This is a genomic window from Streptomyces sp. NPDC002825 (assembly GCF_040295385.1).
Classification (GTDB): Bacteria; Actinomycetota; Actinomycetes; order Streptomycetales; family Streptomycetaceae; genus Streptomyces.
In genome coordinates this window covers 324,316-381,986 of the sequence record NZ_JBEOVH010000001.1, presented here as the reverse complement: position 1 = coordinate 381,986, position 57,671 = coordinate 324,316, and the positions used below count along the sequence as shown (strand labels likewise).

The 57,671-nt window shown below is 73.6% G+C and carries 47 protein-coding genes, 1 tRNA gene and 1 pseudogene (2 of these 49 only partly in view); 18 read left to right on the top strand and 31 right to left on the bottom strand.

Features of this window, described 5'->3' with window-relative positions:
* The 6 genes from ABT041_RS01795 to ABT041_RS01770 form a co-directional block, all read left to right on the top strand.
* Positions 1-727 carry the 3' portion of a lantibiotic dehydratase C-terminal domain-containing protein gene (locus ABT041_RS01795; protein WP_351177283.1) on the top strand. Its footprint begins 164 nt before the window's first position, so 727 of the gene's 891 nt are visible here — the last part of the coding sequence; the start codon falls outside the window, past its left edge; its stop codon occupies positions 725-727.
* A gap of 92 nt (positions 728-819) precedes the next feature.
* Positions 820-1,740 (top strand): ABC transporter ATP-binding protein, encoded by a 921-nt coding sequence (locus ABT041_RS01790; protein WP_351177280.1) that lies wholly within the window; start codon positions 820-822, stop codon positions 1,738-1,740.
* Positions 1,737-2,552 carry an ABC transporter permease gene (locus tag ABT041_RS01785; RefSeq protein ID WP_351177277.1) on the top strand — a complete coding sequence of 272 codons (816 nt, stop codon included), beginning with the start codon at positions 1,737-1,739 and terminating at the stop codon, positions 2,550-2,552. The genes ABT041_RS01790 and ABT041_RS01785 overlap by 4 nt, the downstream gene beginning before the upstream one ends.
* Before the next feature lie 83 nt (positions 2,553-2,635).
* Positions 2,636-3,760 (top strand): sensor histidine kinase, encoded by a 1,125-nt coding sequence (locus ABT041_RS01780; protein WP_351177274.1) that lies wholly within the window; start codon positions 2,636-2,638, stop codon positions 3,758-3,760.
* A 5-nt stretch (positions 3,761-3,765) separates the two neighbouring features.
* Complete coding sequence (locus ABT041_RS01775; protein ID WP_351177271.1) at positions 3,766-4,383, top strand: response regulator; 618 nt, start codon at positions 3,766-3,768, stop codon at positions 4,381-4,383.
* A gap of 37 nt (positions 4,384-4,420) precedes the next feature.
* The gene (locus tag ABT041_RS01770; protein WP_351177268.1) at positions 4,421-5,743 is read left to right on the top strand and encodes an amidohydrolase; all 1,323 of its coding nucleotides are present in this window, start codon (positions 4,421-4,423) and stop codon (positions 5,741-5,743) included.
* Positions 5,744-5,807: 64 nt separating this feature from the next.
* Here the strand turns inward: ABT041_RS01770 and ABT041_RS01765 are convergent.
* From ABT041_RS01765 to ABT041_RS01750, 4 genes are all read right to left on the bottom strand, one after another.
* A tRNA-Thr gene (locus ABT041_RS01765) sits at positions 5,808-5,881 on the bottom strand.
* A 78-nt stretch (positions 5,882-5,959) separates the two neighbouring features.
* Complete coding sequence (locus tag ABT041_RS01760) at positions 5,960-7,510, bottom strand: alpha/beta hydrolase (RefSeq protein ID WP_351177265.1); 1,551 nt, start codon at positions 7,508-7,510, stop codon at positions 5,960-5,962.
* A 62-nt stretch (positions 7,511-7,572) separates the two neighbouring features.
* Complete coding sequence (locus tag ABT041_RS01755; protein WP_351177262.1) at positions 7,573-8,775, bottom strand: DNA polymerase III subunit delta'; 1,203 nt, start codon at positions 8,773-8,775, stop codon at positions 7,573-7,575.
* A 77-nt stretch (positions 8,776-8,852) separates the two neighbouring features.
* Entirely contained in the window at positions 8,853-9,026 is a 174-nt protein-coding gene (locus tag ABT041_RS01750; protein WP_351177259.1) for a hypothetical protein, read from the bottom strand.
* 161 nt (positions 9,027-9,187) lie between these two features.
* Here ABT041_RS01750 and ABT041_RS01745 point away from each other — a divergent pair, with 161 nt between their 5' ends.
* Positions 9,188-10,372, top strand: a complete 1,185-nt coding sequence (locus ABT041_RS01745) for a sensor histidine kinase (protein ID WP_351177256.1) — start codon at positions 9,188-9,190, stop codon at positions 10,370-10,372.
* Positions 10,360-11,004, top strand: coding sequence for a response regulator (locus tag ABT041_RS01740; RefSeq protein WP_351177253.1), 645 nt, complete (start codon positions 10,360-10,362; stop codon positions 11,002-11,004). The genes ABT041_RS01745 and ABT041_RS01740 overlap by 13 nt, the downstream gene beginning before the upstream one ends.
* Here ABT041_RS01740 and ABT041_RS01735 read toward each other — a convergent pair.
* From ABT041_RS01735 to ABT041_RS01670, 14 genes are all read right to left on the bottom strand, one after another.
* Complete coding sequence (locus ABT041_RS01735; protein ID WP_351177250.1) at positions 10,994-13,462, bottom strand: FtsX-like permease family protein; 2,469 nt, start codon at positions 13,460-13,462, stop codon at positions 10,994-10,996. The two genes, ABT041_RS01740 and ABT041_RS01735, sit on opposite strands and share 11 nt — an antisense overlap.
* 170 nt (positions 13,463-13,632) lie before the next feature.
* Positions 13,633-14,409 (bottom strand): ABC transporter ATP-binding protein, encoded by a 777-nt coding sequence (locus ABT041_RS01730; protein WP_351177247.1) that lies wholly within the window; start codon positions 14,407-14,409, stop codon positions 13,633-13,635.
* Positions 14,410-14,496: 87 nt separating this feature from the next.
* Entirely contained in the window at positions 14,497-17,751 is a 3,255-nt protein-coding gene (gene tmk / locus ABT041_RS01725; protein ID WP_351177244.1) for a dTMP kinase, read from the bottom strand.
* A 91-nt stretch (positions 17,752-17,842) separates the two neighbouring features.
* On the bottom strand, positions 17,843-20,680 hold the full coding sequence (gene topA / locus ABT041_RS01720; RefSeq protein WP_351177241.1) for a type I DNA topoisomerase: 2,838 nt from the start codon (positions 20,678-20,680) through the stop codon (positions 17,843-17,845).
* 392 nt (positions 20,681-21,072) lie between these two features.
* Positions 21,073-21,270, bottom strand: a complete 198-nt coding sequence (locus ABT041_RS01715) for a hypothetical protein (RefSeq protein ID WP_351177238.1) — start codon at positions 21,268-21,270, stop codon at positions 21,073-21,075.
* Between the two features lie 274 nt (positions 21,271-21,544).
* Positions 21,545-22,363 carry an ABC transporter permease gene (locus ABT041_RS01710; RefSeq protein WP_351177235.1) on the bottom strand — a complete coding sequence of 273 codons (819 nt, stop codon included), beginning with the start codon at positions 22,361-22,363 and terminating at the stop codon, positions 21,545-21,547.
* Between the two features lie 14 nt (positions 22,364-22,377).
* On the bottom strand, positions 22,378-23,163 hold the full coding sequence (locus tag ABT041_RS01705; protein ID WP_351177232.1) for an ABC transporter permease: 786 nt from the start codon (positions 23,161-23,163) through the stop codon (positions 22,378-22,380).
* Positions 23,160-24,194: an ABC transporter ATP-binding protein gene (locus tag ABT041_RS01700; RefSeq protein WP_351177229.1), complete on the bottom strand. Its 1,035-nt coding sequence runs from the start codon at positions 24,192-24,194 to the stop codon at positions 23,160-23,162. The genes ABT041_RS01705 and ABT041_RS01700 overlap by 4 nt, the downstream gene beginning before the upstream one ends.
* A gap of 166 nt (positions 24,195-24,360) precedes the next feature.
* The gene (locus ABT041_RS01695) at positions 24,361-25,365 is read right to left on the bottom strand and encodes an ArsR/SmtB family transcription factor (RefSeq protein ID WP_351177226.1); all 1,005 of its coding nucleotides are present in this window, start codon (positions 25,363-25,365) and stop codon (positions 24,361-24,363) included.
* Positions 25,362-26,936 carry a DUF7059 domain-containing protein gene (locus ABT041_RS01690; protein WP_351177223.1) on the bottom strand — a complete coding sequence of 525 codons (1,575 nt, stop codon included), beginning with the start codon at positions 26,934-26,936 and terminating at the stop codon, positions 25,362-25,364. Before ABT041_RS01690 ends, ABT041_RS01695 begins: the two co-directional genes overlap by 4 nt.
* Positions 26,937-27,053: 117 nt before the next feature.
* On the bottom strand, positions 27,054-27,746 hold the full coding sequence (locus ABT041_RS01685; RefSeq protein WP_351177220.1) for a small secreted protein: 693 nt from the start codon (positions 27,744-27,746) through the stop codon (positions 27,054-27,056).
* A 273-nt stretch (positions 27,747-28,019) separates the two neighbouring features.
* Positions 28,020-30,344 (bottom strand): sodium-translocating pyrophosphatase, encoded by a 2,325-nt coding sequence (locus tag ABT041_RS01680; RefSeq protein ID WP_351177217.1) that lies wholly within the window; start codon positions 30,342-30,344, stop codon positions 28,020-28,022.
* Positions 30,345-30,893: 549 nt separating this feature from the next.
* Positions 30,894-31,352, bottom strand: a complete 459-nt coding sequence (locus ABT041_RS01675) for an ATP-binding protein (RefSeq protein ID WP_351177214.1) — start codon at positions 31,350-31,352, stop codon at positions 30,894-30,896.
* 15 nt (positions 31,353-31,367) lie between these two features.
* A complete protein-coding gene (locus tag ABT041_RS01670; protein WP_015034520.1) occupies positions 31,368-31,721 on the bottom strand; it encodes an STAS domain-containing protein in 354 nt (117 codons plus the stop codon).
* An 80-nt stretch (positions 31,722-31,801) separates the two neighbouring features.
* Here ABT041_RS01670 and ABT041_RS01665 point away from each other — a divergent pair, with 80 nt between their 5' ends.
* Positions 31,802-34,429 carry a DEAD/DEAH box helicase gene (locus ABT041_RS01665; RefSeq protein ID WP_351177210.1) on the top strand — a complete coding sequence of 876 codons (2,628 nt, stop codon included), beginning with the start codon at positions 31,802-31,804 and terminating at the stop codon, positions 34,427-34,429.
* A gap of 40 nt (positions 34,430-34,469) precedes the next feature.
* Here ABT041_RS01665 and ABT041_RS01660 read toward each other — a convergent pair.
* The 7 genes and pseudogenes from ABT041_RS01660 to ssd all read right to left on the bottom strand — a co-directional run.
* A pseudogene (locus ABT041_RS01660) lies at positions 34,470-34,757 on the bottom strand (Rv3654c family TadE-like protein); the annotation flags it as partial.
* On the bottom strand, positions 34,754-35,086 hold the full coding sequence (locus ABT041_RS01655; protein ID WP_351177207.1) for a TadE family type IV pilus minor pilin: 333 nt from the start codon (positions 35,084-35,086) through the stop codon (positions 34,754-34,756). The gene ABT041_RS01655 and the pseudogene ABT041_RS01660, both read right to left, overlap by 4 nt.
* Before the next feature lie 10 nt (positions 35,087-35,096).
* Positions 35,097-35,303 carry a DUF4244 domain-containing protein gene (locus ABT041_RS01650; protein WP_351177661.1) on the bottom strand — a complete coding sequence of 69 codons (207 nt, stop codon included), beginning with the start codon at positions 35,301-35,303 and terminating at the stop codon, positions 35,097-35,099.
* Positions 35,304-35,449: 146 nt separating this feature from the next.
* Positions 35,450-36,220 carry a type II secretion system F family protein gene (locus ABT041_RS01645; RefSeq protein ID WP_351177204.1) on the bottom strand — a complete coding sequence of 257 codons (771 nt, stop codon included), beginning with the start codon at positions 36,218-36,220 and terminating at the stop codon, positions 35,450-35,452.
* On the bottom strand, positions 36,217-37,092 hold the full coding sequence (locus tag ABT041_RS01640; protein WP_351177201.1) for a type II secretion system F family protein: 876 nt from the start codon (positions 37,090-37,092) through the stop codon (positions 36,217-36,219). Before ABT041_RS01640 ends, ABT041_RS01645 begins: the two co-directional genes overlap by 4 nt.
* Positions 37,092-38,279: a TadA family conjugal transfer-associated ATPase gene (locus ABT041_RS01635; protein WP_351177198.1), complete on the bottom strand. Its 1,188-nt coding sequence runs from the start codon at positions 38,277-38,279 to the stop codon at positions 37,092-37,094. Before ABT041_RS01635 ends, ABT041_RS01640 begins: the two co-directional genes overlap by 1 nt.
* Positions 38,276-39,319, bottom strand: coding sequence for a septum site-determining protein Ssd (ssd, locus tag ABT041_RS01630; RefSeq protein ID WP_351177658.1), 1,044 nt, complete (start codon positions 39,317-39,319; stop codon positions 38,276-38,278). The genes ABT041_RS01635 and ssd overlap by 4 nt, the downstream gene beginning before the upstream one ends.
* A 597-nt stretch (positions 39,320-39,916) precedes the next feature.
* Between ssd and ABT041_RS01625 the strand changes: the two genes are divergently transcribed.
* Positions 39,917-40,783 (top strand): HAD family hydrolase, encoded by an 867-nt coding sequence (locus ABT041_RS01625; protein ID WP_351177195.1) that lies wholly within the window; start codon positions 39,917-39,919, stop codon positions 40,781-40,783.
* Between the two features lie 495 nt (positions 40,784-41,278).
* Here ABT041_RS01625 and ABT041_RS01620 read toward each other — a convergent pair whose 3' ends face one another.
* Positions 41,279-42,121, bottom strand: coding sequence for a Fic family protein (locus ABT041_RS01620; protein WP_351177192.1), 843 nt, complete (start codon positions 42,119-42,121; stop codon positions 41,279-41,281).
* A gap of 102 nt (positions 42,122-42,223) precedes the next feature.
* Here ABT041_RS01620 and ABT041_RS01615 point away from each other — a divergent pair, with 102 nt between their 5' ends.
* Positions 42,224-43,210 (top strand): ATP-binding protein, encoded by a 987-nt coding sequence (locus tag ABT041_RS01615; protein WP_351177189.1) that lies wholly within the window; start codon positions 42,224-42,226, stop codon positions 43,208-43,210.
* Positions 43,211-43,301: 91 nt separating this feature from the next.
* On the opposite strand, the gene ABT041_RS01610 is transcribed toward ABT041_RS01615, so the two are convergent.
* Positions 43,302-44,606 (bottom strand): polysaccharide deacetylase family protein, encoded by a 1,305-nt coding sequence (locus ABT041_RS01610; protein ID WP_351177186.1) that lies wholly within the window; start codon positions 44,604-44,606, stop codon positions 43,302-43,304.
* Between the two features lie 314 nt (positions 44,607-44,920).
* Between ABT041_RS01610 and ABT041_RS01605 the strand changes: the two genes are divergently transcribed.
* The 6 genes from ABT041_RS01605 (at position 44,921) to ABT041_RS01580 (ending at position 52,925) form a co-directional block, all read left to right on the top strand.
* Positions 44,921-47,314 (top strand): SulP family inorganic anion transporter, encoded by a 2,394-nt coding sequence (locus ABT041_RS01605; RefSeq protein ID WP_351177184.1) that lies wholly within the window; start codon positions 44,921-44,923, stop codon positions 47,312-47,314.
* Positions 47,315-47,507: 193 nt separating this feature from the next.
* Positions 47,508-49,463 carry an acetate--CoA ligase gene (acs, locus tag ABT041_RS01600; protein WP_351177181.1) on the top strand — a complete coding sequence of 652 codons (1,956 nt, stop codon included), beginning with the start codon at positions 47,508-47,510 and terminating at the stop codon, positions 49,461-49,463.
* Between the two features lie 234 nt (positions 49,464-49,697).
* Positions 49,698-51,089 carry a Na+/H+ antiporter NhaA gene (gene nhaA / locus ABT041_RS01595; protein ID WP_351177178.1) on the top strand — a complete coding sequence of 464 codons (1,392 nt, stop codon included), beginning with the start codon at positions 49,698-49,700 and terminating at the stop codon, positions 51,087-51,089.
* A 75-nt stretch (positions 51,090-51,164) separates the two neighbouring features.
* A complete protein-coding gene (locus tag ABT041_RS01590) occupies positions 51,165-51,650 on the top strand; it encodes a phage holin family protein (RefSeq protein WP_351177175.1) in 486 nt (161 codons plus the stop codon).
* Positions 51,647-52,582 (top strand): alpha/beta fold hydrolase, encoded by a 936-nt coding sequence (locus ABT041_RS01585; RefSeq protein ID WP_351177172.1) that lies wholly within the window; start codon positions 51,647-51,649, stop codon positions 52,580-52,582. The genes ABT041_RS01590 and ABT041_RS01585 overlap by 4 nt, the downstream gene beginning before the upstream one ends.
* A gap of 151 nt (positions 52,583-52,733) precedes the next feature.
* Positions 52,734-52,925, top strand: coding sequence for a hypothetical protein (locus ABT041_RS01580; RefSeq protein WP_351177169.1), 192 nt, complete (start codon positions 52,734-52,736; stop codon positions 52,923-52,925).
* 149 nt (positions 52,926-53,074) lie between these two features.
* Here the strand turns inward: ABT041_RS01580 and ABT041_RS01575 are convergent, their stop codons facing one another.
* The 3 genes from ABT041_RS01575 to nth all read right to left on the bottom strand — a co-directional run bounded on the left by ABT041_RS01575 (position 53,075) and on the right by nth (position 56,372).
* Positions 53,075-54,274 carry a MarP family serine protease gene (locus ABT041_RS01575; RefSeq protein ID WP_351177166.1) on the bottom strand — a complete coding sequence of 400 codons (1,200 nt, stop codon included), beginning with the start codon at positions 54,272-54,274 and terminating at the stop codon, positions 53,075-53,077.
* Positions 54,275-54,353: 79 nt separating this feature from the next.
* Positions 54,354-55,058 (bottom strand): NUDIX hydrolase, encoded by a 705-nt coding sequence (locus ABT041_RS01570; RefSeq protein WP_351177163.1) that lies wholly within the window; start codon positions 55,056-55,058, stop codon positions 54,354-54,356.
* Positions 55,059-55,334: 276 nt separating this feature from the next.
* Positions 55,335-56,372 carry an endonuclease III gene (gene nth, locus ABT041_RS01565; RefSeq protein WP_502976323.1) on the bottom strand — a complete coding sequence of 346 codons (1,038 nt, stop codon included), beginning with the start codon at positions 56,370-56,372 and terminating at the stop codon, positions 55,335-55,337.
* A gap of 230 nt (positions 56,373-56,602) precedes the next feature.
* Here nth and ABT041_RS01560 point away from each other — a divergent pair, with 230 nt between their 5' ends.
* Positions 56,603-57,277 carry a Crp/Fnr family transcriptional regulator gene (locus tag ABT041_RS01560; protein WP_015034542.1) on the top strand — a complete coding sequence of 225 codons (675 nt, stop codon included), beginning with the start codon at positions 56,603-56,605 and terminating at the stop codon, positions 57,275-57,277.
* A gap of 95 nt (positions 57,278-57,372) precedes the next feature.
* Here ABT041_RS01560 and ABT041_RS01555 read toward each other — a convergent pair whose 3' ends face one another.
* Positions 57,373-57,671: the final stretch of a prohibitin family protein gene (locus tag ABT041_RS01555; RefSeq protein ID WP_351177159.1), read on the bottom strand. Its footprint extends 586 nt past the window's final position; only the last 299 of its 885 coding nucleotides appear in the window; the start codon falls outside the window, past its right edge; the stop codon is at positions 57,373-57,375.

The window sequence follows — 57,671 nt, the reverse complement described above, 5'->3', positions numbered from 1 at the left end:
GGTCGGCCTCCAGCTGCGGCTGCGGCTGCGCGGCACCCCCGAGCGGCTGGCGGCGTACGAGCGCGTCCTCGACCCCGCCTTCGACACGGCGCTCGACCGGCTCGCGTCCGGCGCCGCACCCGTACCCGCTCCCCCTCCCGGTCCGTTCCCCGCGCGCCGTGCGGCCGTCAAACGGCTGTACGAGCCGGAGTTCGACAAGTTCGGGGGGCCGGCCGGTGTGGCCCTGGCCGAGCGACTCATGCGGCGCGGCAGCGAGACGGCGCTGCGCTGCTCCGGCCCGCGCCACCGGGCGGCCCGCACGGCGATCGCCGCCGCCCACACCTGGCTGGTCGTGTCCCGGCTGCCCGAGGGCGAGCGCACCGCATTCCTGCACCAGTACGCGTGGTACTGGTCGGGGCGCGGTCTGCGCGACGCCCCGCCGGGCCGTCCGCTGCCCCGGCTCGCCCACGACGACCCGGCGGCGCACCGGCGCGCCGCGATCCTGCGGGCCAAGGTCGCGCAGGTGCTCGCCGATCCGGTTCTCGGACCCGAACTCACCGCGTACGCGGACGGCTTCTGGCAGATCGTGCACGAGGCGGGCCTGGCACGCCCCGACTATCTGACCGCCTTCCACCACATCCATCTGATGAACAACCGGCTCGGGGCCGTGCCGGGCGAGGAGATGCAGATCGCCCGGCTGCTGTGGCTGGACCGGCTGGCCGCGCCCGTACCGACTGCCGGTGCATGACGAATGTCATGCACGGACCCGTGCGGAACGCACCCGAAGCTCGTGAGATCGCTCCCTACTGCCCTCACCCTCCTCCTTCCTAGGGTCGAACCATGAACACCGAACCCGTGATCCAGGTCGCCGACCTGCGGCTCGACTACGGCGCCAAGAGCGCCGTCGCCGGCATCTCGTTCGACGTGCGCCGCGGCGAGGTCGTCGCGCTGCTCGGCACCAACGGTGCCGGCAAGACCACCACGCTCGACGTGCTCGAGGGATATCTGCGGCCGACGTCGGGCAGTGTCGCCGTCTTCGGGCAGGATCCGGCCACGCACCGCGCCCGGATCGCGCCGCGCGTCGGGATCATGCTCCAGGAGGGCGGCTTCTTCGGCGAACTGACAGTCGCCGAGACGGTGCGCGCCTGGCGCCGGTTCACCCCGAACGCCGTGTCCGTCGAGGAGGCGCTGCGGCTCGTCGCCCTGGAGGACCGGGCCCGCACCCGGGTGGGGCGGCTGTCCGGCGGCGAGCGGCGGCGGCTGGACCTGACGCTCGCCGTGCTCGGCCGTCCGGAGCTGCTCTTCCTCGACGAGCCGACGACCGGGCTCGACCCCGAGTCACGCCGCGAGACCTGGCGCTTCCTCAAGGGGATGGTCGCCGAGGGCATGACCATGCTGCTCACCACGCACTACATGGAGGAGGCCGAGTTCCTCGCGGACCGGGTCGCCATCATGGACCGCGGGCGCATCGTGCGGCACGGCACGGTCCGCGAGGTGCTCGCGCAGGAGGCCGGCACCCGGATCTCGGTGTCCGCCGACGACAAGGTCGGAGCGCGCACGCTGCCGCCGTTCCCCGGCGCCGAGGTGCGCGAGGCCGACGGCCGGGTCACGCTCGTCACCGCGGACCCGCAGCAGGTGCTGGCGGCGCTGCTGCGCTGGGCCGACGACAACGCCGTACGCCTGCGCGGGATCGACGTGCGCACGGCATCCCTGGAGGACGTCTTCCTCGACGTCGCCGCGACCGGAAAGGGCCGGGCATGAGCTGGCTCCGCTACACGTACTCGCAGTTCCTGCTCTCTCAGCGGGTCTACTGGCGCGACCTGGGCTTCGCCCTGACCGGTGCGCTGCTGCCGCTCGGACTGAGTCTGGCGTACGCGATCAGCCGGCACGGCGAGGGCCGCATCGCCGGCTACGACACCGGCGTCTACCTGCTCCCCGGCTTCGTCGCCTTCGTGCTGCTCTGGATCGTCTACAACGTCATCAACTCGGCCGCGTCCCGACGCGACCGCCTCGTCTACAAGCGGCTGCGCGGCACGCCGCTGCCCGACACGGCGATCCTCACCGGTGAGGCGGCCAGCGGCAGCGTCACCAGCCTGATCCAGGTGGGGATCCTGGTCACCGTGGGCCTCACCGTGATCGAGGCGCCCTTCCCGGGCAACCCGCTGCTGCTGCTCGTCGGCATCGTGCTCGGCGCCGTCGCGTTCTCGCTGCTCGCCATCGGCCTGTCGGGGCTGCTGCCGTCCGGCGAGGTGTCCACCTGGCTCGTCACGCCGGTGATCCTGGTGCTGATGATGACCTCCGGGATCGCCATGCCGGTCACGGAACTGCCCGGCTGGGCCCAGCACGTGGCGCCGTACCTGCCCTCCAGCCCGGTCGTGGAGATCGTCCGTACCGCCTGGCTCGGCCGCGACTTCGCCAGCGACCCCACGGCCGCGGGCGTCCCGGCGACCGTCGGCTTCGTCGAGTCCTTCCGGGCGTGCGCCCAGCCGGTGGGCATCCTGTGCGCGTGGGCCGGCCTGTCGTTCTCCATGGGGAAGCGGTTCTTCCGCTGGGATCCCCGCAGGTCGGGCTGAGGCGGCTCGGGCTGGGCCGCGGCGCCGGACCGGGCGCCGGATAGGGTCGGAAGACAGTGGCGGCAAGAGGAGGGGGACGGCGGATGGGTGTACGGACTCCCGCCGCGGTGGCCCGCACGGTCGCCTGGCTCATCCTGCTGACCGCCGCGGTCTTCCTCGCCGAGGGCCTGCTGCTGTGGCTGCGGCACCGCCCGTCGCTCGGCCAGGTCTGCCTGGCCGCCGTGGGCATGCTCGCCTTCGCGGTCACCTTCTCCCGCATGGTCTACGACGTCGTCGCCCGCGGCACCGACCGTGACCGGCACCTGGTGGACGTGGCCCTGTGCACCAGCGTCGCCTTCGCGATGCTGCTCCTGCTCGGCGGCTCCTGGGGTGCCCTGCCGTCCCTCGCCGCGGGCGCGGCCGTCGTCTCGCTCGGCGCCCGCCGCTCGGTGTGGGCGGCGCTGCTCATCCTGCTCGGCACCGCCCTGTCCTGCCTGCTGCTCGGCATGCCGGCCGATCTGCTCGTCGACGTGGTCGTGCGCAGCGCGGTCACCGTCGTGGTCATCGGCGCGCTGGGGCTGCTGCCGCCGTTCGCCCGCGAGATCCACGACAACCGGGCCGAACTCGCCCGCATGGCCGTCCTCGAGGAGCGGCTGCGCTTCGCCCGCGACCTGCACGACGTACTCGGCCACGGCCTGTCCGTCGTCGGCATGAAGCTGGAGGTCGCCCTGCTGCTCCAGCGGACCGACCCCGACCGGGCACGCACGGAGATCGAGGAGGCCCTGGGCGTCTCCCGGGCCTCCGTGTCCGATCTGCGCTCCCTGGTGCACGGCTACCGCCAGCCGTCCCTTCGGTCCGAACTCGAGGGCGTGTGCTCGGTGCTCGGCTCCGCCGGCATCAGCTGTCGCGCCGACCAGGTGCCGCCGGGCATCCCGCAGGCCGTACAGGAGGCCGTCGGCTGGGTGGTGCGCGAGGGCGTGACCAATGTGCTGCGGCACAGCACGGCGACCGAGTGCCGGATCAAGCTGCGGGTCGACGACGGCCGGTTGCTCGTCGAGATCGTCAACGACCGGGCCGGTGACCGGGTCATGGCGCCCGGCAACGGCCTGCGCGGGCTGCGGGAACGGCTCGCGGGTGTGGCCGGCGAGCTCACCGCCGGCCCCGACGGCAACGGCGGCTTCCGCCTCCTGGCCCACGCCCCGCTCGACTCGACTCCCGCGCAGAGGTGACACAGGTGACCGACACGACCATCCGCATCGCCGTCGCCGACAACGAGGCGTTCATCCGCGACTCGCTGACCGTGCTGCTCTCCGCCCACGACGACCTGGAGGTCGTGGCCACCGCCGCGGACGGCACGGGCGCCGTCGAGGCCGTCCGCGCGGGCGGTGTCGACGTGGCCCTCCTCGACCTCGACATGCCGGTCATGGACGGCCTGGCCGCGGCTGAGGCGATCCGGGACAGCGGCGCCGCCTGCGGGATCGTGGTCCTCACCAGCCACGGCCGGCCAGGACACCTGCAGCAGGCGCTGGCGTTCGGCGTCCGCGGCTTCGTCACCAAGAACACCCCGGCCGCGCGGATCGCCGAGGTGATCCGCACGGTCCACGGGGGCGGCCGCCACATCGACCCGGACATCGCCACGGACGCTCTCACCCTGGGCGGCAATCCGCTGACCACCCGGGAGCGCGAGGTCCTCCGGCTGGCCGGCGAAGGCCTGTCCAACGGCCGTATCGCCGCCCGGCTGCACCTCGCCGAGGGCACCGTACGCAACTACATGTCGTCCGTCCTGACCAAGCTCGGCGCGGACAACAAGCTCGCCGCCCATCGCCGGGCGAAGGAGACGGGCTGGCTCTAGCGGCCGGCCGTGGGGACACGAGAAAACGGGGTACTTCATGGGGGAGTTCGTGAAGGGATTCGTGGGGGAGTCCGTGGGGGACGACGAGCTGACGGCGCGCATGGCGGAGGTGGCGGACAGCGTCCGGGACGTCCTGCCCGCAGCGCTCACGCTCTACGAGACGCTGCACGCCGCGCCCGAACCGTCCGGCCAGGAGGCGGGCACCGCCGCGCTGTTCGCCGCCCGCCTCAAGGAGGCCGGCTGCGAGACCGCCACCGGGATCGGCGGCCACGGCGTCGTGGGTCTGCTGCGCAACGGGCCGGGCCCCGTCGTGGCCCTGCGCGCCGAGCTCGACGCCCTGCCCGTGACCGAGGCGACCGGGCTGCCGTACGCGTCCCGTGTCCCCGGCGTCATGCATGCCTGCGGCCACGACGCCCACCTGGCCTGCGTCGTCGGCGCGGTGGACTGGCTCGCCGCCCGGCCCGGGGCCTGGTCGGGCACGCTCATGGTCATCGGCCAGCCCGCCGAGGAGACCCTGACCGGGGCGCGCGCCATGCTCGACGAGGGTCTGTACGAGCGCTTCGGCCGCCCCGACGTCGTCCTCGCCCAGCACGTCGCCCCGTTGCCCTGCGGAGTCGTGGCACACGGCCCCGGCCCGCTGACCTCCGCCACCGCCCTGGTGAACGTCGTCGTCCGCGGCCGGGGCGGGCACGGCGCCACACCCCACCTCACCGTCGACCCGGTCGTCGTCGCCGCCGGCGTCGTCCAACGGATCCAGACGGTCGTCTCCCGCGAGAACAACCCCTTCGAGCCGCTCGTCGTGACCGTCGGAACCCTGCACGCGGGCACGGCACCCAATGTCGTGCCCGACACCGCCGAACTCGGCATCAGCATCCGCTGCTACGACGACGCCCAGCTCGACCGGGCGATCGCCGCCGTGCGCCGGGTCGTCCGGGGCGAGTGCGCGGCGGCCGGCTGCCCCCAGGAGCCGCTGATCACGGTCGGGCCGACCGCGCCCGTCACCGTCAACGCCCCTGCCCCGGCGGCCCGGGTCCGCGCCGCGCACACCGCACTGCTGGGCGACCGGAGGGTGCTGACCACACCGGCGATGCTGGCGAGCGAGGACTTCGGCCTGTTCGCCGCGGACGGGGTGGGCACGGTGTACTGGTTCCTCGGCTCGACCGGCGCGACCGCCTGGCGCGCGGCGCCCGGCCGTACCCCGCAGGAGAAGACCGCCGCGCTCCCGGCCAACCACACGCCCGGCTTCGCCCCGTCCCCCGAGGCCACCCTCCGCCACGGCATCGGCGCAGCGGTCGCGGCCGCGCTGGCCTGCCTCGACCGGCGTCGAGGCAGGCACACAGAGCACCAGCATGCCGGATAGCCCGTCGGGTCCCCGAGCAACAGAAAAGGCCAGGTCAGCTAATATCTGACCTGGCCTTTCTCTGAGCCGCCTTCGGGATTCGAACCCGAGACCTACGCATTACGAGTGCGTTGCTCTGGCCAACTGAGCTAAGGCGGCAGGCTGTGCAGACACATCGTGGTGCAGCAGCGTCGCCAAGTCTACACAGTTTCCGGAGGTGCTCCGACCACCCCCGGATCAGGCCTGCGAGCAGCGCTTTCCGTCCGCCGGAGGAGTGCCTTCGAGGAGGTAGGTGTTGATCGCGGTGTCGATGCAGTCGCTGCCCCGGCCGTACGCGGTGTGTCCGTCGCCCTCGTAGGTCAGGAGGGTGCCGGAGGAGAGCTGCTCGGCGAGGGACCGGGCCCAGTGGTACGGGGTGGCCGGGTCGCGGGTGGTGCCGACGACGAGGATCGGGGCGGCGCCCTCCGCGGTGATGCGGTGCGGGCGGCCGGTGGGCGGGCTGGGCCAGTAGGTGCAGTTGAGGGCGGCCCAGGCGAGGCCCGCGCCGAAGACCGGGGAGGCCTTCTCGAAGGAGGGGACGGCCTTCGCGGTGTCCGCGGGCCCGGCGAAGGCGGGCGGGAGGTCCAGGCAGTTCACGGCGGCGTTGGCGGACATGAGGTTGGCGTACGTGCCGTCCGCCTCGCGCTCGTAGTAGCTGTCGGCCAGGGTGAGGAGGCCCGAGCCGTCGCCGCCCTTCGCCCGGGTGAGCGCCTCGCGGAGCTGGGGCCAGGCGCCCTCGTCGTACATGGCGGCGATCACCCCGGTGGTGGCGAGGGACTCGCCCAGCTCGCGGCTCTCGCCCGTCGGCACCGGCTTGGCGTCCACGTCGCGGAAGAACTTCTTCATCGCCTCCCCGGCGGCGGCCACGGACCCGGTGCCCAGCGGGCAGTCCGACGAGCGGACGCAGTCGGCGGCGAAGGCCTTGAACGCGGTCTCGAAGCCGCCGGTCTGGTCCCGGTTGAGGTCGAGCGCCGAGAGCGACGGGTCCATCGCGCCGTCGAGGACGAGCCGGCCGACCCGGTCGGGGAACAGCTCGGCGTAGGTGGCGCCGAGGAAGGTGCCGTACGAGGCCCCCACATAGCTGAGCTTCGCGTCTCCGAGGACCGCCCGCAGGATGTCCATGTCGCGGGCCGTCTCCACGGTGGAGACATGCGCCAGGACCTGCCCCGACTTCTTCGCGCAGCCCGCCGCGAAGTCCTTGAACGCCGCGCTCAGCGCGTTGGTCTCCGCCATGTCGTCGGGGGTCTGGTCGACCTGCGTGTACGCGTCCATCTGCGGTCCCGTCAGACACTCGACGGGCTCGCTGCGGGCCACGCCCCGGGGGTCGACGGCCACCATGTCGTAGCGGGCACGGACCGGCGCCGGGTAGCCGATGCCGGCGTACCCCTGGAGGTAGCCGACGGCCGAGCCGCCGGGGCCGCCCGGATTGACCAGGAGCGAGCCGAGCCGCTTGCCCGGGCCGGTGGCCCGGATCCGGGAGACCGCGAGCTTGACCTCCTCCCCGTCCGGCTTCGCGTAGTCGAGCGGGGCGCGCAGGGTGGCGCACTGGAAGCCGTCGACGCCGCAGTCGCTCCACTTGAGCTTCTGCGCGTAGAACTTCTTCAGCTGCGGCGACTGGGACGGCGACGAGGGCGCCGGCGCGGCCTTCCGCGGCGCGGCGGCGTCGCTCCCTCCCGAGCAGCCGGAAAGGATCAGCCCGGCTGCCGCGAGGGCCGTGGCGGAGGTACGGAGCAAGCGCCTGGAATCCATCCCCGGAGCGTATCCGGCCCGGTACGGACCGTGTCCAATCGCCCGGAGCCCGCCCACCGGGCTCAGCCCCGCAGCGCCATCGTCATCGCCTCCACCGCGAGCAGCGGCGCCACGTTCCGGTCGAGGGCCTCGCGGCAGGCGAGGACCGCCTCGATCCGGCGGAGGGTCCGCTCCGGGGTGCTGTCGCGGGCGACCCGCTCCAGGGCGTCCCGCACGTCCGTGTTCGCCAGGGCCGAGCGGGAGCGCAGCTGGAGGGCCAGCACGTCACGGTAGAAGCCCGTCAGGTCGGTGAGCGCGAGGTCCAGGCTGTCGCGCTGCGTCCGGGTCCTGCGCCGCTTCTGCCGGTCCTCCAGCTCCTTCATCGCCCCGGCCGTGCCGCGCGGCATCCGCCCGCCCTGCGCCGCGCCGAGGGCCGCCTTCAGCTCCTCGGTCTCCTTGACGTCGATCTCCTCCGCGACCTGCTTCGCGTCCTCCGCGGCCGCGTCGACCAGCTCCTGCGCGGCTCTGAGGCAGCCGCCGACGTCCTCGACCCGCAGCGGCAGCTTCAGGACGACGGACCGGCGCGCGCGGGCCCGCTCGTCGGTGGCGAGCCGCCGGGCGCGGTCGATGTGCCCCTGGGTCGCGCGGGCGGCGGCCTGCGCCACCTCCGGCTCGATGCCGTCGCGCCGCACGAGCACGTCGGCGACGGCCTCCACCGGCGGGGTGCGCAGCGTCAGGTGGCGGCAGCGGGAGCGGATCGTGGGCAGCACGTCCTCCAGGGAGGGCGCGCACAGCAGCCACACCGTGCGCGGCGCGGGCTCCTCGACGGCCTTCAGGAGCACGTTCCCCGCGCCCTCGGTGAGCCGGTCGGCGTCCTCCAGGACGATGACCTGCCAGCGGCCGCCCGCCGGGGACAGCTGGGCGCGCCGGACGAGGTCGCGGGTCTCCTTCACACCGATGGACAGCAGGTCCGTACGGACGATCTCGACGTCCGCGTGCGTGCCGACGAGGGTCGTGTGGCAGCCGTCGCAGAAGCCGCAGCCCGGGGCCCCGCCGAGCGCCCGGTCGGGGCTCACGCACTGCAGCGCGGCGGCGAAGGCCCGCGCCGCCGTCGCACGGCCGGAACCGGGAGGACCGGTGAACAGCCAGGCGTGGGTCATCTTGGAGGCCTCGGGTTCCGGCTCGCCGGCGGCGTGGGCGGTCACGAACGCGTCGGCGTCACGCGCGGCGGCGGCGAGCTGCTCCTCGACCCGGGTCTGTCCGACCAGGTCGTCCCATACGGCCATGTCTGCCCCTCCTCAGGTACGTCCTCCATTGTGGGGCAGCCCTCCGACAACCCCCCGCAGGCCTGTGGAAAACCCGCTCAGGCCCCGCTGCGCGGCCGGGTCAGCCACAGCCCGGCCGCCGAGCCCAGCAGGACGGCCCCGGTGCAGACGCTGCCCACGATCTGGAGGGCTCCGGTCCAGCCGGCGAAGGTGCTGATGAAGACGTTGGCCAGGACGCTCGCGGCGAGCAGCAGCCAGAGAAGGGCGCGCATGTGATGCCTCCGTGAAGTGGGAGTCGGTGGGCTCTCGGGTCGTTCCCGAGCACTCTTCGATGCTCGTCTCCACCGGGCCCGCGCACAGCGGAGCCCGCCCCCGGAGCGAAGGTGTAGCCCGCTCCACCGCCTCCCCCGCGACCGCCGCCTAGTCTGGCTCCATGCGCGAGGCGATCAAGGAAGCGGCCCAGGCGTGGCGCCATCTCACGATCGGGGCCGCGATCTCCCTCCTCTGCTACCTGATGGCGGGCGTCGCCCTCTTCACCGCCTGCCTCACCCTCACCGTCATCGGCGCCGGAGTGCTCCCCGAGAGCGTGCTGCTGCTGCGCCGCCTCGCCGGCTGGGAGCGCCGTCGTACGGCCGCGTGGACCGGGACGCCCGTCCCGGAGGCGTACCTGCCGCTCGAAGGCCCCCTCCCCGTGCGCGTACGGACCGGGGTCACCGACCCGGGCACCCGGCACGATCTGCTCTGGGCCGCCGCGCAGCTGCTGTACGGCCTGGTCCTCTGGTACCTCTCGCTGGTCCTCGCGGTGCCCGCGCTCCTGGTCGACGGCGTCTGGACCGGCCTCGCGGGGCGCCGACCGGTGCTCCTCCCGCTGATCGGCCGGCTCGCCGGACTGACGGCCGACTGGTCGCGGACGCTGCTCACGCCGGTCCCGTCGGCGGCCCGGGACGCCGCCCTCGCCGCCCGGATCGAGCAGCTCACGGCCACCCGGGCGGGCGCGATCGCCGCGCACGGCGCCGAGCTGCGCCGGATCGAGCGCGACCTGCACGACGGCGCGCAGGCCCGTCTGGTGGCGCTGTCCATGCGGATCGGTCTCGCCCGGCGTGCGTACGACTCCGATCCCGTGACCGCGCGGAAGCTCCTCGACGACGCCCAGACGCAGGCCGAGGAGGCGCTGGCCGAGCTGCGGCACGTGGTGCGCGGCATCCATCCGCCGATCCTCACCGACCGCGGCCTCACCGGAGCCGTCCGGGCCCTCGCCGCGAGCGGCGGACTGGAGACGGAGGTCTCCGTGACCGGTCTCGGCGACCATGCGCAGGACGGCCCCCGGGCCCCGGCCGCCGTGGAGGCCGCCGCGTACTTCGTGGTCGCCGAGGCCCTCACCAACGCCGCCAAGCACAGCGGCGCCGCCCGCGCCTCCGTCTCCCTCAGCCGTGAACCGGCCGCCCTCCGCGTGCGCGTGCGGGACGAGGGCCGCGGCGGGGCGGAGGCCGGCGAGAGCGCCGGCTCCGGCCTGACGGGCATGCGGCGGCGGGTCGCCGCGCTCGACGGCACCGTACGACTGACCAGCCCCGAGGGGGGCCCGACCGTGATCGAAGTGGAGCTTCCGTGCGTGTGGTGATCGCCGAGGACAACGCCCTCCTGAGGGAGGGCCTGGTGCTGCTGCTGACCTCGTCGGGACACGAGGTCGCCGGCGTCGCGGCCACCGGCCCCGAGATCCTGCCGCTGCTCCTGGAACACCGCCCGGACGTGGCCGTCCTCGACGTGCGGCTGCCGCCCGGCTTCCGCGACGAGGGCCTGCGGGCCGCGCTCGCGGCCCGTGAACGGCTGCCGGACCTTCCGGTGCTCGTGCTCTCGCAGTACGTGGAGGAGACGTACGCGGCGGAGCTCCTCGGCGGCGGCGCGCGGGGCGTCGGCTACCTCCTGAAGGACCGGGTGGGGCGGGTGGACGAGTTCCTGGACGCCCTGGAACGGGTCGCCTCCGGCGGTACGGCCCTGGACCCGGAGGTCGTCACCGAACTGATGGCCCGCCGCCGCGACGACCCGCTGGACTCCCTCACGCCCCGCGAGCGGGAGGCCCTGGAGCTGATGGCCCAGGGCCACGACAACGGCACGATCGCCCGCTCGATGGTGATCACCGAGCGGGCCGTGCACAAGCACATCGGGAACGTCTTCCTGAAGCTCGGCCTGCCGCCGACCGACAGCGGCGGCCACCGCCGGGTCCTCGCGGTCCTGGCCTACCTCAACGCCTGAAACCCTTCCGGGCCACCGGCAGGAACACCCCCGCCACCACCGTGACGAGCACGACGCCCGCGATCGTGCCGGCCTGAGCGGGCGGCAGGTACGGCAGGCCGCCGGTGAGCGCCCAGGCGAACGCGGTCAGCGGCAGCGCGCCCACCACGAGCCCGACGAGGAGGCCCGTCGCGGTCAGGAACCCCGCCTCCAGGCCGAGCATCCGGCGCAGCTGGTTCCCCGACGCGCCCACCTGGCGCAGGAGTTCCAGCTCGCCGCGCCGCCCGGCGCCGATCAGGGCGAGGGTGCTCAGGACGGAGAGGAGGGTGAGTCCGCCGATCGCGGCGACGATGCCGCCGGAGACGAGCGAGTTCAGCTCGGCCCCGGGAGGCGCCACCACCTCGGGGGCGACCGGCGAGGTTCCGCGCACACCCGCGTCGGGGGCGACCGGCGAGGTCCCGCGCACACCCGCGTCGGGGGCGACCGGCGAGGTCCCGCGCACACCCGCCGCCAGTACGCGCGCGGGGTACGGGTCGCTCATGTGCGGGGCCAGTTCGGCCTTCGGCAGCAGGAACTCCCCGAGGGCCAGCGAGCGTTCGTACACCGCGACCACCCGCAGGCGCTTCGGCGTCCCGTCGCCGAGCCGCAGCTCCACCGCCGAACCGGGCTTCACCTCAAGGGACTCCGCCGTGTCGGCGCCCACCGCGACCGTGCCGGCCCGGCCGAGTCCGGACAGGTCGCCGGAGACGACGCCCGGGTCGAGCGTGCCCGTGAGCCCGCCGGCGTCCACGCCGAGGACCGGAAGCCGGTCGAGGCGCGGCGAGCCCGCCTCCGTGCGGGCCAGGACCACGGAGGAACGCAGCACGTCCGTGGCCGACTCCACCCCCGGGAGCCTGCGTACCCGCTCGGCCGTCGTCCCGGAGAACGCCAGGTCGGCGCCGGTCGCGGTCCGCGCCTGCGCGGCCGCCGCCCGCTCCATGGTGGCGCCCGCCGAAAGCTGCACCACCGCGAACGCGGTGACGAGGACGACGGGGACGAGCGCCGCGCCGAGCCGGCGCGAGTGCGCGGCGGCCCCCGCGGCCGTGAGCCGCCCGGGCGCACCGCCGAACCGCCGGAACGGCCGGTCCAGGACCGTCATGGCGGCCCCCGCGATCCACGGCCCGAGCAGCGCGCAGCCGGCGACGAGCGTCACCGTGGCCGCCCCGGCAGCGGCGGCGGCCGCGTCGCCGCCCTGGAGCGTGGCCGTACCGGCCGAGCCCGCGCCGAGCACGAGCAGCACGATCCCGGTGACGCGGCGGGCGCCGCCCTTCCCCGGACGTCGCGGCCGCCGGGCCGCGAAGGGGACCACGAGCCGGGCGATGCCCACCACGAGGGCTGCGACGGCGAGCACGCCGGCGAACAGCCAGGCCGGGGCCGGAAGTTCGAGGCCCTCCGGCACGACTCCGCCACGGGCCCGCAGCGCCGACCACAGCGCCAGGAACACCGGTCCGGACGCGAGCGCGCCGAGCAGCGCCGCCGCACCCGCCACCCGGGTCACCTCCCGGCCCGCCGCGCCCCGCACCTGACGGGGCGTCGCACCGACGGCGAGGAGCAGGTCCCGCTCGGCTGCGCGCTGCTGGAGGGCCTGTGCGACGAGCGAGGCGAGGACGAGGACGGCGACCAGGACGACGTTCGCGGCGACGGCCGCCAGGAGCTGGAGGAGCTCCGCGCGCGCGGGCGGCGCACCGAGGTGCTCGGCGCCGCCCCGGCCGTTTCCGGTGAGGGCCCGCAGCGGCTGCCCGGCAGCGGTGTCCTTGAGCCCGGCCTCGTCCAGGGCGGCCCGTACGCGCGCGTGGAGGGTGTCCACGGGCACGCCGGGTTCGCCGAGGACACCGACGGCGTCGACGGCACCGGGGTGCCCGGCGAGCCGTCGCGCCTCCCCCGCCGTGACGTACAGCGCGGCCGGCCCCTCGGCGACGCCGACGACCTCGCGGCCGGCGAGGGTGTCCCCGACGTGGGCGCCGAGACCGGCGCCCACGACGGCCTCCCCGGCCTGACGGGGCTCCCGCCCGTCGGTCAGCCGGTAGGGGGCGAGCCGGGCCGCGTCCCAGGAGCGCCCGGGGTACGCGCGCGTGCCGTCCGCCCCGGATGCCGCCGGCTCCCGTACGACGAACGTGTGGTCCGGGACCGCTTCCAGCACCCCGGGCACGGCCCGCAGGACGTCGACGGCCGCGCTGGGGACCCGTACCCGCTCGGTCAGGCCCACCGTCTCGGTCTTCGGCTCGCTGCCCCAGGGCTTGACCGTCCAGCGGGCCTCCTGGTCTCCGGCGACCACGACGGGCGCGGCGGCGTACCGCTCCACGCGCGCGTGGCCCAGCCCGACGGAGCCGAGCGCGAGCGCCAGGGCGCCGAGCAGCGCGGAGGTGACGGCGACGGCCGCGAACATGGCGGCCCACGCCTTGCGGTGGACCCGCAGCGACCGGGCGGCGAGCAGCCGCACGGCGGGGTTCCCGAAACCACCGCCGCCGAGCCCGCCCGCCGGGCTCCCGGCCCGACCCGCCGGGCTCCCGGCGCGACTCGACGGCCTCCCGGCCCGACCCGCCGGCCGTCCAGCCCCACCCTTCGGGCTCCCGGCCCGACCCGCCGGACTTCCGGCGCGCCTCGTCGCCCTCACCGCGCCACCGCCAGCTGCCGCCCCGCCTCGCCGAGACCGCCGAGCGCCTCCCGTACGCCCGCCTCGTCCGGGCGGTGGAGGCGGGCGGCGATCCGGCCCCGGTCCAGGAACACGGCCTCGTCCGCCCAGGTCGCGGCGGTCGGGTCGTGGGTGACGAGGACGACCGTGCGCCCCCGCGCGTCGACCGCGCGCCGCAGCAGGGCGAGGACGCCGGCCGCCGTGACCGGGTCGAGAGCGGCGGTCGGCTCGTCGGCGAAGACGACCTCGGGCTCGTTGATCAGGGCGCGGGCGATCGCCACGCGCTGCTGCTGGCCGCCGGAGAGGCTCCCGGGCCGGTCCTCGGCCCGGTCGGCGAGCCCCACGGCGTCGAGACCGGCCAGGGCGCGGTCGTCGAGCGCCCGGCCCTCGCGGGCGCCGGCGAGGAGCAGCGGCAGGGTGACGTTCTCGCGCACGCTGAGGGCGGAGACGAGGTTGAGCGACTGGAAGACGAAGCCGATCCGGTCCCGCCGGAGCCGGGTCAGCCCGGCGGTCCTCAGGGTGGCGAGGTCGGTGCCCCCGATCCGTACCCGCCCGGCCGTCGGCCGTTCGAGCCCGGCCGCGCAGCGCAGCAGGGTGGACTTGCCGGAGCCCGACCGGCCCATCACGGCCAGGAACCGCCCGCGCGGCACGGACAGGTCGACCCCGTCGAGAGCGGGCGCCCCGCCTCCGTACGTACGGCTCACGCCGTCCAGGGAGAGGGCGGGGCCGTTCTCCGTCACTGCTGTCGTCGTCATACCGGCCACGCTAGAAAAGCGCAGGTCACAGCGGTATGGAGCAGGCTGCCGGAGCGGGGGTGGAGCCAGCTCCACCCCCGGGTGGACTCAGCGGCGGCGGCGCGGGCCCTCGTCGTCGTCCTCGTGCGGGCCGAACAGCTCGTCCGCGAGGGTGGGGAGATCGTCGAGCGGGGTCTCCTCCGCCCAGTCGGAGCGGCGGCGGGGGCGGCCGTTCTCGTCGAGCTGGGGCAGTTCACGGGTCCGGTCGTTCGCGCCGTGCGGCTCGTCGCGGAAGATGCCCTGCGGCACGCGATCGGCGGGGGCCGACGCCCTGGCATCCCTCACGGGAGGCAGCACGGCGGTCTCGTCGGCGTCCCGCGCGTCACGGATCTGCGGCATGACGGCGGTCTCGGCCTCGGGCCGCACGACCGGGGTCTCCACGGTGATCTCCTCCGGCGAGACGGTCGGCGCGTCCGGCTTCACGATCGGAGTCGGCACGGTGACCTCGTTGGGCGACACGCCGGCCGTACGAGCGGCAGCGCTTCCGGCCTGCTCCGCAGCGGCCCGCTCGGCGGCAGCGCGCTCCGCGGCGGCAGCCCGCTCCGCGGCCTCCCGCTCCTTCGCGGCCTTCTGCCGGGCCGCCTTCGCCGCCTCGGCCCGCTGCGCGGCGGCAAGCTCCGCCGCGGCGCGCTCGGCGGCCGCCCGCTCCGCCGCCGCCTTCGCGGCGGCCTCGGCGGCGAGCTTCTCCGCGGCGGCCCTGGCCGCCGCCTCCTCCGCGGCCTTCGCTGCCGCGGCGGCCTCGGCCATCCGGCGGGCCTCCTCGGCGCGGAGCAGGGCCTCCTCAGCCTTGCGCTGCTTCTCCAGGCGGCGCTCCTCGGCCTCGGCCCGCAGCCGGGCCTCCTCCTCGGCCTCCTTGCGGAGCCGCTCCTCTTCCTCCCGGCGGGCCTTCTCCTCGGCCTCCAGCCGCCTGCGCTCCTCCTCGGCCGCGATCCGGGCCTCCTCGGCCCTGCGGCGGGCCTCCTCCGCCTGCCGTTCGGCCTCCAGGCGGCGCGCCTCTTCCTCCTCGCGCCGCTTGCGCTCCTCCTCCTCGGCCCGGAGCTTGGCGAGCTGCTCCTGGCGCTCGCGCTCCAGACGCTCCTCCTCGGCCTTGCGGGCGGCCTCCTCCTCGGCGAGGCGACGGGCCTCCTCCTCGGCCTTCCGGCGGGCCTCCTCGGCGGCCTTCACCTCGGCCTCGGAGAGCGGCAGCATCCGGTCGAGCCGGTGACGTACGACGGTGGTGACGGCCTCGGGCTCCTGGCCGGCGTCGACGACGAGGTAGCGGCTGGGGTCGGCGGCGGCGAGGGCGAGGAAACCGGCCCGTACGCGCGCGTGGAACTCCGGCGGCTCGGACTCCAGCCGGTCGGGCGCCTCGGTGAACCGTTCCCGCGCGGTCTCGGGGGAGACGTCGAGGACGACGGTCAGGTTCGGCACGAGACCGTCGGTGGCCCAGCGCGAGATGCGGGCGATCTCGGTCGGGGACAGGTCGCGGCCCGCGCCCTGGTAGGCCACGGACGAGTCGATGTACCGGTCGGAGAGGACGATCGCGCCCCGCTCGAGGGCCGGGCGGACCAGCGAGTCGACGTGTTCGGCGCGGTCGGCCGCGTACAGCAGGGCCTCGGCGCGGTTCGAGAGCCCCGCCGACGACACGTCGAGCAGGATCGAGCGGAGCCGCTTGCCGATCGGGGTGGCACCCGGCTCGCGGGTGACGACGACCTCGTGGCCCTTGGCGCGGATCCACTCGGCGAGCGCCTGGACCTGCGTGGACTTCCCGGCGCCGTCGCCGCCCTCCAGGGCGATGAAGAAACCGGTCGGGGACGGCGCCTGCACCGGGTCGGAGCCGCGCAGCGCGTCGCGCAGGTCGCGGCGGAGCGGGACGCCCGCGCGGTCGTCGGTCTTCGCGAGGACCAGCGCGGCGACCGGAAGCAGCAGGGCGCCGACGAGGACGAGCGTGAAGGCGGCGCCGCCGTGCGCGAAGACGAAGTCCCCGGAGGCGAGCCGGTGCGGCCCGATCGCGGCGGCGAGCAGCGGCGCGGCGAGCGCGCCGATGCCCATCGCGACGCGCGCGGTGGCCTGGAGGTGCTCGGTGGTCCGGGCCCGGCGGGGCTCCTCGGTCTCCTGGTCGATCAGGGTGTGGCCGGTGTTCGCGGCGACCCCCGCGGCGTACCCGGCGAGGACGGCGAGGAACAGCACGGTCGCCGTGTCCGGGACCAGGCCCATCGCGATCAGGGCGACGCCGGTGACGGCGGTCGCCAGGGCGAGCAGCCGGCGCCGGGACAGCACCGGCAGGACCGAGCCCGCGGTGCGGATGCCGACGGCGGTGGCGCCCGCGAGCGCCAGGATCAGCAGGGCGTACGTGACGGGCCCGCCGCCCAGGTCGTACGCGTGGAGCACCGCGACCGAGGCGGCCGCGGCGATCGCCCCGGCGACGGTGGCGGAGGCGAGGACGAGCAGCGGCAGGGCGCCGGTGCGGCCCTTGCCCTCGTCGGAGCCGGTCTTCGGCCGGCGCAGGCCCTCCAGGGGCGAACGGGGCCGGGGGGTCTCCCCGCCGGGCAGCGTCATCGCGTACAGGACGGTGACGGAGGCGGCGAACAGACCGGCCGCGACGTACGAGCCGAGGGCCGCCTGGTGCAGCGAGAACCACTCGATCCCGACACCCAGCAGGTTCCCCACGAGGGTGGCGACGAGCAGGACGGCGGCCGCGGCGGGGACGGCGAGGAAGCCGGTCCGCAGCGACAGCCGGCGCAGCGCGCCGAGGTGGTCGGGCAGCGGCCGTACGGCGGCGCCCTCCAGCGGCGGGGCGGGCAGCAGCGCGGGCGCGGCGCCCTCACGGCCGATGGTCCACAGGCGCTCGGCCGCACCGGCGACGAAGACGGTGCCGAGCAGGTACCAGAGGGCGCTGCCCGGGACCCAGTCGATCCACAGCGGGGCGATGACGAGCAGCGCGATCCGCAGCCCGTCGGCGCCGATCATGGTCCAGCGCCGGTCCAGCGGTCCTGACGGCCCCGTGAGCGCGGTCAGCGGCCCGAGCAGGACGGCCCCGAAGAGGACCGAGGCGAGCAGACGGGCGCCGACGACGGCCGCCACGGCGAACGCGGCTCCCCGGTAGCCGCCCCCGAGCGCACCCTCGGCGACGGCCGCCTGGAGACCCAGGAGGACGAGTACGAGGAGGGCGAGGGCGTCGCCGGTGCCGCCGACCAGCTGGGCGCTCCACAGCCGGCGCAGCGGCTGATGGCGCAAGAGGGCGCGTACGGCGCGCTCCCGGGAATCCGCGACGAGTGCGGCGTCGGAATCGCCCAGGCGGTCTGGCTGCTCTGCTCGCGTCATCCGTCCACCCTATCCGGACGGCCTTGCTCCCCGCGGCCCGCGCCCGAACAAACGTAGGGGGCGGAAGCAATGCTCCCGCCCCCTACGAGGGTCACTCCGGCTTGGCGGCCGCCGTCTTCGCGGCGGCGGTCTTCTTCGCCGTGGCCGTCTTCGCCGTCGTCGTCTTCTTCGCGGCCGTCTTCTTGGCGGCGGTGGTCTTCTTCGCCGCCGTCTTCGTGGCCGTCTTCTTCGCCGCGGCCTTCTTCGCCGGGGCCTTCTTGGCGGCCTTCTTCGCCGGCCCCTTGGCCCGCTTCTCGGCGAGCAGCTCGTAGCCGCGCTCCGGCGTGATCGTCTCCACGCTGTCGCCGGTGCGCAGGGTGGCGTTGGTCTCGCCGTCCGTCACGTACGGGCCGAACCGGCCGTCCTTGACGACCACGGGCTTCTCGCTGACCGGGTCGGTGCCCAGCTCCTTCAGCGGCGGCTTGGCCGCGGCCCGGCCCCGCTGCTTCGGCTGGGCGTAGATCGCGAGCGCCTCTTCGAGGGTGATCGTGAAGAGCTGCTCCTCGTCCGTCAGCGACCGCGAGTCCGTGCCCTTCTTCAGGTACGGGCCGTAGCGGCCGTTCTGCGCGGTGATCTCCACACCCTCGGCGTCGGTGCCGACGACCCGCGGGAGGGACATCAGCCGGAGCGCGTCCTCCAGGGTGACGGTGTCGAGGGCCATCGACTTGAAGAGGGAGGCCGTCCGCGGCTTCACCGCGTTCTTGCCGGTCTTCGGGGTGCCCTCGGGCAGGATCTCCGTCACGTACGGGCCGTAGCGGCCGTCCTTGGCGACGATCTGGTTGCCGCTGACCGGGTCCGTACCGAGCTCGAAGTCGCCGCTCGGCTTGGCGAGCAGCTCCTCCGCGTGCTCGACGGTCAGCTCGTCGGGCGCGAGGTCGTCGGGCACGTCGGCCCGCTGGTGGCCTTCCTGCTCCTTCTCGCCGCGCTCGACGTACGGGCCGTAGCGGCCGACGCGCAGCACGATGCCGTTGCCGACGGGGAAGGAGGAGATCTCGCGCGCGTCGATCGCGCCGAGGTCGGTGACGAGCTCCTTGAGGCCGCCCAGGTGGTCGCCGTCGCCGTTCCCGGCGTCCGCCGCGCCGCCGCCGGACTCGCCCTCGCCGAAGTAGAAACGCTTCAGCCACGGCACGGACTGGGCCTCACCGCGCGCGATGCGGTCGAGGTCGTCCTCCATCTTCGCGGTGAAGTCGTAGTCGACGAGCCGCCCGAAGTGCTTCTCCAGGAGGTTGACGACGGCGAAGCTCAGGAAGGACGGGACGAGCGCCGTGCCCTTCTTGAAGACGTAGCCGCGGTCGAGGATGGTGCCGATGATCGAGGCGTACGTCGACGGGCGGCCGATCTCGCGCTCTTCCAGCTCCTTGACCAGCGAGGCCTCGGTGTAGCGGGCCGGCGGCTTGGTCGCGTGCCCGTCGGCCGTGATCTCGTCGGCGGTCAGGGCGTCGCCCTCGGCGACCTGCGGCAGGCGCCGCTCGCGGTCGTCGAGCTCCGCGTTCGGGTCGTCGGCCCCCTCCACGTACGCCTTCATGAAGCCGTGGAAGGTGATCGTCTTGCCGGACGCGCTGAACTCGGCGTCGCGGCCGTCGGCGGCCCGGCCGCCGATCTTCACGGTGACCGAGTTGCCGGTCGCGTCCTTCATCTGGGAGGCGACGGTCCGCTTCCAGATCAGCTCGTACAGCTTGAACTGGTCACCGGTGAGACCGGTCTCCGCCGGGGTGCGGAAACGATCACCCGAAGGCCGGATCGCCTCGTGCGCCTCCTGCGCGTTCTTGACCTTGCCCGCGTAGACACGCGGCTTCTCCGGCAGGTAGTCGGCGCCGTACAGCTGCGTGACCTGCGCCCGGGCCGCCGCGACGGCGGTGTCGGAGAGGATCGTGGAGTCCGTACGCATGTAGGTGATGAAGCCGTTCTCGTACAGCTTCTGCGCCACCTGCATGGTCGCCTTCGCACCGAAGCCCAGCTTGCGGCTCGCCTCCTGCTGGAGGGTGGTGGTCCGGAAGGGGGCGTACGGGGAGCGGCGGTACGGCTTCGACTCGACCGAACGGACGGAGAAGGCCGTGTCGGCGAGCGCGGCGGCGAGCGCCCGCGCGTTCTCCTCGTTCAGGTGGAGCACGCTCTCGGTCTTCAGCCGGCCGTCGGCGCCGAAGTCACGGCCCTGCGCGACGCGCTTGCCGTCGACCGTCGCGAGGCGCGCGACCAGCGAGGACGGGTCGGAGGCGTCACCGGAGCGGCCGGTGCCGAAGGTGCCGGTGAGGTCCCAGTACTCGGCGGAACGGAAGGCGATGCGCTCGCGCTCCCGCTCGACGACGAGACGGGTGGCGACGGACTGCACACGGCCGGCGGAGAGCCGCGGCATGACCTTCTTCCACAGGACCGGCGAGACCTCGTAGCCGTACAGCCGGTCGAGGATGCGGCGGGTCTCCTGGGCGTCGACCATGCGCTGGTTCAGCTCGCGCGGGTTCGCGACGGCCTCGCGGATCGCGTCCTTGGTGATCTCGTGGAAGACCATCCGGTGGACCGGAACCTTGGGCTTCAGGACTTCCTGGAGGTGCCACGCGATGGCTTCGCCCTCGCGGTCCTCATCGGTGGCGAGGAAGAGCTCGTCGGACTCGGCGAGCAGCTCCTTGAGCTTCCTGACCTGCGCCTTCTTGTCGGCGTTGACGACGTAGATCGGCTGGAAGTCATGCTCGACGTCGACCCCGAGGCGGCGCACCTCGCCGGTGTACTTCTCCGGCACCTCGGCGGCGCCGGAGGGGAGGTCGCGGATGTGCCCGACGCTCGCCTCGACGACGTAGCCGGGGCCGAGGTAGCCCTTGATCGTCTTCGCCTTGGCAGGCGACTCGACGATGACGAGTCGGCGGCCGCCGTGTGCGGTCTCGCTGGTCGGGGACAACTTCGCTCTTCTCTCCGGATCGACACTCTCTGGCACGTACGGCACTGGCACGCACGGCAGCGGCACGGACGGTGACGCTCCCGTCGCTGCGGAGTGTGACGGTACAACCCGCCCCCGTGTCAAACGGCAAAAGCCCGCAACGGCCACTCGAACGGTAACCCGAGTCCTGCCATTCCTGCCGCCCGGACTCCCGGTCGGGCGGGGCGGGGCGTACTGGCCGGAAAGATCGGAAAGACACCGGACGCGGAAACGGAACCGGGTTCGGGGCCGGATTCAGGGCCCGATGCGGAGACGTCCCAGGGGCGGATCCGGAGCCGGATCCGGAGCCGGCCGGCGATTCGGATCGGTTGCCCGACGGCGCGCCGGATCGGCAGCCGGACGGCGAACCGGATTCAGAGCCGGCCGAAGCACCAGAGGCCGAGGGCCAGGAAGGCGGCGCCGGAGAGGCTCGTCAGCGCGACCGCGGTGCGCGGGGCGACCCCGTGGGCCACGGGCTCCCGGTGCAGTGCCCGCACGGTCGTCCACAGCAGCAGCGCGCCTCCGAACAGCGTGAACGCCGCCCCCGCGAAGATCGCCGGCCCGCTCTCCATGCCCGTACCCCGTTCCCGTTCACGTGCGGTGTTCGTCTCTCGCCGCCGAGGCTGGCACCTCCGGGCATCGGGGGCGCGAACTCCGGGTGAACGGCGTGGGGCCGACTCGCACGGGTTCACGAAGATGGCCGGTAGTGATCCCGCTCCGGCGGCCTTCCCCCGCCCCCGCCCCGCCCCTCCCTCTCCTCGTCCCCTCTTTTCCTCCCCCTCTGCGTCGGACGGCTCCCCCGCCACGGGCCACCACCGGTCACCCCCGCCGCGACGCGGTCTCGCGTCACATCGTGTCGAGCGTGGCCCGGCGTCGGCTGCCCCGCTCGAAGACCGCGAGGAGGACGACGGCGAGCAGCCCCCACCCCGCGCCGACCGCGAGCTCGGCCCCGAGCAGGTGCCCGTCCAGACCGCCGTCGGCGGTCAGGGCGCGCGCCGCGTCCGCCGCGTGCGTGAGCGGCAGCAGCTCACCGCCGAGCCGCATCCACTCGGGCAGCGTCTCCCGCGGCACGGCGGCTCCGGTCAGGAGCAGCAGCACCGAACTGGCCACGTTCGACACCAGGAACACATCACGGAAGCGCAGTCCGAGCGCCCCGAGCGCGAGCCCGAAGGACGAACAGGCGGCCGCCGCGACGAGCAGCACCAGAGCGAGCCCGGGCAGCGCCCCGGCGGGCACGGGCAGCCCGAGGACGAGCGCGGCGGCGGTGAGCACGAAGGCGCTGACGAACAGCCCGTTGAGGACGTACGGGAGAGCTCGTCCGAGCCACAGCGGAACCCGGCGGCGGGGCGAGAGCAGGACGGCCCCGAGGGTGCCGTACCGGCGCTCGTTGGCGACGGCCATCGTGCCGCCGTACACGCAGGAGGCGGAAGCTGCGAGGACGGCGTTGCCCACGAGATGGAAACGATCGTCCGCGACGCCGAGTTCCCTGCCGAGGAAGACGAAGAAGAAAACCTGGAGCAGCGGTCCGACCAGCAGAGTTCCGATGAACATGGGCGGGGTCGTCCAGTTGAACAGGGCGCGGTACGAGATCGCTCCGCCGACCACGAGCAGCCGGGAGGTGGCGTGGAAGCGGAAGCCGAGGAGTCGGCTGCGGAAGCGGAACATCCGACGGTGGCCTTTCAGGCGAGGGCGAGGGTGGCGGCGGCGCGGGCCCTGCGCTCCACCCGGCCGAGGACGAGGACGGCGGCGAGGGCGTAGCCGGCGCCGAGCGCGAGGGCGACGAGGAGGGGGGTGAGGACCTCGCCGGCGGAGGGCCCGCCGGAGGTCGCGGCGTGCACGGCCCGCGCGCCCCAGGTGGTGGGCAGTGCCCAGGAGAGCGGGTGGGTCCAGGCGGGCAGCACGGTGACGGGGACGAGCAGCCCGGACAGCAGCCAGACGGGCGTGTCGAGCGGGTTGGCGAGGGCGTTGGCGTTGCGCAGCAGGACGAAGGTCGCGGCGAGCAGCAGCCCCATCATGCCGAGCGCGAGGACGCACACCGGGACGGCGACGAGGAAGAGCAGCGGGTGCGCGAAGTCGAGCGGCACGCCGTAGAGCAGGACGCCCCACAGGACGGTCGCGCCCATCGCGTACGTGCCGATGACGGCGGTCGCGAGGGTGATCGGCAGGAGGACGAGCGCGAGCGGGGTCGGCGCCACGACGAGGGTCTCCAGGGTGCCGAGCCAGCGCTGGTTCTGCACCGCGCCGCCCGAGCCGAAGAGGACCGAGCCCCAGATGCCCATGAGTCCGGCGCCGACGGAGGCGGTGAGCAGCCGGTCGGGGTCGCCGGCGGCCCGGAACAGGTAGACGGCCAGGGTCGCGTAGACGAGCGGGACGAGGACGGCGAAGGTGATTTCGAGCGGGGAGCGCGACATGTACGAGACGTGGGTGCGGACACCGACGCCGATCAGACGCAGGACGCGGATCACGCGGGCACCCCGTCCGGCTCGGTGGCGGCGGCCGATTCGGCGGGAACGGCCGCCACGGCCCCGGTCGCCTCCTCCACGATCGCGATGTAGGCGTCCTCCAGGGAGGGTTCGCGGCTGACGACCCGTCCGACGCGGACGCCGTCGAGGGCGGCGAGGACGGGCGCGTGCAGCTCGGCGCCGCGGTCCGTCTGGACGCTCACGGTCTGGACCGTGCCCCGGTCCTCGGCGGACACTCCCCGTACGCCGGGCACGCGCCGTACCCGGTCGAGGACCTCCTCGCCCGCCCCGTACGCCTCGATGTCGAGGACGTCCCGGTCGCCGACGCGGGACTTGAGGCTGTCGGGGGTGCCGAGGGCGCGGATCCGGCCGCCCGCGATGACGGCGATCCGGTCGCAGAGCTCGTCGGCCTCGGCCATGTAGTGGGTGGTGAGGAGGACGGTCGTGCCGGCGGCGGCCAGGTCGGCGACGGTGCGGCGCAGGTCGCGGGCGGCTACGGGGTCGACGCCGATGGACGGTTCGTCGAGGAAGAGGACGTCGGGGCCGTGGAGCAGTCCGCGGGCGATGTGGAGGCGCTGCCGCATGCCGCGCGAGTACCCCTCGACCCGCTCCTTCTCCCGGCCCAGCAGGCCGACGAGGTCGAGGAGTTCGGCGATGCGCCGCTTCTGGTCGCGGGCGGGGACGCCGTACAGCTCGGCGAAGTAGCGGAGGTTGTCGAGGGCGGAGAGCCGGTCGTACAGTCCGCGGTCGCCGCCGAAGACGTACCCGATCCTGCGGCGTACGGCGACGGGGTCGCGGGCCACGTCGTGGCCGAACACCCGGGCCGTGCCGGAGGTCGGCAGGAGCAGGGTGTTGAGCATCTTGATGGTGGTCGTCTTGCCGGCGCCGTTGGGCCCGAGCAGGCCGAAAAGCTCTCCCGGCGCCACCTCGAAGGTGACCCCGCGGACGGCCTCGGTCTCGGTCCGCCGGGGCCGCGGCCATCCGGTCCTGCTGGTGTAGGTGCGGCGCAGCGCGTCCGCCTCGATTGCGAGCATGCGCCGGACGGTAGGAGCCGCTGGTCAGGCCGGGCCATCGATTCGGGAGGCCCCGAATCGTCGGCCACGGCCTTCGTCGGGCCGCGGCCTTTCGTCGGATGGCGGCCGTTCGCCAGGCCACGGCCTTTCGTCGGATCGCCGCTGTTCGTCAGGCCACTGCTTGCCGTCAGGCCACGGCCCTGAGGACGTCCTCCCCGGCGAGCAGCGCGAGCAGTGACCGGCCCGTGTCGGTGAGCTGGTAGTACACCGAGCGTCCGACGCGGTGGCGGGTCACGACTCCGGCCTCCGCGAGGACCGACAGGTGCTCGGAGACCGTGCTGGCGGCGAGGCCGAGCCGGTCGGCGAGTCCTGCCGTGGTCAGGGGCCCGCCGAGTTCGCGCAGGACGGCCGCCCGGCCGCGGCCGAGCATCAGCCCGAGCCGGTCCTCGGCGACGGGCTCGGCCGGTTCGCGCAGGGCGGCGGCGCCCCGGGCCTGGAAGCTGAGCGCGAAGACCTCGGGGTCGTCCGTGGAGTAGAGCCGGCAGCCCTCGGCGAAGACCAGGGGCACGAGGACGAGCCGCCGCTCCCCCGGCGCGTACTCGGCGTCGATGTACTTCGTCAGTTCGAGTACGGGAGGCTGCCAGCGCCCCCGGGCCTCCAGGCCCGCGAAGAGCGCGTCGACGCCCTCGGTCGCGAAGGTCCTGGCCCGGACGAGGACCTCGTCCTCGACGAGTCGGCGCATCGTCGGCCAGTACGGCTCGATCGCGCCCTCCCAGAAGGCGGCGTACGCGTCGGCGAGCGCCGCGCAGGCGGCCTCCGGGTCCTTCAGGTACGGCTGCAGGAACGGCGCGTCCTCCATGCCGGGGTAGCAGACGGCCGCCTGCTCGCGGACGAACCCCGGTTCGGTGGCCCGCAGCGCGGCGAGCTCCTCGTGGACGTGGACCGTGCCGAACGGCCGGGGCAGCAGGAAGTCGGAGGTCTCGCGCCGGCCCACCGAGAACAGCTGCCACAGGGGCCGGAGCCGGTCGTCCTCGCGCCACACCTCACGCGCCTGCCCGACCCACTCCTGGTACGGCCAGGAGGGGTGCCGGTGGGGCAGCGCGAGGTGCATCGCGCAGAACGTGTCGCGGAGCGGGCTGATCGCGATCCGGGTCGCCCCGAGCGAGGCCTCGTCCAGCTCGATCCGTATCAAGCGCCTCTCCCTTCGCTCCCGTCCTCCGTCCCGGCCGGCAGGGAGCCGGGGATCAGGAAGCCCTCCTCGACGAGCAGCCGGATCGCCTGCGGGGTGCGGTCCCGCAGCATCACCGGGTCCTCGCCCATCAGCTGCCCGATCGCGTCGAGGATGCGGCCCGCGCTGAGCGTGCCGTCGCAGACGCCCGCGAACCCGGCGCCGACGTGGTCGACCTTGGTGGCGCGGCGCATGCCCCGGTTCTGCCGGAGCACCACGTGCTCCGGGTCCTCGGCACCCGGCAGCCCGACCTGCTCCTGCACGACCTCGGGGGCGAGGGTGAAGCTGTCGGCGAGGAGCGCGGCGTCGTCGTGGCCGCGGAGGTAGTCCTGGCGCTCGAAGTGGGCGCGGACGGTGGGGCCGAGGGGCTGCTCGACGGGGTGCGGCCACTCCTCGATGACGATGGAGGGCTCGACCGCGCCCGCCGCCACCGCCGCGTTCTTCCGGAGGGTGATCCAGCCGAAGCCGATCGCCTTGGTCTTGCGGGCCTCGAACTCGTCGAGCCAGCGCGCGTACGCCAGCCGGTACTCGCCCGGGTCGCCTCGGTGGTCACCGCTGTCCCGCAGCCACAGCTCGGTGTACTGGGTGATGTCCTGGACCTCGCGCTGCACGATCCACGCGTCGCAGCCGCGGGGGATCCAGGACCGCAGCCGCTCCTGCCACTCCTCGCCCTCGACGTGCTGCCAGTTGGCGAGGAACTGGGCGTACCCGCCGTCGTTGAGCCGGTCCCCGGCCTGCTGCACGAGCGTGCGGCACAGGTCGTCGCCGCCCATGCCGCCGTCCCGGTAGGTGAGTCCGGCGCCGGGGGAGATCACGAACGGCGGGTTGGAGACGATCAGGTCGTACGTGTCGCCGTCGACGGGCTCGAAGAGCGAGCCGGTCAGCAGCTCGGCCTCGCGGGCCCCGGAGAGGGCGAGGGTGAGCCGGGTGAAGTCCAGGGCGCGCGGGTTGAGGTCGGTGGCGGTGACCAGGGTGGCGTGCTGGGCGGCGTGCAGCGCCTGGATGCCGGAGCCGGTGCCGAGGTCGAGCGCGGAGGAGACCGGCGTACGGACCGTGATGCCGGCGAGGGTGGTGGAGGCACCGCCGACGCCGAGGACCACGGCTGCGTCTGCCTGGCGGCCGTTCTTCCCGCTGCCGCCCGCGCCGCCGACGGCGCAGCCCAGGTCGGAGACGATGAACCAGTCCTCGCCGTCCGGGCCGCCGTACGGCCGGACGTCGACCGTGGCGAGCACGGCGTCGTCCTCGCGGACCACCCAGCCGTCGGCGAGCGCCTCCTCCAGCGGCAGCGCGGCAGCGGCCTGCTCCGGATCGACGGCGCGCTGGAGCAGGAAGAGCCGGACGAGGGTCTCCAGCGGGGAGCCGCCGCGGGTGGCGCGCAGGGCGGGCACGGTCTCGCTGCGGGCGAGCGCCGCGTAGGCCGGGGCGCCGAGCAGGTCGAGCAGGCCGTCGGCGGTGAAGTCGGCGGCGAGCAGCGCCTCGCGCAGTCGGGTGGCGTGCGCGGGCACCGGGAGGGCGGAAGGCAGGGTCGTACTCACCGCTCCATTGTGACGGCCACCACCGACATCCGGGCGGCCGACCCGGCGGGGTGCGGCCGATCGCCGCCACCGCCGGGTCGATCGCGGCCACCGCCGGGTCGATAGCCCGGGTCGTGCCTACTCGCTCTTGCTGACCGTGGCCTTCTTGGTCGGCTTGGCGGACGGCTTCTTGGTCGGGGTCGAAGAACCGGAGTCGTCGTCCGAGTCCGAGCCGTTCGTGGAGTCCGAGCCGGCGTTCGGCGAGGCGGAGGACTTCGGCGGGACCGAGGCCGTCGGCTTCTGGCAGCCGGGCTGCTTGGCCATCGCCTGGCCGAGCTCGCCGTCCTCCAGCTTGGACAGGGCGTTCTGGTCCATCTTCTCGATCTTGGTCAGGCCGTCGGCGACGCCCTGGAGGCCGTCCGCGAACTTCTGCTGGTTCGTCGGGTCCAGCGCGTCGACCTGCTTCTTGAGCCCCTCGTACGCCAGCGCCGTGGCGTTGAGCTCCTTGATCGCGTCCTGCTGGACCTTCTCGCCGTTCTCGACGGGCGGGGCCCCCGCGGCCTCGACGGCCTTGGCGAGGGCGCGGTCGGCGTCCGCGATGTCCTGGAACGCCTTCGAGTCGGCGGCCTGGATCTCGGCCGGCTTGCTGTCGGCGGCGGTCGAGATGATGATCTGGTGGGCGTCGGCCCGCTTCTGGATCTGGGGCTTCGCCTGGTCGCAGAAGGTCTTCGCCCAGTCACCCACCTTGTCGCCCTCGTCACTGCTGCAACCGGACAGCGCGAGCACCAGTACCGCGCCGCCGGACAGTGCGGCCGCAAGCTTCTTGTTCAACGGATCGGTCCCTTCCAAGGCTCTCGGCCCCGGAACATACACGCCGAACGGGCTACTTCCACCTTTCGTGGGACGGATTCCTCCCACATTGCAGCCTTTTGAACCAAGCGGTGACCCTCCCGACCACCCGTCAAATGAGACGGACGCCACGCCGGGAGAGGCGCGGACACGGCGTCAGGAAGAGCCTCGGACGAGACGTCAGAAGCGGGACGCGGACGTGGCGTCAGGAACGGCGCGCGCGGCGATGCAAGCGCCGCACGCTCCGACGTCGCGTCAGGCGACCGCCACCGAGCGCCTCTTGGACGCCCGGACCGCGCCGATCACGACGAGGAGGGCGACCGCCGCGACCGCCGCCCGCAGGCCCGCGCTCGCGTCGCTGCCGTAGCTGAACCGTACGACCGCCGGGGCGATCAGCAGCGCGACCAGGTTCATCACCTTCAGGAGCGGATTGATCGCCGGACCCGCCGTGTCCTTGAACGGGTCGCCGACCGTGTCCCCGATGACGGTCGCCGCGTGCGCCTCGCTGCCCTTGCCGCCGTGGTTCCCGTCCTCGACCAGCTTCTTCGCGTTGTCCCAGGCGCCACCGGAGTTGGCGAGGAAGACCGCCATCAGCGCGCCCGCCCCGATCGCCCCGGCGAGGTACGCGCCGAGCGGGCCGACGCCGAGCGTGAAACCGACCGCGATCGGGGCCATCACGGCCAGCAGTCCCGGCGTGGCGAGTTCGCGCAGCGCGTCCTTGGTGCAGATGTCGACGACCCTCCCGTACTCCGGCTTCTCGGTGAAGTTCATGATCCCGGGGTGTTCGAGGAACTGCCGCCGGACCTCGTAGACGACCGATCCGGCGGACCGGGAGACGGCGTTGATCGCGAGCCCGGAGAAGAGGAAGACGACCGCGGCGCCGAGGATCAGCCCGAAGAGGTTGTTGGGCTGCGAGATGTCCAGGGAGAGCGTCACTTCACTGAACTTGCCCGCACTACCGGACTCCCCGACGTCGGCGATGGCGGTCGCGATGGCGTCCCGGTACGAGCCGAAGAGCGCCGACGCCGCCAGGACGGCGGTGGCGATGGCGATGCCCTTGGTGATGGCCTTCGTGGTGTTGCCGACGGCGTCGAGATCGGTGAGGACCTGCGCGCCCGCCCCGGTGACGTCCCCGGACATCTCCGCGATGCCCTGGGCGTTGTCGGCGACCGGGCCGAAGGTGTCCATGGCGACGATCACGCCGACGGTGGTGAGCAGCCCCGTCCCGGCGAGGGCCACCGCGAACAGCGCCAGGATGATCGAGGTGCCGCCGAGCAGGAACGCCCCGTAGACGGTGAGGCCGATCAGCAGGGCCGTGTAGACGGCGGACTCCATGCCGAGCGCCACGCCCGCGAGGACGACGGTGGCGGGGCCGGTGAGCGAGGACTTGCCGATGTCCCTGACCGGCCGCCGGCTCGTCTCGGTGAAGTAGCCGGTGAGCTGCTGGATGAGCGCGGCGAGGACGATGCCGAGGGCGACCGCGACCAGGGCGAGGACCCGCGGATCGCCGCCGTGGTCGTGGATGCCGGGCTCGGTGACGCCCGGGAGCTCGGCGTACGAGGACGGCAGGTACGCGAAGGAGGCGACGGCGACCAGCACCAGCGAGATGACCGCCGAGACCAGGAATCCGCGGTTGATCGCGCTCATCCCGCCGCGGTCGGCGCGCCGCGGGGCGACGGTGAGGATGCCGATCACGGCGGTGACCACGCCGATGGCGGGCACCATCAGGGGGAACGCGAGACCGTAATCGCCGAAGGCGGCCTTGCCGAGGATGAGCGCGGCGACCAGGGTCACGGCGTACGACTCGAAGAGGTCGGCCGCCATGCCGGCGCAGTCTCCGACGTTGTCGCCCACGTTGTCGGCGATGGTGGCGGCGTTGCGCGGGTCGTCCTCGGGGATGCCCTTCTCGACCTTGCCGACGAGGTCGGCGCCGACGTCGGCGGCCTTGGTGAAGATGCCGCCGCCCACCCTCATGAACATGGCGATGAGCGCGGCGCCGAGTCCGAATCCCTCCAGGACCTTGGGCGCGTCGGCGGCGTAGACGAGGACGACGCAGGAGGCCCCGAGCAGTCCGAGGCCGACCGTGCACATGCCGACGACCCCGCCGGTACGGAACGCGATCCGCATGGCCCGGTGGGCGACCTCGTTCAGGTCCTTCTCGGGTGCGCCGGGCGCCGGGGTGGCCTCCCTGGCCGCGGCGGCGACCCGCACGTTGGCCCGTACGGCGAGCCGCATGCCGAGATAGCCGGTGACCGCCGAGAACAGCGCCCCGACCAGGAAGAACAGGGAACGTCCCGCCCGCTGAGACCAGTTGTCGGCGGGCAGCAGCATCAGCAGGAAGAACACGACGGCCGCGAAGACGGCGAGGGTCCGCAGCTGCCGGGCGAGATAGGCGTTGGCGCCCTCCTGCACGGCGGCGGCGATCTCCTTCATCCTCTCGGTGCCCTCACCGGCCGCGAGCACCTGGCGGACGAGGAGCCGGGCGACGATCAGCGCGGCGAGGGCGATGGCCGCGACGACGACCACGATCGTCCGGTTCCCGCTCGTGAGCACCGCCGCGGCGAGAGTTGTGGGGTACATGGGGACGGATCATAGGGAGACGAACCGGCACAGACGGGGATGCACCAATTCGTGGGCGAGGACGCCGGGCGCCGCGCCTGCCGGCGAGCGGAAGCCGTGCCTGCCGGGGGGCGGAAGCCGCGCCTGCCGGCGAGCGGAAGCCGTGCCTGCCGGGGGGCGGAAGCCGCGCCTGCTGGCGGGCGGAGCCGCGCCCGGCCCGGCGAGCGGCAGCCGTGCCTGCCGGAGAGCGGAAGCCGTGCCGGCCGCCGGGCCGAGCCGCGCCCGACCCGGCGAGCGGCAGCCGTGCCTGCCGGAGAGCGGAAGCCGTGCCGGCCGCCGGGCCGAGCCGCGCCCGGCCCGGCGAGCGGGAGTCGCCCCCCCCGGCGGACGTCACGGCAGCCGCAGGCAGGCACCGCTCCAGCCGCAGGCGGGCGTCGCAAGAGCGGCGGGCGGGCGTCGCAGCAGGCCGCCCGTAGGCGTCGCTCCAGCCGCAGGCAAAAGTGAAGAGGCCCCGCGACGCGGGGCCTCTTCACTTCGTACGTGTACGTGCCCCACGGGCACGCGTACGGGTCAGGACAGGACGTCCGCCGAGCTCACCGGCCAGCTCATCCGGATGGTTCCACCGTCCTCGCCGGCGCTGACCTCGACGTCGTCGACGAGCCCGCGGATCACCGCGAGGCCCATCTCGTCCTCGCCGCCGGCGTCGTCGAAGTCCTCGGCCGGAGCCGCGGCCCGCGCACCGGGGACACCGGCGGCATCGGCCGCCGCCACCCCCGCACCCGGCACCTCGTCGCCGACCTCGATGGAGAACGTCTTCTCCTCCTCGGTCAGGACGACCCGGATGGGGGTGGTGACGTCGTTGCTCCGGTGCAGCCCGACCGCGCGGGAACAGGCCTCACCGACAGCGAGACGCACCTCGTCGAGGACCGCCTCGTCCACACCCGCCCGGCGCGCGACCGCGGCCGCCACCAGACGGGCCGTACGGACGTGCTCCGGCTGAGCACTGAAGCGGAGTTCAACGGTGGCCATGCGAACCCCCTGGGCTCAGTCGACGGCGTTGACGGCCTCGTCGACCGAGGTGTGGATCGGGAACACCTTGGTGAGACCCGTGATCCGGAAAATCTTGAGAATGCGCTCCTGGTTGCAGACCAGACGCAGCGAGCCCTCGTGCGCGCGAACGCGCTTCAGGCCGCCGACGAGCACACCGAGGCCGGTGGAGTCGAGGAAGTCCACGCCCTCCATGTCGACGACCAGGTGGTAGCTGCCGTCGTTCACCAACTCGACCAACTGCTCGCGCAGCTTGGGCGCGGTATACACATCAATCTCGCCACCGACCTCGACGACCGTACGGTCACCACCAGCGCCGGACACATTGCGAGTCGACAGGGACAGGTCCACGGATCCTCCAGCACCTTGCTATCGGGCGATCGTTCCCTCGGGTCTCCGGGGCGGAGCCGAGGAACGGAACGCCAGCCGCGATGGCATTCAATCACTTACCAGCAGCCATGCACGACGCCTTGGAAGCATTGTCCGTCATGGCAGTGACACACTCGGTGCCGATGGCCAAGAATCACCGCCCCCGTCGTCCGGCCGGGGAAACGGGCAGTCGCCCCTCTCCCGGCACGGTCCTCGACCGGCTCTCCTCGGGCGAGAGCCGGGCCGCGCGCATCACTCATACGGAGCACATGCCCGCCCGGGAGGGCCGCCATGCCGTCTGGCCGCACCGCATCCGTCCGGAGGTGATCGCGGCGATCCAGGCGGCCGGGATCGAGCACCCCTGGGCGCACCAGGCGGAGGCCGCCGAGCACGCTCTGGACGGCGAGTCCGTGGTGATCGCCACGGGCACCGCCTCGGGCAAGTCGCTCGCCTACCTCGCCCCGGTCCTCAGCACCCTCCTGGACGGCTCGGAGGCCCCGAACGGCCGCGGCGCCACCGCCCTCTACCTGGCGCCCACCAAGGCCCTCGCCGCCGACCAGCGGCGCGCCGTGCGGGAACTGGCCGCCCCGCTCGGCAACGGGATCCGCCCCGCCGTCTACGACGGCGACACGCCGGTCGAGGAGCGCGAGTGGGTCCGCCAGTACGCGAACTACGTGCTGACCAACCCCGACATGCTCCACATGGGCATACTCCCCGCCCACCCCAGGTGGTCCTCCTTCCTGCGCTCCCTGCGCTACGTCGTGATCGACGAGTGCCACACCTACCGGGGCGTCTTCGGCTCCCACGTCGCCCAGGTGCTGCGCCGTCTGCGCCGGATCTGCGCCCGGTACGGCTCCGAACCCGTCTTCCTCCTCGCCTCGGCCACCTCCGCCGAACCGGCCCTGGCCGCCGGCCGCCTCACCGGCCTGCCCGTCACCGAGGTCGCCGACGACGCCTCCCCGCGCGGCGAACTGGTGTTCGCCCTGTGGGAACCGCCGCTGACCGAGCTCCACGGCGAGCGCGGCGCGCCCGTGCGCCGCACCGCCACGGCCGAGACCGCCGACCTGCTGACCGACCTGACCCGGCAGGGCGTCCGCTCGGTCGCCTTCGTCCGCTCCCGCCGCGGCGCCGAGCTGATCGCGGTGATCGCCCAGGAACGGCTCGCCGAGACCGACCGCGCCCTCGCCCGCCGCGTCGCCGCCTACCGGGGCGGCTACCTGCCCGAGGAGCGCCGCGCCCTGGAACGCGCCCTGCACTCCGGCGAACTCCTCGGCCTGGCCGCCACGACCGCCCTGGAACTGGGCGTGGACGTCTCAGGTCTGGACGCCGTCGTGATCGCCGGCTACCCCGGCACCCGGGCCTCCCTGTGGCAGCAGGCGGGCCGCGCCGGCCGTTCGGGCGAGGGCGCCCTCGCGATCCTGGTCGCCCGGGACGACCCGCTGGACACCTTCCTCGTCCACCACCCGGAGGCGATCTTCGAGCAGCCCGTCGAGACGACCGTCCTGGACCCCGACAACCCCTACGTCCTCGCCCCCCATCTGTGCGCCGCCGCCGCGGAGCTCCCCCTGACCGAACCGGACCTCGCCCTCTTCGGCCCGGCCGCCCCCGGCCTGATGCCCCAGCTGGAGGGCGCCGGCCTGCTGCGCCGCCGCTCCACCGGCTGGTACTGGACCCGCCGCGAGCGGGCCGCCGACCTGGCCGACATCCGGGGCGGAGGCGGCAGCCCCGTCCGGATCGTGGAGGCCGGCACCGGCCGCCTCCTCGGCACGGTCGACGAGGCCGCCTCCCACACCGCCGTCCACGAGGGCGCCGTCCACCTCCACCAGGGCCGCACCTATCTCGTGCGGGAGCTCGACCTCAAGGAGTCCGTCGCCCTCGTCGAGGAGGCCGTCCCCCCGTACTCCACCACCGCCCGCGACACCACCTCCATCACCGTCCTCGAAACCGATACCGAGATCCCCTGGGGAGCCGGCCGCCTCTGCTACGGCTCCGTCGAGGTCACCAACCAGGTCGTCTCCTTCCTCCGCCGCCGTCTGATCACCGGCGAGGTGCTCGGCGAGACCAAGCTCGACCTGCCGCCCCGCACCCTGCGCACCCGGGCCGTGTGGTGGACGGTCACCGAGGACCAGCTCGACGCCGCCCGGATCAACCCGGAGATCCTCGGCGGCGCCCTGCACGCCGCCGAGCACGCCTCCATCGGCATGCTGCCGCTCTTCGCCACCTGCGACCGCTGGGACATCGGCGGCGTCTCCGTACCGCTCCACCCCGACACCCTGCTGCCCACCGTCTTCGTGTACGACGGCCACCCGGGCGGCGCGGGCTTCGCCGAGCGCGCCTTCCACACCGCCCGCGCCTGGCTGACGGCCACCCGGGAGGCCATCGCCTCCTGCGAGTGCGAGGCGGGCTGCCCCTCCTGCATCCAGTCCCCGAAGTGCGGCAACGGCAACGACCCGCTCCACAAACGAGGAGCCGTCCGCCTCCTCACGGAACTCCTCCGCGCAGCCCCGGACCCCTCCCAGGAACCCGCTCCGGGAGAGGGGCCGCCTCGGGAGCCCGGCCCGGGAGAGGGGCCGTCTCGGGAACCGTCCTCGGAAGCGGGAGCGCCTCAGGGGCCGTCTCGGGAAGCGGGAGCGTCTCAGGGGCCCCCGCCGGGAGCGGGGCCTGCTCCGGAGGACCCGCTCGCGACCTGACCTCCGGCCGGTAGGGGCCGCGCACCACCCGGGCGGTCACCTCCGAGATCCCGTCCCGGACCGCGCACCGCGCCAGCTCGGCGCCCTGCGCGACGGCCACCCGTGACGCGGCGGCGCAGGCCTCGGCCTCGCCCCACAGGGCCCGGTCGGCGGCGGCGAGGGCCGCCAGATCGGCGGCCCCGCCTGCCCGGTGCCGGGCCGCCACCGCCTGCCCGAGCGCGAGCACCACCCCGAAGACCACGCACAACGCACACGCCGCGAACGCGGCCCACACGGTCGCCGCCCCACGATCACCGACCTGGCCGCCCCTGGCCTCGGCGCCCGTCATGGTGTTCCCCCGCCGACCGAGTCCTCCGCGAGGGCCGCCGCGCCGGCTCGGAGGGTGACTCCCATGCCCCCGGGGCCCGGGGCCGCGGCCTCCACCGTCACCCGCCACAGCTCGCCCTCCCTCGCCACCGACACCCGGGCCCCGTCGGGCGCGGCGGCCCGGGCGGCCGCCTCGGCGGAGGCCACCGGTTCCGAGCGGGCCGCCGCCCTCGCCCCCGCCCGCGCCGCGTCCACGCACCGGATCTGCGCGGCGGCCGCGGCCAGCGCCCACAACAGGGTCACCGTGAACAGCGCGAGGACGGGCAGGACCAGCGCCGCTTCGACGGTCACGAAACCCCGGTCAGAACGGCGCATCGAGGGCCTTCCCGATCACCGACTCCAGCGCCCCCGAGACCGCCCCGCTGGTCACGATCTTGTAGAGCACCGCGGCGAACGCCGCCGCGGCGATCGTCCCCACCGCGTACTCGGACGTGGTCATTCCCTCGTCGCGGCGCGCCACCTCCCGCCCTGCCCGCCACCACCCACGCAGCCGCTCCTTGACCGCCATGCCGGCTTTCTCGTCCCGCCCCGCCTCGTCCTGCCGTACGTCGTCGTGCTGTGCCGTGTCGTGCTGTGCCGTGTCGTGCTGTGCCATGTGCTCGCTCCTCAAGAATTCGTTTCTCGTCGTGTCGTCGTGTCGTCGTGCCATCGCGTTCATCCGTCCAGCAGCCCCGTCGCGAGGCCGATCACCACCGGAGCCACGCCCACCGCCAGGAAGGCGGGCAGGAAGCAGAGCCCCACGGGGGCGCTGATCAGCACCTGGGCCCGGCGTGCCCCGGCCGCCGCCGCTCGGGCACGGGCGGCGCGCAGGGCGGCCGCGTGCCGGGCGACCGCGTCCGCCGCCGGCGCTCCCGAGGAGCCGGCCCGCTCCATGCAGCGGGCCAGCCCTTCGGCGCCCGGTATCGCGCCGAACCTCCCCCACACCTCGGCCGGTTCACCGCCGAGCCGCAGCTCCGCGGCCGTGCGGGTCAGGCGCGCGCCGAGCGGACCGCCCAGCGACCGGCCCACGGCCTCCGCCGCCTCGCCCGGCCCGGCCCCGGACGCGGCGCACGCCGCCAAGAGGTCGGCGGCGAGCGGCAGGTGACGTGCCGTCTCCTCGGCCTCGGCCGGAGGCGCAGAGGGTCTCGCGGCCCTCCGCCGTACCGCCGCTGCCACCAGGGCCCCCGCGCAGACGCCACCGACCGCGCCGAACAGCACCCATCCGATGCCGGCCCCCGCGAGGGGCGGCAGCCAGAGCCCCACCCAGGAGGGCAGCCGGCCGCGGGCCTTCCGGGGTGGCGGTTCCGGGCTCGCGGGGAGGAGGGTCCCTGCCCGCCCTCGCGTCCGGCGCGCCCGCAGTCCGCGCAGCACCTCCAGGGCGCCCAGCGCGCACAGGACCACGGTCAGGACCAGGAGGCCCGCCGCCCGGACGACGTCCGGTGTCACGCCTGCTCCCCTCCTCGTACGATCCGCGCGGCCCACCACAGTCCGGCCGCCTCCAGCGCGCCGCCCACGGCGAGGCAGCCCAGGCCGGCCGGTGTGTGCAGCAGCACCCGCAGCGGGTCGGCGCCCAGGGCGGCACCGAGGGCGAGTCCGGCCGCGGGGAGCAGTGCGAGGACCGTCACCGTGGCCCAGGCTCCGGCCAGTTCGGCCCGTAGCCGGTCGCGCTGCTCGTGGTGGTCCCGGAGGGCGGCCTCCAGCCGGTCGAGCCCGGCGGCCAGGCCCGCGCCGCCGTCCACGGCCACCTGCCAGCAGGCGGCCATGCCCGCGAGCCCGTCGGCGCCGTCCTGCCGGGCCGCCCACCGCAGCGCCTCCGGCACGTCCCCGCCGAACCGCGCCGCCGCAAGTACCGGCGCCTCCGCATCGCCGAGCGCCCCCGTCTCCCTGGCCGCGAAGGACAGGGCCTGCGCGGGCTGCCATCCGGCCCTCAACTCGCCGACGACCGCGGCGCACAGGGCCACCACCCGCTCGGCGCGCGCCTCCCGTTCCTTCCTGCGCCCTGCGGCCCGCAGCCGACGCCCCACCAGGGGCACCGCGAGCGCCCCGGCGACCAGCGGCAGCGGCGACTCGCCGAGGAGGGCGACGACGCCTGCGACGGGCAGACACAGCCAGGCGCGCCGGCCCCGCAACGCCGCCCACCCCCGCGCGGCCACCTCAGGCCATTCCCAGCCGGCGCGCCCGTCGGGAACTCCGCCCGCGAGCACCGCCCGCGCCCGGCCCGCACCGCGCCGCCGCTCGGCCGCCCACCACAGGGCGAGCACCGCGCAGAGCGCCGCCGCACCGTGAGCCACGCCCCGCACCGGCACCAGTTCCGCCATCACCGCGATCCCCCTCCGATCAGGGAGCTCAACCGCTCCCAGCCCCGCTCCCGTTCGAACCCGGACGCGCCCCACCGCAGCGCGGGCACCGTCCGGACCAACCCGTCCCGGTCCCGCTCCAGGACGTGCGCCTCAGCGATCCGCCGCCGCCCGTCCCGGTCCCGTACGACGTGCAGTACGACCGACAGGCCCGCGCCCAGCTGGCTGTGCAGGGCGGCCCGGTCGAGCCCGGCCGCCGTCCCCAGGGCTTCCAGCCGTGCCGGTACGTCCGCGGCCGTGTTGGCATGGACAGTCCCGCAGCCGCCTTCATGGCCCGTATTGAGGGCGGCGAGCAGGTCGACCGCCTCGCCGCCTCTGACCTCGCCGACCACCAGCCGGTCGGGGCGCATCCGCAGTGCCTGGCGGACCAGGTCCCGCAGGGTGACGAGCCCGGCGCCCTCCTGGTTCGCGGGCCGGGCCTCCAGCCGCACCACGTGGGGGTGGTCGGGGCGCAGCTCCGCCGAGTCCTCGGCGATCACGATCCGCTCCCGCTCACCGACGAGCCCCAGGAGCGAGGCGAGGAGCGTGGTCTTGCCCGTCCCCGTGCCGCCGCTGACGAGGTAGGACACGCGGGCGTCGATCAGGCCCCGAAGGATCGCGGCTCCGCCCGGCGGCACCGTGCCCGCCGCGACCAGCTCCTCCAGGGAGAAGGCGCGAGGGCGGACCACCCGCAGCGACAGGCACGTCGAGCCGACCGCGACCGGCGGCAGCACCGCGTGCATCCGGGTGCCGTCGGGGAGTCGCGCGTCGACCCAGGGCCGGGCGTCGTCCAGCCTTCGTCCGGCCACCGCCGCGAGCCGTTGCGCGAGGCGGCGGACGGCGGCGGCGTCGGGGAAGGACACCGGGGCCCGTTCGAGTCCGGCGCCCCGGTCCACCCACACCCGGTCGGGTGCGGAGACCAGGACGTCGGTGACCGCCGGGTCGGCGAGGAGCGGCTCCAGCGGGCCGGTGCCGATCAGCTCGCACCTCAATTCCTCCGCCGCGCCGAGCACTTCCGCGTCGCCGAGCAGCCTGCCCTGGGCTCGTAGCGCCGCCGCCACGCGCGCCGGGGTGGGCTCGGCCCCGCTCGCCGCGAGCCGCTGGCGCACGGCGTCGAGAAGCCCCGCGCCGTCACCCGTGGCCCGGGCCGGCACCCCTGCCCCGGTCATGCCGCACCTCCGGGCACCACAGCTCGCTCCCAGAAGGCCGTGCAGAACCGTCCGAGGGGACCGCGGGCCTCGGCACCCGGCGGCACTCCGGCGTCCTGGTCGGCCACGATGCCCGGGTCGTAAGGGAGTTCACCGGCGAGGGGCAGTCGGAGCGCGTCGGCGACCCACCGCTCGTCGAGCCCCACCGCGTACGGTCCGCGAACCACGGCGCGCAGGTCGCGCACGGCCGGGCCGATCGCCTCGACCATCCGGTGGGCGGCCGCGAGCGCCCTCAGCTCCGCGGGGACGACGAGCAGTCCGAGGTCCAGCTGGGCCAGCACCTCCGTGACCGACGGGTCGGTCCCGCGCGGCAGGTCGACCACGACGGCCCCGCCCCTGCGCCGCGCGGCGGCGAGGACGGACCGCACGGCCTCGGGCGGCACAGGCGCCGCCGCGTCCCTGCCCCAGCTGAGCACGCGGACCCCGCGCACCGACGGCAGGGACTCCTCGAGGGCGCCGCCGGCCAGACGGCCCTTCGAGGCGGCGAAGTCTGGCCACCGTCTGCCCTCCTCGCGCTCGCCGCCGAGCAACACGTCGAGCCCTCCGCCCAGCGGGTCGCCGTCGACGAGCAGCGTGCGCCGTCCGGCCCTCGCGGCGGCCAGAGCGAGCCCGCAGGCCAGGGTGGACGCGCCCGCACCGCCCCGGCCTCCGACGACGCCGACGGTCAGCGCCGCCCCGCCGGCTCCCTCGGCCGCGTCCGCGAGCCGGTCGACGAGGAGGCTCTCGGCACCCGGGAGGGTCAGCACGCTCTCCGCGCCGATCTCGACGGCCAGCCGCCACAGCCCCGGATCGTCCCGGTCCCGGCCGACGAGGAGGGTCCCCGGGCGGCGCACGGCTCCCCGGCAGCGGGCCGCGGCGTCGTCGCCGACCAGGACGAGCGGCGGGTCGGTCCAGCTCGCCCGGCGCTCCGGCACCCGGTGGTGGACTTCGGGCTCGACGCCGGCGGCGGCGCACAGCCGCAGGAGGTCGTCGAGCAGCCCGAGGTCCTCGGTGACGATCAGCGGCCCGGCCCGGCGCGTCCCTTCCGCCGCCGGTCCGTCCTCTCCCGGCGATCCCGCTCCCCGCGGCTCCGGCCCCCATGGATCCCGTCCCCACGACGTCGAACCGCGTGCCTCGCCCCTGGCCCCGGAAGTCCTGGATGTCTCCACGGCGCACACCCCTCTCGTGATTCCTGCCGTCCGCGAACTTCGCGACAGGAATCACCGTGGGGCCGTCCAGGAAATCGTGCCGATCTTGCCGAAAAACTGTGGATAAGCGAGGGGCTGTGAATAACTTCGCCACCCCTCCGGGGACTGTCCGGAACGCATCCCGACGATTACCGTGAGTGATGGATCGAGGGCCGGGCGGGGCCACGGTCGACTCAGTACCGAAGAACGGAAGGAAGGGAGCAAGCGATGGCACGCAGGGCCGAAATGGCTCCGGACATGCGACGACCCCCGCCGGGGGGGAGAGCGGGGGTCGTCTCTCCGGCCGACTCGGGGGGGGAGGAGCCGGACCGGGTTAGCACGGTCGCGAACGATCCGTGACTTCCATGGTGTACCCGAGAGCCTTCTCAGGCAAACCCACGCGCCCGAGCGTACGCCGAATGGCGGGCACCTATGCTCGGGCTTGTGGAAAACCACTCCTTGCCGCGCACGGCCGCCTTCTTTGACCTGGACAAGACGGTCATTGCGAAGTCATCGACGCTGACCTTCAGCAAGTCCTTCTACCGGGGCGGACTGATCAGCCGCCGCGCCGCCCTGCGGACGGCCTACATCCAGTTCGTCTTCCTGGCGGGCGGAGCAGATCACGACCAGATGGAGCGGATGCGTGAATATCTTTCCGCGCTCTGCAAAGGCTGGAACGTCGCCCAGGTGAAGGAGCTCGTCGCCGAGACCCTTCACGATCTGATCGACCCGATCATCTACGACGAAGCGGCCTCCCTCATCGAGAAACACCACGCCGCCGGCCGCGACGTCGTGATCGTGTCGACCTCCGGCGCCGAGGTGGTCGAACCGATCGGGGAGATGCTCGGCGCCGACCGGGTCGTCGCCACCCGGATGGTGGTCGGCGAGGACGGCTGCTTCACCGGGGAGGTGGAGTACTACGCCTACGGGCCGACGAAGGCGGACGCCGTACGGGAGCTCGCGGAGTCGGAGGGCTACGACCTCTCGCGCTGCTACGCGTACAGCGATTCGGCGACGGACATCCCCATGCTGGAGGCCGTCGGCAACCCGTACGCGGTCAATCCCGACCGGACGCTGCGCCGTGAGGCGGTGGCCCGGGAATGGCCGGTTCTCGCCTTCGACAAGCCGGTGCGGCTCAAGCAGCGGCTGCCCGAGTTCCGGATGCCGCCCCGCCCCACGCTCGTCGCCGCCGCGGCGGTGGGAGCGGCAGCCGTCGGGGCCGGGCTCGTCTGGTACGCGTCGCGGCGTCGGCAGGCCGCGCTCGCCCAGCGGCTCGCCGGGGACTTTGCCGGCGCCTGAGCAACGGCCCGGGAGCGGAGCCACCACTTTCGCTTCCCCCCGGACAGGAGTAGAAAGGAAGCAGGCCCGCGAGACCGAGGACATCCGAGAGGATCACCTGTTGAGCATGAAGGCCCCACGGACCTAGCACCGAAACCGGGCACCCACGCGACGTCGACCCGTCGATTACGGGCCAGCCGCACCAGGCCACGGGCAAAGTTCCCGGCCTGATGGGCACATATCGAGGACGCTTGGTAACTGGGTGGAAGTGCCAGCGGCGGTACCAGGACTGGTGCCGCCGCAACCCATTTCCGGGCCGCGGGCGACGCCCCGAGACCCCAGACCCGGCAAGGACTTCGAGAGCCAAGCCTGGCAAGGACCCCGAGAGCCAGGCCCGCGAAGCCGGACCCCCGAGAGCCAGGCCCGCGAAGCCGGACCCCCGAGAGTCCAGACTCCGCGAGAGCGGGCCCCTCGAGACCCGGACCCGCCGGTGTCGCCCGTCCCCGAAGCCGGCCTTCAGGCCGCGCCGCGCTGCAGGGCTTCGCAGACCGCCGTCGATTCGCGGACGCCCAGTTCGACCGAGCGGCCGCAGTGGGCGATCCAGGCGCCCACGCCCTCCGGGGTGCCCGAGAGGTAGCCCTCGAAGGCGGCGAGGTAGGCGGCTCGGCCCTGTTCCGCGTGGCCGACCTCGGCCGGGCAGATCGCCTTCGGGTCGAGGCCGCTGCCGACCAGGGCGATCCGTTCCGCCGCCCGGGCGACCAGGCCGTTGTACGAGGTGAAGGGGCGCAGCGCCAGCAGCTCGCCGTGCACCACGGCGGCCGTCACGAGGGCCGGCGCCTCGCTGCCCGCGACGATCAGTTCGGCGAGGCCGTCGAGCCGTCCCGCGACCTCGGCGGGCGTCGGGAGCGGGGCGTCGATGAGCGGTTCGTCGACCGGCTCGCCGTCCAGCCGGGGCCGACCCACGGAGTCGGCGACGCCGGCGGCGCCCGGGACGCCCGCGTCCCCGGCGGCGACCAGGTGGAGCCGGGCCAGGACGCGCAGCGGGGACTGGCGCCAGATGGAGAGCAGCTGCCCCGCCTCGGCGCCCAGGCGCAGGGCGGCGCCGACCGTGCGGGCCTCGGCGTCGGCGCTGAAGTCGGTGCGGCGACGGACCTCTTCCAGGGCCCAGTCGGCGCCGGACAGGGCGGCCGAGCCGCGCGCGCCGCGCAGGGCCGCCTCGGAGGAGATCTCGTTGCTGCGGCGACGCATCACGCGGTGGCCGTAGACCCGGTCGACGGCCTTGCGTACGGAGTCCACCGCTTCGGCGACGCCCGGCAGGGAGCCGAGGGCGGCCAAGGGGTCAGAGGCGTGCGTACTCATAAGTAGGGAGGCTACGCGCCTTGGCGCCCCGCCCCACGATGGAGTGGTCTTCTTCACGGAGCTTGACCACGGCGCGCGATCGTGCCGCTACCCTAGGTGAACATGAAGATCGCTTTCGTGGGGAAGGGCGGCAGCGGCAAGACGACGCTGTCCTCGCTCTTCATCCGTCACCTCGCCGCCAACGAAGCGCCGGTCGTCGCCGTCGACGCCGACATCAACCAGCACCTGGGCGCCGCGCTCGGCCTGCCCGAGGCGGAGGCCGCCGCGCTGCCCGCGATGGGCGCGCATCTGCCGCTCATCAAGGAGTACCTGCGGGGCAGCAATCCGCGGATCGCCTCCGCCGACACGATGATCAAGACGACCCCGCCCGGGGAGGGTTCGCGGCTGCTGCGGGTCCGCGAGGACAACCCGGTGTACGAGGCGTGCGCGCGGACGGTGCGGCTCGACGACGGGGAGATCCGGCTGATGGCGACCGGGCCGTTCACGGAGTCGGACCTCGGGGTCTCCTGCTACCACTCGAAGGTGGGGGCGGTGGAGCTCTGCCTCAACCATCTGGTCGACGGGGCCGACGAGTACGTGGTCGTCGACATGACGGCGGGTTCGGACTCGTTCGCCTCCGGGCTCTTCACCCGCTTCGACATGACGTTCCTGGTCGCCGAGCCGACCCGCAAGGGCGTCTCGGTGTACCGCCAGTACAAGGAGTACGCCCGGGACTTCGGCGTGGCGCTCAAGGTCGTCGGCAACAAGGTGCAGGGCCAGGACGACCTCGACTTCCTGCGGGAGGAGGTCGGCGAGGACCTGCTGGTGACGGTGGGGCACTCGGACTGGGTGCGCGCGATGGAGAAGGGCCGCCCGCCGCGCTTCGAGCTCCTGGAGGCGGAGAACCGCATGGCGCTCCAGGCCCTCCAGGACGCGGCGGACGACTCGTACGCCCACCGCGACTGGGAGCGCTACACGCGCCAGATGGTCCACTTCCACCTGCGCAACGCGGAGAGCTGGGGCAACGCCAAGACCGGGGCCGACCTGGCCGCGCAGGTCGACCCCGGCTTCGTACTGACCGAAGGCCTCAGCGCCGTACAGCCGGCTTAGGGCCGTGCAGCCGGCTTAGTGCCCGTGCAGCCGGCTCAGTGTCGTGCAGCGCGCCCAGTGCCGCACAGCCGGCTTTGGGCCGTACAGCCCGTCAGTGCCGTACAGCCGCCTTGGTGGCGGGCGCGCCTGCCGGGGCGGCGGGCGGCTGGGCCGAGAGGAAGGTCTGCCAGCCGCCCTGCGGCGCCTCGCCCACCTTCAGGGTGCGCATCTTGGCGATGACGTCGGGGTCCTGGGCGTCGAGCCAGTCCGCGAGCTGGCGGAAGGAGACGCACTCGACGTCCTTCTGCACGCAGACCGTGGCGATGGTGTCCTCGATGGCGCGCATGTACGTGCCGCCGTTCCAGGACTCGAAGTGGTTGCCGATGATCAGCGGCGCCCTGTTGCCCCGGTAGGAGCGCTCGAAGGCCTGCACCAGGCCGTCGCGCATCTGGTTGCCCCAGTACTCGCGCTGGGACGGGTCGCCCTGGGTCGTGCCGGGGGACTGGTTCACGAGGAAGTTGTAGTCCATGGAGAGCGTCTGGAAGGCGCGGCCGGGGACGGGCACGAGCTGCATCGACAGGTCCCACAGGCCCAGGTCCTTCTTGGGCCAGATCTGGTCGTTGACGCCGCTGGTGTCGTAGCGGAAGCCCATCTGCGCCGCCGCCCGGACGAAGTTCTTCCGGCCCTCCAGGCAGGGGGTGCGGGCGCCGACGAGCTCCTTGTCGTAGTCGAAGGGCAGCGGCTGCTCGGTCCGCAGGCCGGCGTTGGTCTTCCAGTTCTTGACGAAGGACTTGGCCTGGTTGATCTCGCTCTTCCACTCGTCGACGGACCAGTTCCCGACGCCGCCGTCGGCGCCGCAGAAGTGACCGTTGAAGTGGGTGCCGATCTCGTTGCCCTCCTGCCAGGCGCCGCGCAGTTCGCGGACGGTGGCGCGGATGCCGTCGACGTCGTTGAAGCCGATGTCGGAGCGGCCGGGGCTGTGCTGCGGCGGGTCGTACAGCTCCTTCTTGTCCTCCGGCAGCAGATACACGCCGCTGAGGAAGTACGTCATGGTGGCGTCGTACTTCTTGCCCACCGCGCGGAAGTGGGAGAACAGCTTCTGGCTGTCCTCGCCCGCGCCGTCCCACGAGAAGACGACGAACTGCGGCGGGGTCTCGCCCGGCTTGAGCCTGTGCCAGACCGGCTGGTGGGGCTGGGCTCCGGTGAAGGCGGTCGAGCCGTCGCCGATCAGCCGGGGTGCCTGCGGGGCCGCGGCCGGGCCCTTCCTGGCGCCCGCGGCCGTGCCGCCCGGGGCACCCTTCGTGGTGGTGCCGTCGGAGCCCGAGCAGCCGGCGAGGCCGGTGGCGAGAGCGAGGGTCAGGGCGCCGACGGTGAGCGCCTTCTTCCGGACGGTGGTCGTTCTGCGGGCGGCTGACATCCGCACACCTCTCCTCAGATCCTCGGATTTCCGTACAAGGGATTTCCGTACAAGCGGCGTCAAGGTCGCACCACGAGGACCGGGGAGCGTCAACGACAAGCGGCATGCGCACGTTCTGTCACCGGATCCGGTGAATCATTGCCCTGTTTGCCCCGAAAATAATGCCGCGATCTTTACTCTCCATTACGATCCATTTACTGAGCGTTGATCCTCCGTACGTCCGTCCGTACGGACGCACCCGGAGGCTCTCGCCGCCATCCCGCCGCTGCACCCCGCACGAGCCGCGACCGCGCTGCCCCGGAGGAGACGGGACCATGACCCTCTGCACCCCTGCCCGCACGACCAACCGGCCCCGAAGCCAGCGGCCTCACAGCCCGCCGGAGGGGCCCCGCCGCTTCCGCATTGCCGGCGCCGACCTCTCCGCGTCCGTCGCCGTCTTCCTGATCGCGCTGCCGCTCTCGCTCGGCATCGCGCTCGCCACCGGAGCCCCGCTCCAGGCCGGCCTGGTGGCCGCCGCCGTCGGCGGCCTCGTCGCCGGCCGGTTCGGCGGCTCCCCGCTCCAGGTGAGCGGCCCCGCCGCCGGACTCACCGTCGTGACCGCCGAGCTCATCCAGCGGTACGGCTGGCGCACCACCTGCGCCATCACCGTCCTCGCCGGTCTCGCCCAACTCGCCCTGTCCGTCCTGCGCGTGGCCCGCTCGGCGCTCGCCGTCTCGCCCGCGATCGTGCACGGCATGCTGGCCGGCATCGGCGTCACCATCGCCCTCGCCCAGCTCCACATCGTGCTCGGCGGCACCCCACAGAGCTCCGTCGTCGCCAACGCCCTCGGTCTGCCCGCCCAGTTGGCGCACGCCCATCCGGCGGCGCTCGCCATCAGCGCCCTCACCGTGGCCGTGCTGCTCTGCTGGTCCCGGCTGCCCGGCCGGGCGGGGCGGCTCGCGCGTAAGGTCCCGGCCGCCCTCGTCGCGGTGGCCGGGGCGACCGCCCTGGCCGCCTTCGCCGGACTGGCCGTTCCCCGCGTGGACCTGCCCTCCTGGAGCAGCCACGCGCTGCCCGGCCTGCCCGAGGGCCCCGTTCTCGGGATCGCTGCCGGCGTGCTCACGATCACGCTGGTCACCAGTGTGCAGTCGCTGCTCTCGGCCGTCGCGGTCGACAAGCTGGTCGCCGCCCGCGCGGACCACGGCCGGGGCGTCCCCCGCTCCGATCTCGACCGCGAGCTCGCCGGACAGGGCGCGGCCAATGTGATCTCCGGGGCGCTCGGTGGCCTCCCGGTCGCCGGGGTCGCGGTCCGCAGCGTGGCCAACGTCTCGGCGGGCGCGGTGAGTCGCACCTCGACCATGCTGCACGGCCTGTGGATCGTACTCGCGGCCCTGCTGCTCGTGCCCGTGCTCGACCTGATCCCGCTGGCCGCGCTCGCCGCGCTCGTCATGGTGGTCGGCATCCAGATGGTGAGCATCACCCACATCCGTACGGTCACGCGCCACCGCGAGGTCGTCGTCTACGCGGTGACGCTGACCGGCGTCGTCCTCGTCGGCATCCTGGAGGGCGTCGCCCTCGGCATCGCCGTGGCCATCGCGGTCGCCCTGCACCGGCTCGCCCGCACCCGGATCACCCGGGAGGACCGGGACGGGCGGCAGCTGCTGCGCGTCCGGGGCCAGCTGACCTTCCTCGCCGTGCCCCGGCTCAGCCGGGCCCTGCACCAACTGCCGCACGGCTCCGACGTGGTGGTCGAGCTCGACGGGTCCTTCATGGACCACGCGGCGTACGAGACGCTGAGCGACTGGACCGCCGGGCACCTCGCCCACGGCGGGACGGTCGAGACGACCGGCCCGTCCGGGGTCCGGATCGCCGAGCCCGCCGCCGTCACGGCCTCCGCCACGCACCCCTGCTGCCGCCCCTGGACTCCCTGGCACAACCACCAGTGCGGGGAGCAGCCCCCGGAGACTCCCGCCGAGAGCGGACCGGCGACGGGGCTGCACCTGGCGAGCGGCATCGGCAAGTTCCAGCGGAACACCGCCCCGCTCGTGCGGGACGAGCTCGCGCGGCTCGCCCGGGAGGGGCAGCGTCCCTCGCAGCTCTTCCTGACCTGCGCCGACTCCCGTCTCGTCACCAGCATGATCACCTCAAGCGGTCCCGGTGACCTCTTCACCGTGCGCAACGTCGGCAATCTCGTCCCGCTCCCCGGCGAGGAGAGCGGGGACGACTCGGTGGCCGCGGCGATCGAGTACGCGGTGGAGGTGCTGCGGGTCTCGTCGATCACCGTCTGCGGCCACTCGGGCTGCGGTGCGATGCAGGCCCTGCTCAACGGCGGCCCGGACGACCCGCCGACCCCGCTCCGCCGCTGGCTGCGGCACGGCAGACCCAGCCTGGAGCGGATGGCGAGCCGGCGGCACGCCTGGGCGCGGATCTCCGGGCGGCTTCCGGCCGACGCGGTCGAGCAGCTCTGCCTGACGAACGTGGTCCAGCAGCTGGAGCACCTGCGGGCGTACGAGCCGGTGGCGCGCCGGCTGGCCGAGGGCACGCTCTCGCTGCACGGCGTCTACTTCCACGTGGGTGAGGCGCAGGCGTACCTCCTGTCGGGGACGGACGAGGTGCACGGCTACGACGACGTCTTCACCCGGGTCATGCCGACGGAGCACCAGGTCGCGCCGGCGAACCCCCAGGTCATGCCGGTCGGCCGTCTCGTCGAGGCGGCGCGCGCGTCCTGAACCTTCCGGCCGTCCCGGCCGTGAGACTGTGTGGCCCCTTCTCCCACCGCTCGGGCAGAAGGGGCCACCGCACGTCAAGCCGCTCACAGGTCTAAACCAATTCTCTGGAGGCTCTTGTCACCCGGGCCTCCGACTGATGAGCTATGACGCGGGACACATACGCACAGAGGACGCCCTGGGAAAGGGAGATGTCGTGAGCAACGAATCCTTGGCCAACCTGCTCAAGGAAGAGCGGCGGTTCGCGCCGCCCACCGAGCTGGCCGCGGACGCCAATGTGACGGCGGAGGCGTACGAGCAGGCCAAGGCGGACAGGCTGGGCTTCTGGGCCGAGCAGGCCAAGCGCCTCAGCTGGGCCACCGAGCCGAACGAGACGCTCGACTGGTCGAACCCGCCGTTCGCCAAGTGGTTCGCCGACGGCGAGCTGAACGTGGCGTACAACTGCGTCGACCGGCACGTCGAGGCCGGGCACGGCGACCGGGTCGCCATCCACTTCGAGGGCGAGCCCGGCGACAGCCGCGCGATCACCTACGCCGAGCTCAAGGACGAGGTCTCCAAGGCCGCCAACGCCCTGACGGAGCTGGGTGTCCGCAAGGGCGACCGGGTCGCGGTCTACCTGCCGATGATCCCCGAGGCGGCCGTCACGATGCTGGCCTGCGCCCGCATCGGCGCCGCCCACTCGGTGGTCTTCGGCGGCTTCTCGGCCGACGCCGTCGCCTCCCGCATCCAGGACGCCGACGCCAAGGTGGTCGTCACCGCCGACGGCGGCTACCGCCGCGGCAAGCCGAGCGCCCTCAAGCCGGCCATCGACGAGGCCGTCACCAAGTGCCCGCAGGTCGAGCACGTCCTCGTGGTCCGCCGGACGGGCCAGGACACCGCGTTCACCGAGGGCCGGGACGTCTGGTGGGACGACGTCGTCGCCCGCCAGTCCACCGAGCACACCCCGGAGGCCTTCCCGGCCGAGCACCCGCTCTTCATCCTCTACACCTCGGGGACGACGGGTAAGCCGAAGGGCATCCTGCACACCTCCGGCGGCTACCTCACCCAGGCCGCGTACACCCACCACGCCGTCTTCGACCTCAAGCCGGAGAGCGACGTCTACTGGTGCACGGCCGACATCGGCTGGGTCACCGGCCACTCGTACATCGTCTACGGCCCGCTGGCCAACGGCGCGACGCAGGTCATGTACGAGGGCACCCCGGACACCCCGCACCAGGGCCGGTTCTGGGAGATCGTGCAGAAGTACGGCGTCACGATCCTCTACACGGCGCCGACCGCGATCCGCACGTTCATGAAGTGGGGGGACGACATCCCCGCGAAGTTCGACCTGTCCAGCCTCCGCGTGCTCGGCTCGGTCGGCGAGCCGATCAACCCCGAGGCCTGGGTCTGGTACCGCGAGCACATCGGCGCGAACAAGACCCCGATCGTGGACACCTGGTGGCAGACCGAGACCGGCGCGATGATGATCTCGCCGCTGCCGGGCGTCACCGAGACCAAGCCGGGCTCGGCCCAGCGCCCGCTCCCGGGCATCTCCGCCACCGTCGTGGACGACGAGGCGAACGAGGTGCCGAACGGCGGCGGTGGTTACCTGGTCCTCACCGAGCCGTGGCCGTCCATGCTCCGCACCATCTGGGGCGACGACCAGCGCTACATCGACACGTACTGGTCCCGCTTCGAGGGCAAGTACTTCGCCGGTGACGGTGCCAAGAAGGACGAGGACGGCGACATCTGGCTGCTCGGCCGGGTCGACGACGTCATGCTCGTCTCGGGCCACAACATCTCGACGACCGAGGTCGAGTCGGCGCTGGTCTCGCACCCGTCCGTCGCCGAGGCGGCCGTCGTCGGCGCCGCCGACGAGACGACCGGTCAGGCCATCGTCGCCTTCGTCATCCTGCGCGGCACGGCGAGCCAGGACGAGGGGCTCGTCGCCGAACTGCGCAACCACGTCGGCGCCACCCTCGGCCCGATCGCCAAGCCGAAGCGGATCCTGCCGGTGGCGGAGCTGCCGAAGACCCGCTCGGGCAAGATCATGCGCCGTCTGCTGCGCGACGTCGCCGAGAACCGTGAGCTGGGTGACGTCACCACCCTGACCGACTCCTCGGTCATGTCGCTCATCCAGACCCAGCTGCCGGCCACGTCCAGCGAGGACTGACCGACCCGTACGGCCCGAAACGCCCGCCCCGGAGACCTCGGGGCGGGCGTTTCCCATGCCCGAGCCCAACGGGACGAACCGGCCGAATCTCCCTAAAGTGAAACCCGCCGGACACAACTCGAGCTCGTTAGGTAAAGTAAGTATCGCGTCAGGAACGCGACAGAAAGACCTAGGTGAGCCGGGAAGTCTGGTCGGCATGTGCTTCGCCCTGCCTGCCCGACGGAGGTCTCCCCCGTGTCCGTGCCCACCGACCGCAAGTTCCTCGGCCGGCTCTCGCTGCCCGAGCGTCAGTTCATCGCCGACGCCCTGCGCGCCGAGACCGTCGGCGGCGTCCTGCTGCTCCTCGCCGCCGTCGCCGCCCTCGTCTGGGCGAACTCCCCGCTGAGCGCGAGCTACGAGACCGTCAGCGACTTCCACATAGGCCCCGCCGCCCTCGGTCTCGACCTCTCGATCCAGCACTGGGCCGCCGACGGCCTCCTCGCGATCTTCTTCTTCGTCGCCGGTATCGAGCTCAAGCGCGAGCTCGTCGCGGGCGAGCTGCGCGACCCCAAGGCCGCCATGCTGCCCGTCGTCGCCGCGCTCTGCGGCATGGCGGCCCCCGCCCTCGTCTACGCCCTGGTCAACGCCGTCGGCGACGGCTCGATGGACGGCTGGGCCGTGCCCACCGCGACCGACATCGCCTTCGCCCTCGCCGTCCTCGCCGTCATCGGCACCTCGCTGCCGTCCGCGCTGCGTGCCTTCCTGCTCACCCTCGCCGTCGTCGACGACCTGTTCGCGATCCTGATCATCGCGATCTTCTTCACCAGCGACCTGAACTTCGCCGCTCTCGGCGGCGCCGTCGCCGGACTCGCCGTCTTCTGGCTGCTGCTCCACAAGGGTGTCCGCGGCTGGTACGTGTACGTGCCGCTGGCCCTCGTCATCTGGGGCCTCATGTACAACAGCGGCGTCCACGCCACCATCGCCGGCGTCGCCATGGGCCTGATGCTCCGCTGCACCACCCGGGACGGCGAGGAGCACTCCCCCGGCGAGCACATCGAGCACATGGTCCGGCCGCTGTCCGCCGGCCTCGCCGTGCCCCTCTTCGCGCTCTTCTCCGCCGGCGTGAGCATCACCGGCGGCGCGATCCACGACGTCTTCACCCAGCCCGTCACCCTCGGCGTGGTCCTCGGTCTCGTCGTCGGCAAGGCGATCGGCATCTTCGGCGGCACCTGGCTCGCCGCCCGCTTCACCCGGGCGGAGCTCAACCCGGACCTGGCCTGGCCGGACGTGTTCGCCGTCGCCACCCTCGCCGGAATCGGCTTCACCGTCTCGCTCCTCATCGGCGAACTCGCCTTCGCCGGCGACGAGGTCCTCACCGACGAGGTGAAGGCCGCCGTCCTGATCGGCTCGCTCATCGCGGCCGTCCTCGCCTCCGTCCTGCTGAAACTGCGGGTCCGGAAGTACCAGATCCTCGTCTCCGCCGAGGAGCGCGACGACGACGAGGACGGCATCCCCGACATCTACGAGGAGGACAACCCGGAGTACCACCTGCGGATGGCCGAGATCTACGAGAGGAAGGCCGCGGAACACCGGCAGCGCGCCCAAGTGGCGGGGGCATCGCGCGACGGGGCCGACCGTCCGGCATGATCTGATGCGGACCGTAGAAGAGGACTCGCACCGTAGAAGAGGACCTCGGACCGCAGAAGAGAAGAGGGAGCAGCGATGAGCGACCCGTTCGACGGAACCGAGCGCAGCCTCGGTCAGCTGGTCGCCTCGGCGACCGCCGAGATGTCCGCGCTGGTGCACGACGAGATCGCCCTGGCCAAGGCCGAACTGCGGCAGGACGTGAAGCGCGGTGCGTTCGGCAGCATCATGGGCATCGGTGCCCTCGTGGTGCTGCTGTTCTCGCTGCCGATGCTGAGCTTCGCGCTCGCGTACGCCATCAACACCTGGACCGGCGGGCACAACGGCAACGGGGGCTGGAACCTCGTCTGGTGCTTCCTGCTGTCCTTCGCCTTCAACGTGCTGCTCGCGGGTCTCCTCGGGCTGATCGCCGTCGCGAAGTTCAAGAAGGTCAAGCCGCCGGAGAGGTCCATCGCCTCCGCCAAGCAGACGGCCGCCATCATGCAGAACGCGAAGCCGCACCCCCGTCCGGAGCAGCGTCCGGCCCTTGAGAAGGCCGCCGCTGTGGGACGCTCGTCCGTATGACCCTCCCCGAGAGCAGCAACGGCAACGGCGGGCCCGTACGGCTCGACGGGCCGTGGACACACCGCGACGTGGCCGCCAACGGCGCCCGCTTCCACATCGCCGAGATGGGCGACGGCCCGCTGGTGCTGCTCCTGCACGGCTTCCCGCAGTTCTGGTGGACCTGGCGCCACCAGCTGCCCGCCCTGGCCGAGGCCGGGTTCCGGGCGGTCGCGATGGACCTGCGCGGGGTGGGCGGCAGCGACCGCACGCCCCGGGGTTACGACCCCGCCAACCTCGCCCTCGACATCACCGGCGTCGTGCGCTCGCTCGGCGAGCCGGACGCGGCGCTCGTCGGGCACGACCTGGGCGGCTACCTCGCCTGGACGGCGGCCGTGATGCGGCCGAAGCTGGTGCGCCGGCTCGTGGTCTCCTCGATGCCGCACCCGCGTCGCTGGCGCTCGGCGATGCTCTCCGACTTCGCCCAGTCGCGGGCCGGCTCGCACGTGTGGGGTTTCCAGCGGCCGTGGCTGCCGGAGCGTCAGCTCGTCGCGGACGACGGGGCGCTCGTGGGCGAGCTGATCCGGGACTGGTCGGGCCCGAAGCCGGTCGACGAGGAGGCCCTCGGGGTGTACCGGCGGGCGATGTGCGTGCCGTCGACGGCGCACTGCTCGATCGAGCCGTACCGGTGGATGGTGCGGTCCCTGGCCCGCCCGGACGGCATCCAGTTCAACCGACGCATGAAGCGGCCGGTGCGGGTGCCGACGCTCCATCTGCACGGCTCCCTCGACCCGGTGATGCGGACCCGCAGCGCCGCGGGATCCGGCGAGTACGTGGAGGCGCCGTACCGCTGGCGGCTCTTCGACGGGCTCGGGCACTTCCCGCACGAGGAGGACCCGGTGGCCTTCACCACGGAGCTCGTCAACTGGCTGAAGGACCCCGAGCCCGACCGCTGAGCCGCCGTCAGCCCTGCCGGGCGCGTCCGGCGCGGCTCCGGAGGTCGTCCGGCGCACAGCTGTCCTTCGAACGGCCATGTGCCTCGCGCATACTCCAATTGGCGGGCCCGAGGGCGGTTACCGACCTTGGCCCCCGGGCAGACGTCGAGGTATGGGCTGGACGCACGACTACGGTGACACGACAGCACGCGACCGCCGCACGGCCATGGGGCCGGGCTCCCGCGAGAGGGGCGGCCCGCCGGACCAGGGCCCCGCGGCGCAAGGGGTGGGGATCTCGCGCATCCTGCGCCGCCGGGCCCGCTGGGTCTCGGCCCGGCTCCGTCACCCCAGAGACACCGCGTAGGCGGCGCCGCCCAGTCCGCGCCGCGTAGTCCACGCGGGCCCGCAGGCCACGTCCGTCACGTAGGCGGACAGGCCCACACCGCGTAGGCCGCGCACACCACACCGTGTGGGTTGCGCGGGCCACGCCGCGCGGGCTGCGCGGGCCAGGAATCAGAGGGCGCAGGCCTGGGTGTCGACCTGCTGGTCGGCGGTCCGGCCGCGCTCGATGTCCTCACGGATCTCGTCGACGGTCAGGGCGTATCCGGTGTTCGCGTCGTCGAGGGAACGGGCGAAGATCACGCCGTACACCTCGCCGTCCTCGGTGAGGAGCGGGCCGCCGGAGTTGCCCTGACGGACCGTCGCGTACAGCGAGTACACGTCCCTGCGCACCTCGTCGCGGTGGTAGATGTCGGGACCCTTGGCACTGATGCGGCCCCGCACGCGGGCGGAGCGCACGTCGTACGAGCCGTTCTCCGGGAATCCGGCGACGATCGCGTCGTCGCCGCTGCGCGCGTCCTCGTCGGTGAAGGCGAGCGGCGTGGCCCGGAGGTCCGGCACGTCCAGGACGGCGATGTCGCGCTGCCAGTCGTAGAGGACGACCTTGGCGTCGTAGAGCTTGCCCTCGCCGCCTATCTGGACGGTCGGCTCGTCGACGCCTCCGACGACATGGGCGTTGGTCATGACGCGGCGGTCGGCGAAGACGAAGCCCGTGCCTTCGAGGACCTTGCCGCAGCTCTGCGCGGTGCCGACGACCTTCACGATGGAGCGCTGCGCGCGGGCGGCGACCGGGCTGTCGGCGAGCGCCGGGTCGGGCGGGGTGACCGGGGTGATCGGCTCGTTCGCGAAGGGGCTGAAGACCTGGGGGAAGCCGCTGCGGGCCAGGGTGGAGCTGAAGTCGTCGAACCAGCCGGAGGCCTGATCCGGCATCACCTGCTCGACGCCGAGCAGCACCTTGGAGTTCCGTACCTCCTTGCCCAGGGTGGGCAGCGAGGTACGGGCGAGGGCGGAGCCGATCAGCCAGGCCACGAGCAGCATCGCGACGACGTTGACGAGGGCGCCGCCGGTGGCGTCCAGGGCGCGGGCCGGCGACCAGGTGATGTGGCGGCGCAGCTTGTTGCCGAGGTGGGTGGTGAAGGCCTGGCCGACGGAGGCGCAGACGATGACCACCATCACGAAGACGACGGTGGCGGTGGTCGAGACCTCGCTGTTGTCGGTCAGCTGGTCCCAGAGGATCGGGAGCAGCAGTACGGCGACGAGTCCGCCGCCGAGGAAGCCGATCACGGAGAGGATGCCGACCACGAACCCCTGGCGGTAACCGATGATCGCGAACCACACGGCGGCGAGCAGCAACAAGATGTCCAGCACGTTCACCGTCAATAGCCTCGCAGATTCGTTTCCGGTCGCCCGGGGCCGGTCGGCGCGAAGGCCGGCCCGCCCGAAGGTCAGCCTGTCATGAGCGCCAGTCGAGCGGGACCTGCTTGGACCGGTCCCAGGGGCGCTCCCAGTCGGCGTAGTGGAGCAGCCGGTCGATCACTCCGGCGGTAAAACCCCAGACCAGGGCGGACTCGACGAGGAACGCGGGGCCCTTGTGGCCGCTCGGGTGGACGGTGGTCGCGCGGTTCGCGGGGTCCGTGAGATCCGCCACGGGGACGGTGAAGACGCGGGCGGTCTCGCCCGGGTCGACGACGCCGACCGGGCTGGGCTCGCGCCACCAGCCGAGGACGGGGGTGACGACGAAGCCGCTGACCGGGATGTAGAGCCGGGGCAGGACACCGAAGAGCTGGACGCCCCGCGGGTCGAGGCCGGTCTCCTCCTGGGCCTCGCGCAGGGCGGCGCGCAGCAGGCCGCCGTCCTCGGGGTCGCCGTCCTCGGGGTCGAGGGCGCCGCCGGGGAAGGAGAGCTGTCCGGCGTGCGAGCGGAGGCTGCCGGAGCGCTCCATGAGCAGCAGCTCGGGTCCGCGCTCGCCCTCGCCGAAGAGGACGAGGACGGCGGACTGGCGGCCGGCCCCGCTCTCGGGCGGCAGGAAGCGGCTCAGCTGCTCGGGCCGGACCGTGCGGGCGACCCGGTCGACGGGCCCGAGCCAGTCGGGCAGTCCGTCCCGGCTGAGCAGGCCGGCCGTGCCGGGTCCGTGGATCTCTTCGTCAGTGCGCGTCATCGATACCCCCGTGGTTCACAACGCGATGGGTGGACGGGTTCGTTCCCGGCGGTCCCGGCACCCCGGTCTCCTCCGGGCGGGCCGCAGCGCGGCGGGGTTGGCGGGCGGGTCCGCAGCGGACCGCGGCACCGCGGGCTTCCGCGGGCGGTCCGCAGGGGCCCGGGCCGCACGGGCGGGTCCCAGCGGCGCGGGCGCGCGCCGGGCACGGTGCGGACGCGGGCCGAACCGCGGGCCCCGGGGCTCCCGCGGGCGGATTCACGCGCCGTGCGGCCGGGATCAAGCCTCGCCGCCCAGCGGGGGCGCCGGGCGGCCCGGGTAGCCGGCGGGCGGGTTGAGCCGCTGGCCGGGGAAGCCGCCCATCTCGTACTTGAGCAGCTTCCGCGCCTTCTCCGGGTCGGTCTCGCCCTCCCCGTACGAGGGGCAGAGGTGGGTGATCGGGCAGGCGCCGCACGCGGGCTTCCGGGCGTGGCAGATCCGGCGGCCGTGGAAGATCACCCGGTGCGAGAGCATCGTCCACTCGCTCTTCGGGAAGATCGTCGCGACCTCGGCCTCGATCTTCACCGGGTCGTCGGACTCGGTCCACCGCCAGCGGCGGGCGAGGCGCATGAAGTGGGTGTCGACGGTGATGCCGGGGACCCCGAAGGCGTTGCCGAGGACGACGAAGGCGGTCTTGCGGCCGACGCCGGGGAGCTTGACGAGGTCCTCGAGGCGACCGGGGACCTCACCGCCGAAGTCGTCCCTGAGGGCCGTGGCGAGGCCCATGATCGACTTGGTCTTGGCGCGGAAGAAGCCGGTCGGCCGGATCAGCTCCTCGACCTCCTCGGGCACGGCCGCGGCGAGGTCCTCGGGCGTCGGGTACTTCGCGAAGAGGGCGGGGGTGGTCTGGTTGACCCGCAGGTCGGTGGTCTGTGCCGAGAGGACCGTGGCGACGAGCAGCTCGAAGGGGTTGCGGAAGTCGAGCTCCGGATGGGCGTACGGGTAGACCTCGGCCAGCTCGCGGTTGATCCGGCGCGCCCGGCGCACCATCGCGAGCCGCGACTCGGGCCTGGCGGGCTTCACGGCTCTCACGGTCCCGGTGACCTCGGCGGACTTCGACCGCTTGGCCGTTCCGGCGGCCTCGGCGGGCTTCGATCGCTTGGCGGTCCCGGTGGCCTCGGCGGGCTTCGACCGCTTGGCGGTCCCGGCGGCCTCGGCGGGCTTCGATCGCTTGGCGGTCCCGGCGGCCTCGGCAGGCTTCACAGGCTTCCCTTTTGCACCCTTTGCCCGTTTCGACACGCCGTGTTCGCCCACAGCGGAATTACCTTCGGCCGACACTCTTTCAGCCCCCTTGGCCTGCGCTCTCACCGGCGAGTTGGACACCCGGCCAGCCTAGGCGCCGCCGCCGACATCCGCCCCGGGCGCGGCCGATCGGAGCCCAATCGGGCCCCTGACGTACGGATGGGCGGCTCGGTACGTCAAACTTGTTGTGATTGATCGCACTGTTTTGTGCGTCCGGCATCATGGGACCCAGGTCCTTTGAGCAGGTCGACAGTAGGAGAGAACTCGTGGACGACGTTCTGCGGCGCGCCCCGCTCTTCGCGGCGCTCGATGACGAGCAGGCTGCCGAGCTGCGCGCCTCGATGAGTGAGGCGACGCTCGCCCGTGGCGACGCGCTCTTCCACGAGGGCGACCCCGGCGACCGCCTGTACGTGGTGACCGAGGGCAAGGTGAAGCTGCACCGCACCTCCCCGGACGGCCGCGAGAACATGCTGGCCGTCCTCGGCCCCGGCGAGCTCATCGGTGAGCTGTCCCTCTTCGACCCGGGCCCGCGCACCGCCACCGCGACCGCGCTGACCGAGGTCAAGCTGCTCGGCCTGGGCCACGGCGACCTCCAGCCCTGGCTGAACGCCCGCCCCGAGGTGGCCACCGCGCTGCTCCGCGCCGTCGCCCGCCGGCTGCGCAAGACCAACGACCAGATGTCCGACCTGGTCTTCTCCGACGTCCCGGGCCGTGTCGCCCGTGCGCTCCTCGACCTGTCGCGCCGCTTCGGCGTGCAGTCGGAGGAGGGCATCCACGTCGTCCACGACCTCACCCAGGAGGAGCTGGCCCAGCTGGTCGGCGCCTCCCGCGAGACGGTCAACAAGGCGCTCGCCGACTTCGCCCAGCGCGGCTGGCTCCGCCTGGAGGCCCGCGCCGTGATCCTGCTGGACGTGGAGCGCCTCGCGAAGCGCTCGCGGTAAGCAGCTCCGTACGCGTCCGCGCACGCGTCTCCGTACACACGGAAAAGGCCGCCCCGGTCCGAGGACCGGGGCGGCCTTCCGCGTACGGCGGGCGGTCAGCGCTTCGAGCCGTCCACGATCACCGGGGCGGAGCCGCCGCTCCCACAGGGCACCGCGTAGACCGGGTTCTTCGCCGCGGCCTCCTTGTACGCGTCGATGCACTGGTTCATCAGGACCTTGTCCGTCAGCGAGTCGTTGAGGATCTTGTTGGCGCGGGCGATGCCCTCCGCCTCGATGCGGCGCCGGTCGGCCTCGGCCTTGGCGGTACGGGCGGCCTCGGTGGCCCGCTCGGTGGCCTGCTGCTGCTGGATCTTGCGGTCGATCTGGCCCTGGAGGGCGTCCGAGGGCTTCACGT

Excerpts from the sequence above, each read along its gene's own strand:
- ABT041_RS01790 (WP_351177280.1), top strand. The coding sequence starts at position 820 with ATGAACACCGAACCCGTGATCCAGGTCGCCGACCTGCGGCTCGACTAC.
- ABT041_RS01785 (WP_351177277.1), top strand. The coding sequence starts at position 1,737 with ATGAGCTGGCTCCGCTACACGTACTCGCAGTTCCTGCTCTCTCAGCGG.
- ABT041_RS01780 (WP_351177274.1), top strand. The coding sequence starts at position 2,636 with ATGGGTGTACGGACTCCCGCCGCGGTGGCCCGCACGGTCGCCTGGCTC.
- ABT041_RS01770 (WP_351177268.1), top strand. The coding sequence starts at position 4,421 with ATGGGGGAGTTCGTGAAGGGATTCGTGGGGGAGTCCGTGGGGGACGAC.
- ABT041_RS01760 (WP_351177265.1), bottom strand. The coding sequence starts at position 7,510 with ATGGATTCCAGGCGCTTGCTCCGTACCTCCGCCACGGCCCTCGCGGCA.
- ABT041_RS01755 (WP_351177262.1), bottom strand. The coding sequence starts at position 8,775 with ATGGCCGTATGGGACGACCTGGTCGGACAGACCCGGGTCGAGGAGCAG.
- ABT041_RS01750 (WP_351177259.1), bottom strand. The coding sequence starts at position 9,026 with ATGCGCGCCCTTCTCTGGCTGCTGCTCGCCGCGAGCGTCCTGGCCAAC.
- ABT041_RS01745 (WP_351177256.1), top strand. The coding sequence starts at position 9,188 with ATGCGCGAGGCGATCAAGGAAGCGGCCCAGGCGTGGCGCCATCTCACG.
- ABT041_RS01730 (WP_351177247.1), bottom strand. The coding sequence starts at position 14,409 with ATGACGACGACAGCAGTGACGGAGAACGGCCCCGCCCTCTCCCTGGAC.
- tmk (WP_351177244.1), bottom strand. The coding sequence starts at position 17,751 with ATGACGCGAGCAGAGCAGCCAGACCGCCTGGGCGATTCCGACGCCGCA.
- ABT041_RS01715 (WP_351177238.1), bottom strand. The coding sequence starts at position 21,270 with ATGGAGAGCGGGCCGGCGATCTTCGCGGGGGCGGCGTTCACGCTGTTC.
- ABT041_RS01710 (WP_351177235.1), bottom strand. The coding sequence starts at position 22,363 with ATGTTCCGCTTCCGCAGCCGACTCCTCGGCTTCCGCTTCCACGCCACC.
- ABT041_RS01700 (WP_351177229.1), bottom strand. The coding sequence starts at position 24,194 with ATGCTCGCAATCGAGGCGGACGCGCTGCGCCGCACCTACACCAGCAGG.
- ABT041_RS01680 (WP_351177217.1), bottom strand. The coding sequence starts at position 30,344 with ATGTACCCCACAACTCTCGCCGCGGCGGTGCTCACGAGCGGGAACCGG.
- ABT041_RS01675 (WP_351177214.1), bottom strand. The coding sequence starts at position 31,352 with ATGGCCACCGTTGAACTCCGCTTCAGTGCTCAGCCGGAGCACGTCCGT.
- ABT041_RS01665 (WP_351177210.1), top strand. The coding sequence starts at position 31,802 with ATGGCATTCAATCACTTACCAGCAGCCATGCACGACGCCTTGGAAGCA.
- ABT041_RS01650 (WP_351177661.1), bottom strand. The coding sequence starts at position 35,303 with ATGGCGGTCAAGGAGCGGCTGCGTGGGTGGTGGCGGGCAGGGCGGGAG.
- ABT041_RS01640 (WP_351177201.1), bottom strand. The coding sequence starts at position 37,092 with ATGGCGGAACTGGTGCCGGTGCGGGGCGTGGCTCACGGTGCGGCGGCG.
- ABT041_RS01635 (WP_351177198.1), bottom strand. The coding sequence starts at position 38,279 with ATGACCGGGGCAGGGGTGCCGGCCCGGGCCACGGGTGACGGCGCGGGG.
- ABT041_RS01625 (WP_351177195.1), top strand. The coding sequence starts at position 39,917 with ATGCTCGGGCTTGTGGAAAACCACTCCTTGCCGCGCACGGCCGCCTTC.
- ABT041_RS01620 (WP_351177192.1), bottom strand. The coding sequence starts at position 42,121 with ATGAGTACGCACGCCTCTGACCCCTTGGCCGCCCTCGGCTCCCTGCCG.
- ABT041_RS01615 (WP_351177189.1), top strand. The coding sequence starts at position 42,224 with ATGAAGATCGCTTTCGTGGGGAAGGGCGGCAGCGGCAAGACGACGCTG.
- ABT041_RS01610 (WP_351177186.1), bottom strand. The coding sequence starts at position 44,606 with ATGTCAGCCGCCCGCAGAACGACCACCGTCCGGAAGAAGGCGCTCACC.
- ABT041_RS01605 (WP_351177184.1), top strand. The coding sequence starts at position 44,921 with ATGACCCTCTGCACCCCTGCCCGCACGACCAACCGGCCCCGAAGCCAG.
- ABT041_RS01590 (WP_351177175.1), top strand. The coding sequence starts at position 51,165 with ATGAGCGACCCGTTCGACGGAACCGAGCGCAGCCTCGGTCAGCTGGTC.
- ABT041_RS01585 (WP_351177172.1), top strand. The coding sequence starts at position 51,647 with ATGACCCTCCCCGAGAGCAGCAACGGCAACGGCGGGCCCGTACGGCTC.
- ABT041_RS01580 (WP_351177169.1), top strand. The coding sequence starts at position 52,734 with ATGGGCTGGACGCACGACTACGGTGACACGACAGCACGCGACCGCCGC.
- ABT041_RS01570 (WP_351177163.1), bottom strand. The coding sequence starts at position 55,058 with ATGACGCGCACTGACGAAGAGATCCACGGACCCGGCACGGCCGGCCTG.